The sequence below is a fragment of the Amycolatopsis coloradensis genome, from assembly GCF_001953865.1.
GTDB lineage: Bacteria > Actinomycetota > Actinomycetes > Mycobacteriales > Pseudonocardiaceae > Amycolatopsis > Amycolatopsis coloradensis.
In genome coordinates this window covers 57,672-115,342 of sequence record NZ_MQUQ01000025.1, presented here as the reverse complement: position 1 = coordinate 115,342, position 57,671 = coordinate 57,672, and the positions used below count along the sequence as shown (strand labels likewise).

General features: G+C 69.6%; 47 protein-coding genes and 1 pseudogene (2 of these 48 cut by a window edge). 23 read left to right on the top strand and 25 right to left on the bottom strand.

All coding sequences use genetic code 11. The annotated features are described in order from the left end of the window. Positions 1-129 carry the final stretch of an SGNH/GDSL hydrolase family protein gene (locus tag BS329_RS36450; RefSeq protein ID WP_143253350.1) on the top strand. Its footprint begins 717 nt before the window's first position, so the window shows 129 of its 846 coding nt (coding positions 718-846); its start codon lies beyond the left edge, outside the window; its stop codon occupies positions 127-129. Positions 130-134: 5 nt separating this feature from the next. Here BS329_RS36450 and BS329_RS36445 read toward each other — a convergent pair whose 3' ends face one another. Together BS329_RS36445 and BS329_RS36440 are read right to left on the bottom strand one after the other, a co-directional pair. Beyond that, positions 135-1,379 (bottom strand): PucR family transcriptional regulator, encoded by a 1,245-nt coding sequence (locus BS329_RS36445; protein ID WP_076167517.1) that lies wholly within the window; start codon positions 1,377-1,379, stop codon positions 135-137. A 27-nt stretch (positions 1,380-1,406) separates the two neighbouring features. Beyond that, positions 1,407-1,754, bottom strand: a complete 348-nt coding sequence (locus BS329_RS36440) for an STAS domain-containing protein (RefSeq protein WP_076167460.1) — start codon at positions 1,752-1,754, stop codon at positions 1,407-1,409. A 261-nt stretch (positions 1,755-2,015) separates the two neighbouring features. On the opposite strand from BS329_RS36440, the gene BS329_RS36435 reads away from it, so the two are divergent. The 7 genes from BS329_RS36435 to BS329_RS36410 all read left to right on the top strand — a co-directional run bounded on the left by BS329_RS36435 (position 2,016) and on the right by BS329_RS36410 (position 7,667). Further along, positions 2,016-2,687 carry a DNA alkylation repair protein gene (locus tag BS329_RS36435; RefSeq protein WP_076167459.1) on the top strand — a complete coding sequence of 224 codons (672 nt, stop codon included), beginning with the start codon at positions 2,016-2,018 and terminating at the stop codon, positions 2,685-2,687. 278 nt (positions 2,688-2,965) lie between these two features. Beyond that, a complete protein-coding gene (locus BS329_RS45420; RefSeq protein ID WP_076167457.1) occupies positions 2,966-3,157 on the top strand; it encodes a hypothetical protein in 192 nt (63 codons plus the stop codon). A gap of 7 nt (positions 3,158-3,164) precedes the next feature. Next, entirely contained in the window at positions 3,165-3,584 is a 420-nt protein-coding gene (locus tag BS329_RS36425; RefSeq protein ID WP_208619342.1) for a VOC family protein, read from the top strand. A 725-nt stretch (positions 3,585-4,309) separates the two neighbouring features. Continuing rightward, complete coding sequence (locus tag BS329_RS43030; protein WP_425266393.1) at positions 4,310-4,450, top strand: hypothetical protein; 141 nt, start codon at positions 4,310-4,312, stop codon at positions 4,448-4,450. 18 nt (positions 4,451-4,468) lie between these two features. Then, positions 4,469-5,353 (top strand): PfkB family carbohydrate kinase, encoded by an 885-nt coding sequence (locus BS329_RS36415; RefSeq protein ID WP_076167451.1) that lies wholly within the window; start codon positions 4,469-4,471, stop codon positions 5,351-5,353. A gap of 94 nt (positions 5,354-5,447) precedes the next feature. Continuing rightward, on the top strand, positions 5,448-5,606 hold the full coding sequence (locus tag BS329_RS43025; RefSeq protein ID WP_208619340.1) for a hypothetical protein: 159 nt from the start codon (positions 5,448-5,450) through the stop codon (positions 5,604-5,606). A 291-nt stretch (positions 5,607-5,897) separates the two neighbouring features. After that, positions 5,898-7,667 carry a hypothetical protein gene (locus BS329_RS36410; protein WP_076167450.1) on the top strand — a complete coding sequence of 590 codons (1,770 nt, stop codon included), beginning with the start codon at positions 5,898-5,900 and terminating at the stop codon, positions 7,665-7,667. Positions 7,668-8,133: 466 nt separating this feature from the next. Here the strand turns inward: BS329_RS36410 and BS329_RS36405 are convergent, their stop codons facing one another. From BS329_RS36405 to BS329_RS36395, 3 genes are all read right to left on the bottom strand, one after another. Continuing rightward, positions 8,134-8,823, bottom strand: coding sequence for a choice-of-anchor P family protein (locus BS329_RS36405; protein ID WP_244197432.1), 690 nt, complete (start codon positions 8,821-8,823; stop codon positions 8,134-8,136). Between the two features lie 24 nt (positions 8,824-8,847). Continuing rightward, positions 8,848-9,672: a L,D-transpeptidase family protein gene (locus BS329_RS36400; protein WP_208619339.1), complete on the bottom strand. Its 825-nt coding sequence runs from the start codon at positions 9,670-9,672 to the stop codon at positions 8,848-8,850. Positions 9,673-10,034: 362 nt separating this feature from the next. Beyond that, positions 10,035-11,552 (bottom strand): nucleobase:cation symporter-2 family protein, encoded by a 1,518-nt coding sequence (locus BS329_RS36395; RefSeq protein ID WP_076167446.1) that lies wholly within the window; start codon positions 11,550-11,552, stop codon positions 10,035-10,037. 256 nt (positions 11,553-11,808) lie between these two features. On the opposite strand from BS329_RS36395, the gene BS329_RS36390 reads away from it, so the two are divergent. Further along, a complete protein-coding gene (locus BS329_RS36390) occupies positions 11,809-13,245 on the top strand; it encodes an MFS transporter (RefSeq protein ID WP_076167445.1) in 1,437 nt (478 codons plus the stop codon). Between the two features lie 63 nt (positions 13,246-13,308). On the opposite strand, the gene BS329_RS43020 is transcribed toward BS329_RS36390, so the two are convergent. Beyond that, positions 13,309-13,590: a hypothetical protein gene (locus BS329_RS43020; protein WP_143253349.1), complete on the bottom strand. Its 282-nt coding sequence runs from the start codon at positions 13,588-13,590 to the stop codon at positions 13,309-13,311. 36 nt (positions 13,591-13,626) lie between these two features. Between BS329_RS43020 and BS329_RS36380 the strand changes: the two genes are divergently transcribed. The 4 genes from BS329_RS36380 to BS329_RS36365 all read left to right on the top strand — a co-directional run bounded on the left by BS329_RS36380 (position 13,627) and on the right by BS329_RS36365 (position 19,903). Beyond that, complete coding sequence (locus BS329_RS36380) at positions 13,627-14,319, top strand: FadR/GntR family transcriptional regulator (RefSeq protein WP_076167441.1); 693 nt, start codon at positions 13,627-13,629, stop codon at positions 14,317-14,319. Next, positions 14,316-15,539, top strand: coding sequence for an MFS transporter (locus BS329_RS36375; RefSeq protein WP_084750641.1), 1,224 nt, complete (start codon positions 14,316-14,318; stop codon positions 15,537-15,539). The genes BS329_RS36380 and BS329_RS36375 overlap by 4 nt, the downstream gene beginning before the upstream one ends. 96 nt (positions 15,540-15,635) lie before the next feature. After that, entirely contained in the window at positions 15,636-17,693 is a 2,058-nt protein-coding gene (locus BS329_RS36370; protein ID WP_076167440.1) for a HelD family protein, read from the top strand. A gap of 230 nt (positions 17,694-17,923) precedes the next feature. Continuing rightward, positions 17,924-19,903, top strand: coding sequence for an APC family permease (locus BS329_RS36365; protein WP_076167438.1), 1,980 nt, complete (start codon positions 17,924-17,926; stop codon positions 19,901-19,903). Positions 19,904-20,303: 400 nt separating this feature from the next. On the opposite strand, the gene BS329_RS36355 is transcribed toward BS329_RS36365, so the two are convergent. Then, a complete protein-coding gene (locus BS329_RS36355) occupies positions 20,304-20,738 on the bottom strand; it encodes an ArsR/SmtB family transcription factor (RefSeq protein WP_076167436.1) in 435 nt (144 codons plus the stop codon). 161 nt (positions 20,739-20,899) lie between these two features. Between BS329_RS36355 and BS329_RS36350 the strand changes: the two genes are divergently transcribed. Together BS329_RS36350 and arsB are read left to right on the top strand one after the other, a co-directional pair. After that, the gene (locus BS329_RS36350; protein ID WP_076167435.1) at positions 20,900-21,304 is read left to right on the top strand and encodes an arsenate reductase ArsC; all 405 of its coding nucleotides are present in this window, start codon (positions 20,900-20,902) and stop codon (positions 21,302-21,304) included. 40 nt (positions 21,305-21,344) lie between these two features. Beyond that, complete coding sequence (gene arsB / locus BS329_RS36345) at positions 21,345-22,424, top strand: ACR3 family arsenite efflux transporter (protein ID WP_076167433.1); 1,080 nt, start codon at positions 21,345-21,347, stop codon at positions 22,422-22,424. Between the two features lie 22 nt (positions 22,425-22,446). Here the strand turns inward: arsB and BS329_RS44915 are convergent. The 3 genes and pseudogenes from BS329_RS44915 to BS329_RS36335 all read right to left on the bottom strand — a co-directional run. Further along, positions 22,447-22,807: pseudogene (locus tag BS329_RS44915) on the bottom strand (flavoprotein); the annotation flags it as partial. Beyond that, complete coding sequence (locus tag BS329_RS36340; protein WP_076167512.1) at positions 22,789-23,160, bottom strand: DUF6292 family protein; 372 nt, start codon at positions 23,158-23,160, stop codon at positions 22,789-22,791. The gene BS329_RS36340 and the pseudogene BS329_RS44915, both read right to left, overlap by 19 nt. A gap of 84 nt (positions 23,161-23,244) precedes the next feature. After that, a complete protein-coding gene (locus BS329_RS36335) occupies positions 23,245-23,685 on the bottom strand; it encodes an Hsp20/alpha crystallin family protein (RefSeq protein WP_076167431.1) in 441 nt (146 codons plus the stop codon). 103 nt (positions 23,686-23,788) lie between these two features. Between BS329_RS36335 and BS329_RS36330 the strand changes: the two genes are divergently transcribed. Next, a complete protein-coding gene (locus BS329_RS36330) occupies positions 23,789-24,400 on the top strand; it encodes an HSP18 transcriptional regulator (RefSeq protein WP_076167430.1) in 612 nt (203 codons plus the stop codon). Positions 24,401-24,856: 456 nt separating this feature from the next. Here BS329_RS36330 and BS329_RS36325 read toward each other — a convergent pair whose 3' ends face one another. After that, positions 24,857-25,081: an FAD-dependent oxidoreductase gene (locus BS329_RS36325; protein ID WP_244197431.1), complete on the bottom strand. Its 225-nt coding sequence runs from the start codon at positions 25,079-25,081 to the stop codon at positions 24,857-24,859. A gap of 397 nt (positions 25,082-25,478) precedes the next feature. Between BS329_RS36325 and BS329_RS36320 the strand changes: the two genes are divergently transcribed. After that, positions 25,479-25,964 carry a hypothetical protein gene (locus tag BS329_RS36320; protein ID WP_143253348.1) on the top strand — a complete coding sequence of 162 codons (486 nt, stop codon included), beginning with the start codon at positions 25,479-25,481 and terminating at the stop codon, positions 25,962-25,964. A gap of 44 nt (positions 25,965-26,008) precedes the next feature. Here the strand turns inward: BS329_RS36320 and BS329_RS36315 are convergent, their stop codons facing one another. The 4 genes from BS329_RS36315 to BS329_RS36300 all read right to left on the bottom strand — a co-directional run bounded on the left by BS329_RS36315 (position 26,009) and on the right by BS329_RS36300 (position 31,014). After that, positions 26,009-26,506, bottom strand: coding sequence for a hypothetical protein (locus tag BS329_RS36315; protein ID WP_208619338.1), 498 nt, complete (start codon positions 26,504-26,506; stop codon positions 26,009-26,011). Positions 26,507-26,970: 464 nt separating this feature from the next. Next, positions 26,971-28,095 carry an acyl-CoA dehydrogenase family protein gene (locus BS329_RS36310; RefSeq protein WP_076167424.1) on the bottom strand — a complete coding sequence of 375 codons (1,125 nt, stop codon included), beginning with the start codon at positions 28,093-28,095 and terminating at the stop codon, positions 26,971-26,973. Further along, the gene (locus BS329_RS36305; protein ID WP_076167423.1) at positions 28,092-29,690 is read right to left on the bottom strand and encodes an amino acid adenylation domain-containing protein; all 1,599 of its coding nucleotides are present in this window, start codon (positions 29,688-29,690) and stop codon (positions 28,092-28,094) included. Before BS329_RS36305 ends, BS329_RS36310 begins: the two co-directional genes overlap by 4 nt. Before the next feature lie 106 nt (positions 29,691-29,796). Then, a complete protein-coding gene (locus BS329_RS36300; protein WP_076167421.1) occupies positions 29,797-31,014 on the bottom strand; it encodes a chlorinating enzyme in 1,218 nt (405 codons plus the stop codon). Between the two features lie 582 nt (positions 31,015-31,596). Here BS329_RS36300 and BS329_RS36295 point away from each other — a divergent pair. Next, positions 31,597-34,221, top strand: coding sequence for a helix-turn-helix transcriptional regulator (locus tag BS329_RS36295; protein WP_076167419.1), 2,625 nt, complete (start codon positions 31,597-31,599; stop codon positions 34,219-34,221). Positions 34,222-34,393: 172 nt separating this feature from the next. Here the strand turns inward: BS329_RS36295 and BS329_RS36290 are convergent, their stop codons facing one another. Genes BS329_RS36290 through BS329_RS36260 form a run of 7 tightly spaced genes read right to left on the bottom strand, consistent with a single transcriptional unit; the run spans position 34,394 to position 43,680 of the window. After that, entirely contained in the window at positions 34,394-35,212 is an 819-nt protein-coding gene (locus tag BS329_RS36290; protein ID WP_076167417.1) for a [LysW]-aminoadipate kinase, read from the bottom strand. 28 nt (positions 35,213-35,240) lie between these two features. Further along, the gene (gene argC, locus BS329_RS36285) at positions 35,241-36,266 is read right to left on the bottom strand and encodes an N-acetyl-gamma-glutamyl-phosphate reductase (RefSeq protein ID WP_076167415.1); all 1,026 of its coding nucleotides are present in this window, start codon (positions 36,264-36,266) and stop codon (positions 35,241-35,243) included. After that, a complete protein-coding gene (locus tag BS329_RS36280; protein ID WP_084750635.1) occupies positions 36,263-37,273 on the bottom strand; it encodes a transketolase family protein in 1,011 nt (336 codons plus the stop codon). Before BS329_RS36280 ends, argC begins: the two co-directional genes overlap by 4 nt. Continuing rightward, positions 37,270-38,118: a transketolase gene (locus tag BS329_RS36275; protein ID WP_076167414.1), complete on the bottom strand. Its 849-nt coding sequence runs from the start codon at positions 38,116-38,118 to the stop codon at positions 37,270-37,272. Before BS329_RS36275 ends, BS329_RS36280 begins: the two co-directional genes overlap by 4 nt. Beyond that, positions 38,115-39,461, bottom strand: coding sequence for a DegT/DnrJ/EryC1/StrS family aminotransferase (locus tag BS329_RS36270; protein WP_076167412.1), 1,347 nt, complete (start codon positions 39,459-39,461; stop codon positions 38,115-38,117). The genes BS329_RS36275 and BS329_RS36270 overlap by 4 nt, the downstream gene beginning before the upstream one ends. Before the next feature lie 15 nt (positions 39,462-39,476). Beyond that, the gene (locus BS329_RS36265; RefSeq protein ID WP_076167411.1) at positions 39,477-40,601 is read right to left on the bottom strand and encodes a M20/M25/M40 family metallo-hydrolase; all 1,125 of its coding nucleotides are present in this window, start codon (positions 40,599-40,601) and stop codon (positions 39,477-39,479) included. A 19-nt stretch (positions 40,602-40,620) separates the two neighbouring features. Continuing rightward, a complete protein-coding gene (locus tag BS329_RS36260) occupies positions 40,621-43,680 on the bottom strand; it encodes a non-ribosomal peptide synthetase (RefSeq protein ID WP_076167409.1) in 3,060 nt (1,019 codons plus the stop codon). 121 nt (positions 43,681-43,801) lie between these two features. Between BS329_RS36260 and BS329_RS36255 the strand changes: the two genes are divergently transcribed. After that, on the top strand, positions 43,802-44,530 hold the full coding sequence (locus BS329_RS36255; protein ID WP_076167407.1) for a sulfotransferase-like domain-containing protein: 729 nt from the start codon (positions 43,802-43,804) through the stop codon (positions 44,528-44,530). A 232-nt stretch (positions 44,531-44,762) separates the two neighbouring features. Here BS329_RS36255 and BS329_RS36250 read toward each other — a convergent pair whose 3' ends face one another. The 3 genes from BS329_RS36250 to BS329_RS36240 are packed head-to-tail and all read right to left on the bottom strand — an operon-like array spanning position 44,763 to position 50,286. Further along, a complete protein-coding gene (locus BS329_RS36250; protein WP_158075863.1) occupies positions 44,763-45,821 on the bottom strand; it encodes an acyl-CoA dehydrogenase family protein in 1,059 nt (352 codons plus the stop codon). Positions 45,822-45,826: 5 nt separating this feature from the next. Further along, positions 45,827-46,978: an acyl-CoA dehydrogenase family protein gene (locus tag BS329_RS36245; protein ID WP_076167404.1), complete on the bottom strand. Its 1,152-nt coding sequence runs from the start codon at positions 46,976-46,978 to the stop codon at positions 45,827-45,829. Continuing rightward, positions 46,975-50,286, bottom strand: a complete 3,312-nt coding sequence (locus BS329_RS36240; protein ID WP_076167403.1) for a non-ribosomal peptide synthetase — start codon at positions 50,284-50,286, stop codon at positions 46,975-46,977. The genes BS329_RS36245 and BS329_RS36240 overlap by 4 nt, the downstream gene beginning before the upstream one ends. A gap of 164 nt (positions 50,287-50,450) precedes the next feature. On the opposite strand from BS329_RS36240, the gene BS329_RS36235 reads away from it, so the two are divergent. The 4 genes from BS329_RS36235 to cysD form a co-directional block, all read left to right on the top strand. Further along, positions 50,451-51,293: a GNAT family N-acetyltransferase gene (locus BS329_RS36235; RefSeq protein ID WP_143253346.1), complete on the top strand. Its 843-nt coding sequence runs from the start codon at positions 50,451-50,453 to the stop codon at positions 51,291-51,293. A 188-nt stretch (positions 51,294-51,481) separates the two neighbouring features. Next, the gene (locus BS329_RS36230) at positions 51,482-56,707 is read left to right on the top strand and encodes an LLM class flavin-dependent oxidoreductase (RefSeq protein WP_076167399.1); all 5,226 of its coding nucleotides are present in this window, start codon (positions 51,482-51,484) and stop codon (positions 56,705-56,707) included. Next, positions 56,697-56,903 carry an MbtH family protein gene (locus BS329_RS36225; RefSeq protein ID WP_208619337.1) on the top strand — a complete coding sequence of 69 codons (207 nt, stop codon included), beginning with the start codon at positions 56,697-56,699 and terminating at the stop codon, positions 56,901-56,903. The genes BS329_RS36230 and BS329_RS36225 overlap by 11 nt, the downstream gene beginning before the upstream one ends. Next, positions 56,900-57,671 carry the 5' portion of a sulfate adenylyltransferase subunit CysD gene (cysD, locus tag BS329_RS36220; RefSeq protein ID WP_143253344.1) on the top strand. Its footprint extends 161 nt past the window's final position, so only the first 772 of its 933 coding nucleotides appear in the window; its start codon is at positions 56,900-56,902; the stop codon falls past the right edge of the window. The genes BS329_RS36225 and cysD overlap by 4 nt, the downstream gene beginning before the upstream one ends.

Sequence of the window (57,671 nt, the reverse complement as noted above, 5' to 3'; positions counted from 1 at the left end):
GACATCTGCGCCGCCCCGCGTGATCGCTACCTCGAAGGCCTGATCCCCGCGCACGCCGCGGCCCCGTTGCATCCGAACGCGTCAGGGATGGCGGTGTTCGGTGCCGCGATCGCGAAAGCGGCACGCTGACCCGTTCATCCCCGGCCGGTCACCGACCGTGCCGCGAGCGCCGCGTTCAGCAAGGCGATGTGTTCGAGCCGGGTAGGGTCCAGCCCGGTGAGGTCGGCGATCCGGCGAAGCCGGTAGTCGACGGTGTTGGGATGGACGTGGAGGGCGGCGGCGGTCTGCCGCCGCCCGCCAAGGCGAAGGAAGGTCTCCAGTGTCTGGAGGAGTTCTTCGTTGCCGTCCAACGGTTCCAGCCGGGTGGCCAGCCGGTCGAGAGCCGGACCGGGCCGGGACAGCTGGTACTCGAGCAGGACGTCGTCGAGCCGGTACAGCCCCGGCGGCCGCCCGGATCCGGTGGCGACCGCGAGCACGTCCTGCGCCAGCTTCGCCGCGGCGGGAACCCCGGCGGGCCCGGCCGCCGCGACCCCGGCGATGACCTCCGCGCCCGCCGTGCGGGCGACGTCGGCGAGGACCCGTTCCAGCCGTGCCCAGTCGCGTGTGGACAGTTCGCCCACCGGGGTTTCATGCGGCAGCAAGGCGACGCCGCCCTCGGGCGTGAGCGAGGTCAGGACCGTGCCGCGGATCTGGCGCTCCAGTTCGACCCGCAGCCGCCGGAGTTTCCGGCGTCCGGCGACCAACGGGTCGACTCCACTGGCCTCCTCGTCCGGATGCGCCCCGACCGTCGCCGCGAGGACGATGTAGCACGGCGGCAGCCGCAGGCCCGCCTGTCCCGCCGCCACGTCGGCGGGTTCGCCGTCGAGCAGGGCGGACAGCACCGCGTGGCGCGCCGACCGCTCGTCGTCGAACATCGTCCGGCGCTCGTCCAGGTACCCCGCGCCGACGGCGGGAGTGACGACTTCGAGGTAACGCAAGGTCAGCGCGTTGACGGCGAGGACGTCCGAGACCTCCTCCGGCCGCGCGTCCGGAGTCAGCGACGCCCAGACCACCTGGATGCCGATGTGATAGGCGGTGAGCACGATGTCGATCGGGATGCCCTCTTCGGCGCGGCGGGCGGCCGACTCACGGAGGAAATCGAGTTCCTCCTGGGTGGGTGTCGCCCCGGTGCGCAGCGTGTCGATGAACGAACGCAGGTTCTGTTCGATCACGTGCGTGATGTCGCCGCTGAGTTCTTCGGCGGGCAGGTGACCGTACTCGGGGATCCTGGACACGATCTCGGCGAGCACCGCCTTCGCGAGCGATGGCAGGACTTCGGTCAGCCGTCCCGCCAGCGGGCGGCCGCCGATGCGGAACCCTGGATCCTTGTCACCCGTCACGACCACCCATCATGGCAGCCGACCGGGTCAGCGGCTGAGCGCGTCCCGTGCCGAGTCGAGCGTCGGATGCACGTTGAAGACGGCGTCGAGGCCGAGGAGCGACATCGGGCGCAGCAAGGCCCGTTCCTGGGTGACCAGGATGAACGGGACCCTCGATTCTTCGGCTTTCGCCCTGATCTGGACGAGGGCCGTGAAGCCGGTGGAGTCACAGAACGTGACCGCGGAGAGGTCCGCGATCAACGCCGCGGGAGTGAACCGGAGTTCGTCCTCCAGCGTCTGCCGCAGGCCGTCGGAGACCGCGAGATCGATTTCGCCGCAAACGGTGACCACCGTGTCGGTGCCGGACGCGGTGACCGAGACGTCGAGAGGGGACACGAATCTCCGGGGAGAACGGGGTGGATCGGAGGCGGGCGCGCGATAGTCGGTCAAAATGACTCCTTGCCGGTACGGGAGGGGCCGGCTGCTGCCCTCGATGGGCATGCCGGACCCCAAAGAAGGGACCCGGCGGCTGGTGTCTGAACCGCGACGGGACAACCGTAGCAGCCCCACGGCCCGACCTGCCGGATGAGCGAGGTCCGGCCCACTCGTCGGGACCGGCCTTAGAGTGGATCCCACGCGCACGGACGGGAGGGCGACGTGACCGGGACGACGGTGGCCGAGGTGATGGCCGAGCTGGCGGCCCTCGAAGATCCGAGGGCACGCGAGGTGAACGAGAAGCACGGTGACGATCACGGCGTGAATCTCGGCAAGCTCCGCGCCATCGCGAAACGGCTGAAGACGCAGCAGGACCTCGCGGTCGAGCTCTGGGAGACGGATGACACCGCGGCGAAACTGGTCGCACTGGTGATCTGCCGTCCGAAGGCCTTCGAACGGGACGACCTGGACCGCATGGTGCGCGAGGCGCGCACTCCGAAGGTCCACGACTGGCTCGTCAACTACGTGGTGAAGAAGAGCCCGCACGCCGAGGAGCTACGTGTGGCGTGGCTGGCCGATCCGGACCCGGTGGTCGCGAGTGCGGGCTGGGCGTTGACCACCGAACGCGTGGCGAAGAAACCCGAAGGCCTCGATCTCGCCCGGCTGCTCGACGACGTGGAAAAAGAGATGAAAGACGCCCCGGATCGCCTGCAATGGGCGATGAACCATTGCCTGGCGCTGATCGGGATCGAGCACGCCGAGCACCGCGCCCGGGCGATCGGCATCGGCGAGCGCCTGGAGGTGCTCAAGGACTACCCGACTCCGCCGAACTGCACTTCGCCGTTCGCGCCCGTGTGGATCGCCGAGATGGTGCGACGGCAGGAATCGCGGTGACGAGGCGCCACAGGACCGCCGCGGTGATCGCCACACCCTGATCGGGCTTGAACGCCACCGGGCTGGTGAAGATGAGTAGCTGCGGCGAGCGTAAGTGATGGTCGAGCCGTCGTCTGATCAACTTTGCGACTATCCACTGGTGCCTATGATCGCGTCATGGCGCTGCGGAACGCGATCCTCGCGATGCTTCTGGACAGCGACGCCCCAGCACCGACCGCGATCCGGAGCGTTGTCGCCGAGAGGATGGCCACCGCCGAAACCAGATCGAAACGGTTCGAATGCCTCCGGAGCGCCTCCTCGGAGAGTCGGCCGAGGCGGAGTTCCTCGCCGTCGCGCCCCGTGTCGGCCCGTACCTGATACTTGCCAGGGGAATCGCGTTCGAGACGGAGAACATCCGCCGGTGCGAACAGGTTCTCGGCGTTGTCGATCAGCGTATGGCCGCGGACTTCGGAGGAGATCGGCTTGGTTGAGCGGAAAATGGGCCCGGCGTTTCGCCAGGTGGTGCTGGACTGCACCGATGCCCGCGCCCTGGCGGAGTTCTACCGGCGTCTGCTGGTGTGGGACTACCGTCCGGGTGACGAACCACCTCGGCCCGGTGTCGAAACCGGGCACGACAAAGACTGGCTGGTACTGAGAAACCCGGACGGCGGGGTGCAACTCGCCTTCCAGCAGGTCGATCGGCTACCCGAAGCGAGCTGGCCGGATCCCACCCCGGTACCTCAGCAACTGCACCTGGACCTCACCGTGGAGACGGTCGAGGACCTCGACGCGCAGCACGACCGCGTCCTCGAATTCGGCGGGCGGCTCCTGCTCGACCGCAGCGACCACCCGGACGAACCGCTGCGCGTTTACGCGGATCCGGCAGGGCATCCGTTCTGCGTCTTCGTCGCTCAGTGATTCCTCAGCCGCGGCGAAGCAGCGCGTCGGAATGTGATTCGTCCGGCGCGCATTGGCCCTGGTGATGGCCCGAGGCGAAGTCGCCACCGGGCGTTCCGGATGGCCGGTTGTCGCCGCGGTCGGACCGGACCGTCCGGCCGGTGCGTCCCCGCGAGCCGGCGGACCGGCCGCACAGGAGAGCGGAGAACGCCGAGCCGGTGACGCTGTGGCCGACCGCGACGTGATCGGGCGGCAGTGCACCTTGGTGTAGCCGGACGCCCAATCAGGGTCTGCGCGCGCCCGGATTCCAGTCCGCCATCGACCGGACCGTGCGGGAGGCCTGGAAATCGGCGCGCGAGCGGGGGAAGGGGAACCACGATGCCGATGGTCCCCAACGTGGCGAGCAGCACACTCTTGATCCTCACTCGCGGGAGGCTGGCCAGTCGCGCGGCGGGCTGTATAACTTCCCGGCATGACCACCGCGCTGATCATCGGTGACCTCCAGCGAGGCATCACGGGCGACTACCCGTTCGCCAGTGGGCATGCGGTCCGCCGAGGAGGCACGGCGCAACGTGGAGTCCTTCGCGGCGCAGGTGCCCGCAGGTCTGGGCCGATCTGCGCGCCGCGGGCCTGATCCGTTAGGCGGTTCCGCGCCGACGGCGGACTTCCGCTCGGGCGGTGGCCGATCCTGCCGAGCGGTCCGGGCACGGGAACAACTCCGGCCGACGCTGGTCGTGTGCGCCTCCATGACTTCATCACCCCGGCTCACCCCTCGGCGGGCCACCGCCACCATCCTGGTCACCCATGACCGCACCCACCTCACCGCCGCCGACCAGATCGCCGAAGTCCACGATGGACACCTCCACCTTCCGGCCCCGGCCCACTGAACAGAAAGGCCCACTGCGATGAACGGACGTCTGATCCATACCGGGCAGGTCGTGGTGGACCTCGTGATGCGGGTGCCGAACCTGCCGACGCCGGGCGGGGACGTGCTGGCCTCCACAGTGGACTTCATGCCTGGTGGTGGCTTCAACGTGATGGCCGCTGCCGCCAGGGCGGGCGCCCCGGTGCTTTACGCCGGGACGCACGGCACCGCGAACTTCGCCGGCCTCGCCCGGTCGGCGATGGCCGCCGAGGGCATCGCCCTCGCGCACGAACCGATGGGCGAAGGCGACACCGGGATCGTCGTCGCACTCGTGGAGGACGACGGTGAGCGCAGCTTCATCACCGGCACCGGCGCCGAAGGGCGGCTGCCACGAGGCCTGCTCGACGACATCGTCCCCACCGGCCAGGACGTCGTCTACCTCACCGGATACAGCCTGCTGCACACGCCGAACGCGGAAGTCCTGCTGGACTGGTTGCCCCGGATCGGCGACGCGACCGTCCTGTTCGACCCGGGTCCGCTCGCCGGTGACGTTCCCGGCCAGGTGCTCACGGCCGTTCTGTCGCATGTGGACATTCTCAGCTGCAACGCCACGGAAGTGAAAACCCTCGACGGGGAAAGCGGTCGGGTGGAGACGCTCGTCGTCCGGGACGGCCCCGCCGGATGCCGGGTGGTCGTCGGCGAGCGCGTCGTGACCGTGCCCGGATTCGCGGTGGAGGCCGTCGACACCAACGGTGCGGGGGACGCGCACTGTGGCGTCCTCGCAGCCGAACTGATCGCCGGGACGGACCTGATCGAGGCAGCTCGCCGGGCGAACGCCGCCGCCGCGATCGCCGTCACCAGGCGGGGACCCGCCACCGCGCCCACCCGGGCCGAACTGGACGCCTTCCTTGATCTCGCCCAGTAGGAGCGGGGTGCCGGTCGACAGCCGGATACACGGCAACGGTCACTGGTGTCACCACCGGTGAAGATCGCCTCGGAGCAGGGCTTCTCCGAGATGGGTGACCGCACTTCCCCGCCGCTCGCTGCTGATCGGCTTGTTCACCTTCATCGGGGACCTGTCCTCGATCGCCGCTCCGATCGTGATCGTCACCGACGAGAGCTTCGCGCCCGGCTTCGCCTACGTGATCGTGATCACGATCGCCGGGATCCTCTCCTAGGTCTCCTGGTCGGCGGGGTCGAGCGCGCCGACGAGTGAATTCGTGCCGCGATAGCGCTATTTCTCGGAAACGAGTCCCGCGGGACCGGCAACTCCGCAGGGTAGTGAACCCTGTGCGAAAGAGCCGCATGTTGTGCGGTAAAATTACACGCCTGGGTGATGCTTATCAGCTCAACCTGTGTGTTGGATCATTCGTGCAGTGGATGAGCAGGGCGCTGCGGCCGCGGCAGAGGGCCCGTCCGCGCGGCACAGTCACCGGATTCTCGAACTTGGAATATGGGGGATTCACCTCGTGAGCAGTGTGGAACTGACCGGCCCGCCGCAGGTGGCGGAGCTGGACCGCGGCCGAGGCGGACCGTCGGGCCACAGCCTGGCCTCCTCGCGCCGGGGTTTCCCGCCGCTGCTCGGCGCCCTCGCCTCGGTCCTCGCCGGCACGGTGCTGATCGCCGTCCACGCGAGCTTCTACGGCAACTGGATGATCGACGACGCGGCCATCACGTTCGCCTATTCCCGTAACCTCGCCGACGGTTTCGGACCGGTTCTCCAGCCCGGCGTGGAACCCGTCGAGGGCTTCTCGAACCCGCTGTGGATGGTGCTGCTGGCACTCGGGAAGCTGGTCGGCCTGTTCGACACCGGCACGCTTTTCGGCATCCCCGATTACATCTTGTTCCCCAAGGGATTGGCGCTGCTTTGCTGCGCGGCCATCCTGGCGCTGGTGTACGTCGCCGCGAAGCGCGTGACGCCTCGGCCCGCCCTGGTCACCGTGATCGCCGGTGCGGCGCTCGCGGCCAACTCCTCGTTCGTCATCTGGTGCTTCTCCGGTCTGGAAAACTCGGTCTACGCCCTCGCGGTCACCGCCGTGGCCGTGGTCACCCTGTGTGGTGTGAACTCCGGCACACTCCTGACCGCGAAGGTCGCTGTTTCGACCGGTGCGCTCGCCGCCCTCGCCGGGCTGAGCCGCCCCGACGGTGTCATCTACGCGGCCGCGTTCCCGATCGTGGTCGCGCTGTTCACCCGCCGCGGCGGCCTCGCCCCGGCTGTCCGGGCGGTACTGCTGTCCGCCGCCGGGTTCCTCGTCCCCTTCGGCGGTTACCTGCTGTTCCGCTGGATCGAGTACGGGCGCCTGCTGCCCAACACCGCGGTCGCCAAGGCGCAGCCGCTCCCGGCCATCGCCGACATCGCCAAGGCCGGGACGGTCCTCCAGTACGCGGGCTGGCTGCTGGTCGCGGTCGCGATCGTCTGTCTGGCACTGGTGATGCAGAAGCCGTCCAAGCTCCGCGCGGGCATGGTCGCGCTCGTGGTCCCGTTCGGCCTGTCGGTGATCGCCTTCTGTGTCCTCCAGGCCGACTGGATGGGACAGTTCCGGTTCGCCACGCCGATCTGGGCGCTCGGCACCCTCGGCGGCACGATCGTGATCGTCGAGACCGTGCGCAAGGCACGGATCCGCGGCCGGGTCCTGCTGGTGGCCACCCTCGTCGTCGCGACGGTGTCGTCGGTCGACGGCTTCTACACTCAGGGCAAGAAGTACCGCGACGTCCCGAAAACGCCGTTCTGCAGTGTCGTCGAGCGCGACGCCAGGGTCACCAACGGTGTCGCGGACCTCCTGAAGCTGCCCGACTCCGCGAAGATCGGCGTGATCGACCTCGGCGGGATGTCGCTGGTCAGCAGGCTCCAGGTGATCGACCTCGCCGGTCTCGCCGACCGCGTCATCGCCGACTACCTGAGCACCGCGGACTTCGCGGGTGAGCGTCAGTACGTCTTCGACCAGGTCCGTCCGGAGCTGATCTCGCTCATCGGTTCGTGGGACACCACACTCGGCTTCGCCCAGGACGAACGGTTCGCGCGGGAGTACGAGGTGCTCTACCGCAGCCCCCGCGACCCGGCCGCGTTCGGTGACGTCGGGGTGTGGGTGCGCAAGGATCTCGTCCGCGACCCCGCGGTGCTCGCCGCGGCGCAGAAGTACGTGACCACCGAGACCCAGAAGGTCGTCGCGGCCAACTCGGTGGCGCATCTGCGGTCCTGCGGGGACATCCTCCGCCCCGGTCAGACCCCTGCTCGCTGACCGGGGATCAGGAAACCGACCGGGACGGCACTCGCCGAGGCGCCGCGGCAGCGGGTCGCCGTGACCGAGGCCGACACGCGGTTCACGGTGGCCTTAAGACCACCTCTCGGCTCGGCAGCTCCCGTCCGGAATGGTCAAGCCTGAAGGGGGCCCTGGCTTCGGACAGGCCGGACGGAGACACCTGGGTGCCGGCGTCCAGCGACCGCGAACATCATCACGGGCGGATTTTGGGGCGTTGGACGACCAGAAATCCACACAGTGCCGGTGACCGTCAGAGCCGGAAGGGGGTGTGTGGACAGAGGGGCACTCAACGTCCCTGTGTCCACACACCCCTCAGCCGAGGCACCCTTTGCCCTGCTTCTCGATGGACCCGGATCGCCACCCACGATCGCGGGCGGCTCCTGAACCCGCACGACCCGCCTTCCCGCGCCCCGGGTACCTCGACGCGGACGTCGAGTGTCAGTGGTCAGCCGGTGACGTCCAGGTGTCCGGGGACCGGGGTGGGCTTGGGGGCCTTACCGCCGGGCTGAGGCTTGTCACCGCTGGGCTTGGTCGGCGGTTCCGGGGTGGCGCCGGGGGATTTGGCGCAGGTCGCCGACGCGATGTCCAGCGTCTGGGTCTGGCCGAGCAGCTTGGCCGACACCGCGGTCACGGTGAGCGTGCCGCCGGTGTTCTTGGTCTGCTTGTTCACCACCAGTTCGAGCAACGGCGCCAGCGGGACGGTGGTGTTGGGCGGGACCTGGTCGAGCTTGACCGCTTTGCCGCCGACCTTCAGGTTCGCGATCGACACCGTCCCCTTGCCGTTTTGGCACTCGGCTCTGATCGCATCGGCGCTCAGCCCGGGCAGCGTGGCCGCGACGGGCAGGGTGGCGAGGTTCAGCGTGAGACCGGTGACGCTGGATTGGGCGTGCCCCGATTTCACGTCGGCGTTCAGTGCCTTCGCGCTGACCAGGGACGGACCGGACGTCGGCAGCGTCACCGAGGCGAGCGACTCCTTGCGCGCCCCGGAAACCGAAGGCGTACGGGGAATCGCGACCAGACCGGCCGCGGCGACGGCGTAGGCGGACTCGGCCGGGGCGGCCACGGCGGGGGTGGCGGTGAAGGCCAGGCAGGCCGCGGTCGTGCAGGCGAGCACGGTCGTTGTGCGTGGGGACAAGGAAATTACCTCCATGATCGGGGTTCAGGTGATGTTCACGACGGTGCCGAGCGGTAGCTCCACGAGGCGGTCCAATGCCTCGCGGGTGACCCGGATGCAGCCGTCGCTGGTGGCTTTGCCGACGAAGCTGTCGTCCGGCCAGGTGTGCAGGCCGACCGTGCCGGGCCCGCCGCCGAAGGTCTCGTGCGAATCGGAATGGCTGCTCAGTGGCAGCACGATCGGGCTGTAGGTGTTCACGCTCTCCTTGATCGAGGCGAGAATGAACGCGCGTCCGGTGGGGGTGGGGTGCTCGGGCTTGCCGGTGCCGATGGTCCACGAGCCGGTCGGTTTGCCCATTTCCAGGATTTCCAGGCGGAATCCGGCGAGGTCCACGTTCACCCGGAAGTCGTTGTGCGCCGATTCCACGGTTTCCGGGGTGGCGTGCAGCCAGCCGGTCGCGCCGTTGGGCCGGGCGGGCAGCAGCACCTGGGCCCAGTCGCCCTGCCGGGCGATCACCGGGACCCAGGTCGGTGAGCCGATCTGGGTTTCGGGCAGCCGGGCGAGCGGCTGCGCGCCGGGTGCGCGGTAGACCATCGCATCCGCCTTGGGATGCAGGACTTCCCCGCCGGCGGGAAGTGTGGGGGACGGGTCCGCGGGCGCGGAGTCCAGCTGGCCGAAGGTGTTCGCCTCGGGCAGCGAGGCGAGCATCTCGGGCGACGAGGGTGGCGGCGCCACGGGGGCAGCGGCCCCGCCACCCTCGTCCCCGGTGGTACCGCAGCCGGACAGCGGAAGCATCGCCAGCACCAGTACGAGAAGCGCGCGAACCGGATGAGGGCGTGCGCCACCGCAAGAGGTCTGCAGTTTGGTCATCGGGGCCTGTCCTTGCGCAGAGTCATCCGCAACGGGATACGAATCGGGAACGATCATCTTTAACAGGAAAGCAGTGCGTTAATCAATGCGCACGGTAGGTGATCGGATCGATTCTGCCTGCGGCTTTGCCGCATTTTCCCAGGTCGCTCTGGTGGGTCGAGTTCACTCGATCGAGGCGGAAACGCGTTTTCGCAAAGCCGAGGGGAAAATACCCTACGTATTTTTCCTGCGGCCATTCGGAGGACTTGCGGCGACAGCGGCGGGCGCGACGACCACCCGGAGTGTCCTCACCGTGAACTCGAAGGCATAGCGGAGTCGGCCGTCGGCGCCTTCGTGCGCGCATACGGTCTGTCGGTCGAGGATCAGTGCCCGTCCGGTTCGCTGCCGATGCGGTAGTGCACCGGGCGGCCGTCCGCGTCCCGCACCGGGACCGGTTTGCCGTCGGCGTCCACGATCTGGCCGTCGACGATCTTGTCGCCGTTCTCCAGTTGGGAGAAGGCTTTGAGATCGGAGTAGTCGATCACCCGGGTCGCCGTCGCGAACACCGACGGGTCGGTGCCCGCCTTGCCGGGCTTCAGATGGTTGAACACCAGGTTCAGCACGACGGCCATGAGCGCGGCGGCGCTGATCCCGGAGTGGAAGATCGTGCCGACCCACGCCGGGAAGTGGTGGTAGAAGTCCGGCGCCGCGATCGGGACCATGCCCAATCCGAGGGAAGCCGCGACGACCACCAGGTTCATGTTCCCGTCGTAGTCCACTTTGGACAATGTCTTGATGCCGGACGCCGCGACCGTGCCGAACAGCACGAGACCGGCGCCGCCCAGTACCGGGTACGGGATAGTGGCGACCACCCTGCCGAGTACCGGGAGCATTCCGAGGACCAGCAGGATCACCCCGCCCGCGGTCACCACGAACCTGCTCCGGACCCCGGTGATCGCCACCAGGCCGACGTTCTGGGCGAACGCGCTCTGGGTGAACCCGTTGAAGACCGGTGCGATCGCCGAGGACGCCATGTCGGCGCGCAGGCCGTCGCCGATCCGGCGTTTGCCGACCCGCGTTCCGACGATCTCCCCGACCGCGAGGATGTCGGCCGTGGTCTCGGTGAGGGTCACCAGCACGACGATGAACATCGACACGATCGCGGCGACGTCGAAGGTCGGTGCCCCGAAAGCGAACGGTGTCGGTATCGCGAAGATCGCTCCGTCCCCGACGGCGGAGAAATCGGCCTTGCCGAGCAAGGCGGCCAGAACGGTGCCCACCACGATCGACAGGAGGATCGAGAGCCGGGAGATCGCCGGGACGGCGACCTTGCTGAGCATCAGCACGATCGTCAGCGTCAGCGCGGCCAGCCCGATGTCGGACACCGAGCCGAAGTCCGCGGCCTTGGTGTCGTTGCCCATCGCCCACTGTGCCGCGACCGGCATCAGGCTGAGCCCGATCACCGTGATCACCGTTCCGGTCACGACCGGCGGGAAGTACTTCACCAGCCGCGAGAACACCGGAGTGATGAGCAGGCCGAGCAGCGTGGAAACGATCACCGCCCCGAACACCGCGGGTAGCCCGCCATCGGCCACGATCGCCGTCATCGTCGCCACGCCGGCGAAGGAAGTGCCCTGGACCAGCGGCAGCCGGGAGCCGAAGAAGGGCACGCCGTACGACTGCAGGATGGTCGCCAGCCCGCCGATGAACAGGCACGACGCGACGAGCAGCCCGATTTCGGCCGGCGGGACGCCCGCGGCGCCACCGATGATCAGCGGCGGCGCGATGATCCCGCCGTACATCGTCAGAACGTGCTGGATGCCGTAGGTGAAACTCTTGCCGATCCCGAGGCGTTCGTCCTCGGGCCTGCCTGCCTCGTCGGCCTGTGTCCTCTTCGCCATGGATCCGCCTCTCCGTGGAAGCGAGCGTTTCCGGGAAATTTCATTCTGCGGAGGTTAGCTTCCACATAGCAGAACTAGCAAGACTGAATCGTGGAGTCGCGGCCCGGCGGGGAGCTGCGGATTGGCGGCCGCGAGTCTTGTGACGAGTGCGACACAAATACCCCATGGGGGTACTTGTGAGCGCGTGCCGGGGAGCCTACGTTCATCTCCGTCAGATACCCCACGGGGGTATACAGATCTCGAAAGGACGGTCGTCATGACGGAGACAATCCCGGACCCACGCCGGTGGTGGGCGCTGGGACTCATCGCGTTGGCCCAGTTCATGGTCATCATGGACACCTCGATCATCGGCGTCGCTCTCCCCGCGATGCAGCACGACCTCGGGTTCTCCCCGGGGGACCTGTCGTGGGTGTTCAACGCCTACGTCATCGCGCTCGCCGGTCTGCTGCTGCTCGGCGGACGCCTCTCGGACCTGTTCGGCGCGCGGAAGATGTTCACCGCCGGATGGGTCGTCACCCTCGGCGGTTCCGTGGTCGCCGCGATGGCGGGCACCGCGTGGGTGGAACTGCTCGGCCGGGTCCTGCAAGGTGCGGGAGCGGCGCTGATCGCGCCGTCCGCGCTGACCTTGCTGATGATGCTGTTCGGCGCGCGGCCGCGTGAGCTGACCAAGGCGCTCGCGCTCTATGGCGCGGCCGCTCCCGCCGGTGGCACCGCCGGGGTCTTCCTCGGCGGCGTGATCACCGAATGGCTGTCGTGGCCGTGGATCTTCTGGCTCTACGTCCCGATTTCGCTCGTCGCGGTGCTGGCGACCGGCAAGCTGATGCCTTCCGCACCCGCCCGGCGTGGTTCGGTCGACCTCGCCGGCGCCGTCGCGGCGACCGCGGGCCTCGGCCTGACCGTTTTCGGCGTCGTCCGAGCGCCGGAAGCGGGCTGGGACTCGGCGGGTACCCTGGGCGCGCTCGCGGGTGGCCTCGCGTTGCTCGCGGTGTTCGTGGTGATCCAGCGGAGGCGCGAGGTGCCGTTGGTGCGGCTGGGGATCTTCCGGACGCCGAACCTCGGCGGCGCGAACCTCGCGCAGTTCCTGCTCGGCGCGGCGTGGATCCCGATGTGGTACTTCCTCAACCTGTACTTGCAGCAGGTCCTGGGATACGGGGCCTTCGCCAGTGGCGCCGCGCTGCTGCCGATGACGGTGCTGATCGTCGTGCTGATGGTCGCCGTCGCACCCCGGCTCATCGGCCGGTTCGGTCCGAAGAAGATGATCATCGGCGGGCTGTGGGCGCTTGCCGCGGGGCTGGGATGGCTGTCGTTCGCCAGCCCGACGGGCACCTTCGTCGTCGACGTCCTGCCCGCCTCACTGGTCGCGGCACTCGGTCAGGCGCTCGCGTTCATCCCGTCGCTCGGCACCGCCATCTCCAGCGCGAAACCGGAGGAAGGCGGACTCGCGTCGGGAATCGTGAACACCTCGTACCAGATCGGGTCGGCACTCGGCCTCGCCGCGATGACCGCGCTCGGTGTGTCCTTCGGCGCGGGGCGGATCGGTGACCCGGTCGCGCTGACCGGCGGGTACTCGGCCGCGTTCCTCGGCGCCGCGGGAATCGCGATCGCCGGTGGCTTCCTTGCCATGGCCACCTTGCGCGCCCCGAAGGCCCAGCCGAACGAAGTCGCCGGAGGTGAAACGGCGGGCGTGCGATGACCGGCTGTAGTACCGAGTGGAGGGCGAGACCGTTCCAGGTCCGCCCTCCCCTCGGCTCTCCCTTCAGCCGCCCAAGCTCGTCCTGATCGCCGTCTCGGCGGCGGACATCGCGAGTATCTCCGCCATCGTCAAGGCCCACGGGCCCGCCTTCTTGAGGTGGGCCGTGACGCCGTTCTCGTCCCCGATGCGGGCCTGCTGCTCGGCCGTCGCCAGCTGGGCGAGCGCTTCCGTCGCGCAGTTCGGCCAGGCGTTCGGCCAGCTCCCGCAGCTCCGTGGCCGTCGTGGCGGTGGCCGTTTCGTGTTCGTCGTCGTGGTTTCGCCGGAGGTCGATATGGCCGCCGTCACGTACAGATGTCAGACATTCGGTGTTAGGTTCGCTTGATGAACGATCTTCGGGCGCCGCGCCGCGTCGCGAGTCTGTCGGCACAGTTGGTGGACACCCTTCGTGAGCAGATCTCCTCTGGCGAGTGGCCCGTGGGGATGCGGATCCCGCCCGAGCATGACCTGGTCAAGCAGCTCGGCGTCGGGCGCACGACGGTGCGCGAAGCGCTCGGCGCGCTGGTGCACATGGGGCTGCTGGAGGCTCGGAAGGGCGACGGGACCTACGTCCGGTCATCGAGCGAAATGCACCTGGCGTTGATGCGAAGGGCCACCACCTCAAGGCGGAGCGATGTGCTGGAACTCCGCGCGGTGCTGGAGGAATACGCCTCGGGCTTGGCCGCGTCTCGCCGCTCCGAAGACGACCTGACTCGCCTTCAAGAGCTGCTCGACGAGGCGGAGACGGCCGCGGAGGCCCAGGAAGTGACCACCATTGCGGAGATCGACGCCCGTTTCCACCAGGCGGTGGTGACGGCAGGCGGGAACAGCCTGCTCACCGAGGTGTACGACGTCCTCAGTGTCGCGGTCACCGAACAGATCGGCGCCATGCCCTGGTCCACCGTGACCGCCGCGGAGCACGCCGTCCTTCACCGGCGTCTCGTCGACGCGATCGCCGCCCAAGACGAAGTCGGCGCCCGCTACTGCGCCACCGAGATCGTGAAGCTCACCGAGACCGGAACGGAACCACGGAAGTGACCCCCTCGAGTCCCCCCGGCGTCGCGACCACCAGAGGGCCGGTCACCACGCCGGTCCTGTCGGCAGGCCTGTTGATCGCGATCCTTCTGGTGGCGGCCAACCTCCGCGTGACCTTGACGGGCGTGGGAACACTGTTGCCCGCCATCGAGCGCGACACCGGGTTGACGGCGTCCGCGGGTGGTGTGCTGAACACCGTGCCGCTGCTCATGTTCGCGGTGACTTCGCCCTTTGTCGGCAGGGTTTCACACCGGGTCGGCACCACCCGTCTCCTCGTGGTGGCCCTCGTCGCGCTGGCGGCGGGAACGGTGGTCCGGTCTCTCCCTTCGATCGCCTGCCTGTTCGCCGGGACGGTGATCCTCGCGGCCGCGATCGCGGTGGGCAACGTCCTGCTGCCCACGGTGATCCGCACCCACGTCCCCGGCCCGAGGGCACACACCGTCAGCGCGCTCTACGTCACCGTCATGGGAGTGGTCGCCGCCGTGTCGTCCGGCATCTCCGTCCCGCTCGCCGAGATCCTGCCCGGAACCTGGCGTTCGGCACTGGCATGGGGAGTGGTCGTTGCCGTCGTCGCCCTCGCCGTGTGGCTGCCCCGGTTCCGCGAAGCTCGCCAGGACGGCGGTGGGGAGTCCGAGGGGAGCCACGCCCGGACCCCGTGGAGGTCCTGGCTGGCGTGGCAGGTGGCTTTCTTCATGGGCCTGCAATCCCTGGCTTTCTACACCGCTATCGCTTGGCTGCCCAGCATTCTCGGCAAGCAGGGGATGAGCACGGCGAGTGCGGGCTGGATGCTGTTCCACTATCAGGTCATCGCGCTGGTCGCGGGGATGGTGCTGCCTCTGCTCACCCGAGGCCGCCACGACCAGCGTTTCATCGCCGCGGCGGCCGCCGTGATCGTCGCCGCGGGCTTCACGACCCTGCTTCTCCTGCCGTCTCTCACCGTCGTGGCGTGCACGCTTCTCGGGTTGGGCAACGGAGTCTGCCTCGTGCTGGCCCTGAGTTTTCAAAGCCAACGTGCCACCGGCCCCAGCGAGACCACCGCACTGGCCGGGATGGCTCAGTCGGTCGGCTACCTCGTCGCCGCGGCCGGGCCCCTTCTCCTGGGTGTCCTCCACGACACGACCGGCAGCTGGACGGCCGCGCTGCTGCTCCTCGTCGGGCTGAGTCTGGTCATGGCCGCCGCCGGTTACGGCGCCGGGCGCGACCGTCAGGTCCGGACTCGCTGAGCGGCTGAGGTGGCGGGAAAGAACAAGACTGTTCTTCCCGGGCGTCGCCGTGCACGCTCGAGGGCGCTGATCGTCGACCTGGAGGGGCGGGCGGCTTTGACCGGTGGCGAGATCGATCTGGAGCAGGAGTACGTGGCGGCCCTGTACGCCCGTCTGGACGCTTTGCGCGAGGAGGCGGCCGAGCGGTTGACGGCGGCCGGAAGCCGGGAGGCGGCGGCTGTCTGGCGGGCGGAGGTCGCGCGACTGGACGCGGTGGAGCAGGGATTGTGCTTCGGCCGGCTGGACATGCACGACGGCAAACGCGTTTATATCGGCAGGCTCGGCCTGTTCCGGGACGAGGGTGGTGAACCGTGGTTGGTGGATTGGCGTGTCCCGGTGGCCCGGGCGTTCTATACCGCGACGGCGATCGCTCCGGACGGCGTGCGGCGACGGCGGCGCATCACCACGCGGGGCCGGACCGTCGTCGCGCTGAACGACGAGCTGCTGACCCCGGACGGTGCCGTTGACGAGGGTCTGGTCGGCGAGGCGTCGTTGCTGGCGGCGGTGACCGCGGAGCGGACCGGGCGCATGCGCGACATCGTGACCACCCTTCAGGCCGAACAGGACCGGATCATCCGGCACGAGACCGACGGGGTGCTGGTGGTGCAGGGCGGTCCCGGCACCGGAAAGACGGCCGTCGCGTTGCACCGGGTCGCGTATCTCCTTTACACCCGTCCGCGGCTGCGCACCCGCGGCGTCCTGGTGGTGGGTCCCAGCCGCGTCTTTCTCGACTACATCGGCCAGGTACTGCCGGGTCTCGGCGAGAACAGCGTGGTGACCACGACCATCGCCGGCCTGAGACCGGACGTCGAAATCAGCCGGGTGGACCCACCCGGGACCGTCGAACGCAAGGGCGAGGCGGTCATGGCCCGACGGCTGGCCACGGCGATACGGTCCCGGATCCGGGCACCGGAACACGCGGTCGAGGTCGAGTTCGAACAGCAGGTGCTGCGGCTCGACCCGCGCGAGTGCGGCCGCGCCATGCACCAGGCCGAGCACACGGGACTTCCGCACAACCAGGCCAGGCTGGTCTTCCAGCGGGAGATCGCGGAGGTGCTCGCGCGGCGCCTGATCGAGGACATGGAGGCGATCGTGCTCACCGACACCGGCGAGGCGCTCGACGGCGGCAGTCCGGACGGACGGCTCAGCGAAGCCGACCTGCGCGCGCTCGCCGCCGCGGGGGTCGTGATCGACCACGACACCGGGCCGAAGACCATGCTGGACGAGCTCGACCGGATCGCTCTGCGGAACTCGATACTCGCGGACACCGGTGTCCAGGCCGCACTCGACGTGCTGTGGCCGCCGCTGACCCCGGAACGCGCGGTAGCCGATCTTCCCGGCGAGCGGGCCGACGGCTGGAGTACCGCGGATGTCCCGTTGCTGGACGAGGCCACTATCCTGATCGACCAGGCCGGTGGCCATGCCACCTTCGGGCACGTGGTCGTCGACGAGGCGCAGGAACTGTCCGAAATGGACTGGCGAATGCTGATGCGGCGGTGCCCCACCAGATCGATGACCATCGTCGGGGACCTCGCCCAGACCGGGAGCCCGGCGGGAACCTCCTCCTGGGACCGCGTACTGCGGCCACAGGTGCGGGACCGGTGGCGACTCGCCCGGCTCACGGTCAACTACCGCACACCCGCGGAAATCATGGCCGCCACCGCGGACCTGCTCGCCGCCCACCATCCCGGAACGCCTCCGGTCCGGTCGGTCCGCTCGACCGGTGTGCCGCCCTGGCGTCTCGGCACCGCCCGCGCCGACCTGATCTCCACCATCGCCGACCTCGCCGCGGCACACACCGAGGGGCAACTCGGGATCATCGCCCCGAGTGCCCTTATCGAGCCCCTGGCCGCCGCGTTGTCCCTCGAGACGGCACCGGACCTGACCGGCAAGGTCGTACTGCTCACCCCTGAGCAGGCCAAAGGCCTGGAGTTCGACTCGGTCCTGATCGCCGACCCGGCAGCGATCCTCGGCGCCTCACCACGCGGCCACAACGATCTGTACGTCGCCATGACCAGAGCCACCCAGCGGCTGGGCGTGGTGCACCCCGGTCCGCCACCGGCCGAACTGTCCGCGTTGCGGGAACTCGAAGCGAAGCGTTGCCGGGCATCGTAGGGCAGGTCGGGCGTCAGGATCAGTTCGGCGACTCCTCGATTCGCGCTGCCGGTCTACGGCTACGAGGAAGTCAGCCAAGGTGTGAGTGGGCAGCGACCCGGGACCGGCTGTGCGGGACGTGCACCGCGAACCGACCGCGGATTCACCACGGTGTCGGTGTGCCGGATTCGTCTCGCCGGACGGGTCGGGCATGCTGTGCGCGCAGAGCATCGTCGGGGGAGAGGCACGGCATGACCGAAGTACCGGAGTCCGCTGTTCCGGAACGGGTCGACAGCCCGGACCGGCAACCGGGACCGTCAGGCAGGTTCGGCCGCTGGCTGATGGAGCACCGCGTCCAGCCGGTCGGGCCGGAAAGCCATGAGGAGCACACCACCCCGCAGTCGTGGTGGAAGGTCATGTGCCTCACCGGTGTGGACTACTTCTCCACCCTGTCCTATTTGCCCGGTATCGCCGCGCTGGCCGCGGGTGCGCTGTCCCCGCTGGCGACGTTGCTGATCGTCGCGCTGACCCTGCTCGGCATGCTGCCCATGTACCGGCGGGTGGCGAAGGAAAGCCCGCACGGCCAGGGTTCGGTCGCGATGCTGGAGAACCTCCTGCCGTTCTGGCGCGGCAAGATCTTCGTACTGGTGCTGCTCGGCTTCGTCGCGACGTCGTGGATCATCACCATCACCCTGTCTTCGGCCGACGCCACCGTGCACGCGCTGGAGAACCCGAACGTCCCCTCGTTCCTGCACGGGCACGAGGTGCTGATCACGGTGATCCTGCTGCTGATCCTTGGCGGGGTGTTCCTGCTCGGGTTCAGCGAGGCGGTCGGCGTCGCGATCCCGCTGGTGGCGATCTTCCTGATCCTGAACGCGGTGGTCGTGGTCGCCGGGATCGGGGAGGTCTTCACCGAGCCCGCCGCGCTCGACCGCTGGCTGGACGCGCTGACCTCCGGAGGTGGCGGGTTCGGCGGGGTCATCGGCCCGGCGATCCTGGCGTTCCCGTTGCTGGTGCTCGGTTTGTCCGGGTTCGAGACCGGCGTGAGCATGATGCCGCTCGTCGCGGCCAAGGGCGAGACCGACGAGCGACGACTTGCCGACCGGATCCGGAACACCCGCAAACTGCTCACCGCCGCCGCGCTCATCATGTCGGTGTACCTGGTCGCGACCAGTTTCGTCACCACCGTCCTGATCCCGGCCGAACAGTTCAAACCGGGCGGCGAGGCGAACGGCCGCGCACTGGCGTACCTGGCGCATGAACTGATGGGTGACTGGGTCGGCACCGCCTACGACATCAGCAGCATCCTGATCCTGTGGTTCGCGGGCGCCTCGGCGATGGCAGGGCTGATCAACATCGTGCCGCGGTACCTGCCCGCTTACGGGATGGCCCCGGACTGGGCCCGTGCCGTGCGCCCGGTGGTGCTGGTCTACACCGCGATCTGCGTCCTCGTCACGATCATCTTCAACGCCGACGTCAACGCCCAGGCCGGCGCGTACGCCACCGGGATCCTCGCGATGATGGTCTCCGCGTTCGTCGCGGTGGCCATCTCCGCCGCCCGCCGTCGCCAGCGCAAGGCCGCGATCGCGTTCGCCGTGCTGACGCTGATCCTGATCTACGCGCTGGTGGAGAACGTCATCGAGAAACCGGACGGCCTCACCATCTCCGCGTTCTTCATTCTCGGCATCATCGTCGTGTCGCTGATCTCGCGAGTCAGCCGCACCACGGAACTGCGAGTGGAGCACATCGAGTTCGACGAGCCCGCGCGCCGGTTCATCACCGATTCGATCGCCCACGACGGCGCGCTCACCATCATCGCGAACCGCCGTCAAGCCGGGGACGCCGACGAGTACCGGGCGAAGGAAGCCGAGCAGCGCGGCCTGAACCCGGTGCCGGGCGCCGCCGACGTCCTGTTCCTCGAAATCGACGTCATCGACCCGTCCGGATTCAGTGACGTGCTGAAGGTCCGCGGGGTCGAGATCGAGGATTTCCGTGTCCTGCGAGTGAAAAGCCCGGCCGCGCCGAACGCGATCGCGGCCATCCTGCTCGCGTTGCGTGACGCCACCGGGGTGCGGCCGCAATGCCATTTCGAGTGGAGTGAGGGAAATCCGCTCGGGCATCTGTTCCGCTACCTGATCCTCGGCCGCGGTGACACCGCCCCCGTCGTCCGCGAGATCATCCGCACCAGCGAACGTGACCCGGCGCTCCGGCCCGGGATCCACGTCGGCTGACGTCCGGCGTCAACGAGAAGTCGTCATGCGCAGGGAATCGATTCCCTGCGCGTAAAGATCTGCTGCATGCGCACGCGATCCTGGCGTTGCAGTCCCCGGTCGCGCTGTCGGCGATCGCCGAAGCCGTCCGGCGCAGGTATCCGGACCGGGTGGTGCCGCAGGTGCTGATGCCGCGGTTCGTCGAGATGAGCAGAGTCGCCGTCTGGCTGGCGGTGATGGCAGGGCAGGCGACGGAGAGCCGGGACGCCGTACTGGCACGCACGCTGATCAGTGTCGACGACGACATGGACGACCTGCACCGCACGCTCTTCACGGTGATCGACTACCAGGACTGGGCCTACGGCACCGCGAAAGCGGCGGATCGCGTGGCGGGAGGGGACTCGCGGAATGGCCGTGCTGCTCACCGCGTCGGTGGCAGGCGCAGCCGGACGGCGGTCGCGCGCGCCGCACCCGGCAGGCGGGCGGGCCGATCCGCGAGCGGTCCGCCCGGGCGCAGCAAGGTTCCGAGGGTTTCCAAGGGTTCGGGGACGACGGTGTACCAGCTCCAGGTGCCGCGCCGTTCCCGTTCGAGGATGCCGGCGGAGACCAGCACGCGCAGGTGGTGGCTCAGCGACGGCTGGGGCATGTCGAAATTATCGGCGAGATCGCAGAAGCACGCCTCACCGCCGGGGGAGTGCCGCACGAGCGACAGCAGGCGAATCCGCACGGGGTCCGACAGGGCCTTGAACAGCTTGGCGGCCGTCTCGGCGTCGGTGGTGTCGACCACCGCGGCGGGTTCGGCCATCAGAAGGGTGACCGGTACCGGCTTCCGGGTTCGGCCGTTCTCGCTCGCCACGTTCCCTCCCTGGCTCCGAACGATGGTCGGCTCACCCTACCCGTTGAATTGACAAAGCTCGATCCAAGCTCTTCAATTGCATTGACAGACTTCGATCCAGTCCCGGTCATGAGCTGCTGGACCGGATCACCGACCGAACGCATGTCCAGGAAGGAACGACGATGAGCCGCGCGCCCGAGGTGCTGTTCGTCTGCGTGCACAACGCGGGCCGGTCGCAGATGGCAGCCGCGCTGCTGGCGCACTACTCGCTCGGCCGTGTCGCCGTGCGGTCGGCGGGTTCGGAGCCCGCGGAGAAGGTCAACCCGGCCGCGGCCGCGGCTCTCGCCGAGTGGGGCTTGGACATCACCGCCGAAGTGCCGAGCAAACTGTCCACAAAGGACGTCGAAGCCGCCGATGTCGTGATCACCATGGGATGCGGGGACACCTGCCCGGTGTTCCCCGGCAAGCGCTACCTCGACTGGGAGCTGGACGACCCCGCGGGGCGAGGGCTCGACGCCGTCCGTCCGATCCGCGACGAGATCGACCGCCGCGTGCGCGGGTTGGTCGCCGAACTCCTCGACGCCTGACCCTCGCCCCCTTCCTGCTCGCAGTTCTGGAGACCAGCCCGTGACTCACCTCGCCGACCAGGCCGACACCGCCGTCCTGCCCAAACTGTCCTTTCTGGACCGTTTCCTCCCGGTCTGGATCATCGTCGCGATGGGTGCGGGTCTGCTGCTGGGCAGCGTGATCCCCGGCCTGCAAGGTGTCTTGGACGCGGTGAAGATCGGCCAGGTGTCGCTGCCGATCGCGCTCGGCCTGTTGCTGATGATGTATCCGGTGCTGGCGAAGGTCCGCTACGACAAGCTCGACACCGTGACCAAGGACAAGCGCACCATGGCGCTTTCCCTGGTGCTGAACTGGGTTCTCGGCCCGGCGCTGATGTTCGCGCTCGCCTGGCTGATGCTGCCGGATCTGCCCGAGTACCGGACCGGGCTGATCATCGTCGGCCTCGCCCGGTGTATCGCGATGGTGATCATCTGGAACGACCTCGCCTGTGGCGACCGTGAGGCCGCCGCAGTGCTGGTCGCGGTGAACTCGGTGTTCCAGGTGATCATGTTCGGCGTGCTCGGCTGGTTCTATCTCGACCTGCTTCCCGGCCGGCTGGGCCTGGACACGACCACGCTGGACTTCTCGCCGTGGGAAATCGCGCTGAGCGTGCTCATCTTCCTCGGCATCCCGCTCGCCGCCGGTTACCTTTCGCGGCGTATCGGTGAGCGGAGCAAGGGTCGTGATTGGTACGAGGGGAAGTTCCTGCCGAAGATCGGTCCGGTCGCCCTCTGCGGGCTGCTGTTCACCATCGTGATCCTGTTCGCTTTGCAGGGCGACAACATCACCTCCCGTCCGCTCGACGTCGCACGGATCGCCTTGCCGCTCCTGGTGTACTTCGCCGTGATGTGGGTCGGCGGCTATGTGCTGGGCAAGGCCTCGGGTCTTTCGTACGAGCGCACGACGACGCTGGCGTTCACCGCCGCGGGCAACAACTTCGAACTCGCGATCGCCGTCGCCATCGGTGTCTTCGGGGTGACCTCGGGGCAGGCGCTCGCCGGGGTCGTCGGCCCGCTGATCGAGGTCCCGGTGCTGGTCGGCCTGGTCTACGTCAGTCTCTGGCTGAGGAAACGCTGGACCGCTCAAGCGCCTGTGGAGTGAGCGGGACGGAGACCGGCGGTACGCAGACCCCGGCTTCGGCCATCCGGAGTTCGACGCGTGCGGCCGCTTCGTGGTCTCCGGCGAGTTCGGCGGCGATGCTGCGGACCGCACGAGTGCACGTTCGGGTCGATCAGCGGGGCGAGCGCGACCGGTGCCTGTAGCGTCGGGTGCAGCTCCAACCGGATCTCCGAGAGCCAGGCCAGGTCGGGGCGGAACCCTGACAGCGTCACGACTTCGTCGACCCGGTCAAGTCGTCGTCCGGCGGAGGAGATCAGGGCCAGCAGTCCGTTGTCGTCGCGTTCGACCCTCTCGGTGCGGAACGTTCGTCGCAATCGCAGGGCTGCGACACGGCTGAGGTACCCGTTCAGGATTGCGCGGCGGGCAGCGCCGGCGGGGTGAGCTGCCCGACGCTGTCATCGTTTTCACGTAAGGCCTTGACGAAACGTGCGACCCGACCCGGCGGCGGGGTGGCGGTGTTCCCGCCGAGATAACGGAGGACGATGAGGTCCTCGCCGGAGTGGGTCTCGATCGCCACGGCCCAGCCGTGGATTTCGTCCCACAACAGGGCGACGTCACGCTCGGGGTGGCGGGGGAGCCGCTCGTCGAGGGCGACGTAGGCCGAGACCGGGCTGTCGTGGTCGACGGTGCAGGATTCGAGGCCGACCCCGAGGGCGGCGGTGACTTCGGCGAGATAGTCCCACACGGCGTCGAGGGTCTGGGGGCGGCGGGCGGGCATGACGAGGGTCGCGATCAACGAGGGTTCCCCTTCTTCCGGTCTCGTCCGGTGCGGGGCGAGCGGGCCCCGCACCGGACGAGACACTCAGGCCTGGATCTCCTTGCGGTCGGACTCGGTGCCGGTGATCTCGATGCGCCGTGGTTTCGCTTTTTCGGCGACCGGGATGCGCAGCGTCAGCACCCCGGCTTCGTAGCCGGCCGCGATGCGGTCGGTGTCGAGGGCGTCGCCGAGGAACAACTGACGGGAGAAGGCACCCAGCGGGCGTTCGGAGACCTGCATCTGAACGTCTTTGCCGGGGATCGGCCGCCGCTCCGCCTTGACCGTCAGGACATTGCGTTCGATGTCCAGTTCGATCGCGTCGGCGGCGACGCCGGGAAGGTCGAAGCAGACGACGAACTCGTCGCCGTCGCGGTAGGCGTCCATCGGCATCGTGGCCGGCTGCGACCAGGTTCCCGGGTTCGCGGCGCCGAACACTCGCTGGGTGACGCGGTCCAGCTCGCGGAACGGGTCTGTGCGCATCAACATCGGGTTCCACCTCCTGGGGTTGTCGTCTCTGGTGTCAACACGCCCTACTGTTCTAACATGTCATCGGAAGGATGACAACCACCGAGTCGTCGATGGGATGACAATGAGGGACGCAGACCCCGCGCGGATGGTCCGGACCGTGCATGACGTCGTGGCCGAGGCCCGGTCCGGCACCGCGGAACCGGACCGGCTCTTGACGGCCTTGGCCGCGCTGAGGGCCGTGCGCGAAGAACTGGCCGCGTGGGAGCCGGAGCTGATCGCGGCGGCCCGGGAAGGCGGTACCAGCTGGACCTCGCTCGCTCCGGCACTGGGGGTCGCGAGCCGTCAGGCAGCGGAGCGGCGCTTCCTGCGGTTGCGGCCGTCCGTCACCGGGGAGAACACGGGGGAGGCGCGGGTCGACGCGGAACGCGAGCGGCGGGCGGGCGATCGCGCCGTGGCGGACTGGGCCCGGCGCAACTCGGCGATCCTGCGGCAACTGGCCGGGCAGGCCGGGGCGCTGGACGGCCTGGGCGCGCGGGCGAGGAAAAGCGCCGACAGGCTCAATACGGCGCTGGGCGAGGACGACGTGACCGGCCTCCTGGCGCCACTCGCCGACCTGCGCGCCCACCTTCCCAGCGAACACACCGGTTTCGCCGAACGGCTCGGGGAGATCGGCGCGCACACCGATCAGGTCCGGCGGGACGCCGTCGACCACCGCCGCGAGCGCACTACCTGAGCTTGAACCGGGGGGCCTACGCTGGGGCCGGTGACCGCCGGATCCGGAGATCGCTATTTCCCCACATCCTGCACTACTCCGCGAGCAGTGGCGTGGAAGCACCGCGGTGGGTCCGGCCGACCGCCCGATCCGCGCTCAGTCCCCCGAGCCCGCCAGTAGTACGTGGTCGCGGGAGGCTTTACGGCGCGACACTGGCGTCGCGTGATCCTGCCTGCTCGATGGTGGTTTCTTCCATCAAACGGCGATCAGGCGTGATCAGACGGACATCACGCGTGATGGGGACGGGATGACACGCGGCGGAATCCGGCTGCGGGGTGTGTCGTCCCTCCAAGCACACGCGATCGCCGCCTGATCACGCGAGATCGCCATCCAGTCACGCGTAAGCCTTGCAGGATCACGCGACACCAGGCCCGGGACCCACGCGTCCGAAACCCGGGTGGAGGCCGGGCATGGTCTTCACGGCCACGTCGCCGGGGACGGCGACACCGCCCGGCGGACGCGTATTCGCGCCGGTCCGTTCTCGTCCTCGTAGTCCACGACGACGCCGTCCTCGGTCCATTCCACCGACGTCACCGGGGAGTTCAGCCGCAGCCTGTCGCCGAGGCGGCCGGGATGTCGGTGTGCGTCTGGTTTCCCCTTCCGGCGAAGAGAAGTTGGGACCTTCGCCGGATCGGTGCCCATCGAAACGAGGAATTGGGTCGCGGCGGTCTCTTCCGGCCCGCATCCCATCCATTGCCCGGTCCATGAAGGTCATCCGGGAGCGGAACATCATTCGAGGTGTCGACCTGTTTTCCGTGGAGCGTCGGCACTCCGGATGGCCGAGCGCGGAGCCGACGTCGCCCTGCTCGAAGCCGAGATACCGCGACTGGGGCGGTGCTTCGCGCGACGCGGGCTATTTGCCGAACGAATTGGCGGGCGACCCGCGGATTGTGACCCACATGCGGCAACATCAGTCTCAGGGTTTTCGCATGGCCACGCCCCGTGTCATTTCGGCGGGCGAATGATGTCACCTGCCTCACTCGTGCAGCGGTCGTTTCCGAACGGGAGCGACGGCGAAGATCGAGGCGGGGAGGTAGTGGTGGCGAAGGGACGACGTCGTAAAACTCCGTTCAGGGCGTGGGGAGTGGTTCTCGCGGTCCTGGCTTGCTATTTCTCTGCGGAACAGCTGTGGCAACCTCTGCTTTTCGCGGTCGGGGCCCTGCTGATCTACTTGGCCTTGATTCGGTTGACCCGGTGCAGAGTCGAGACGAACAAGCATCGGCCATGCCGGTGGCTTGTCCGGGGCGTCGTCGGTACGTGCGAATTCCACGTCGGCTACAAGCGCGGTATTCCCGTGCTTGTCCGCGGCAGGGGTTTTCTCGGGCTTCCGACCTTCATGTGGCCGCGCGACACCTTCGATCGCGGAGCCCTGCCAGAGCAGCAGCCGAGTTCCACCGCCCGTGGCGCGGCGGCCATGTCTTCGACGGCGGACAGTCCGGGATACGACTGGGTGATGATGTCCATCGCCGGGCTGAGTATGTTCGTGGCGATCGCGGCGTTCATCAGGGACCTGGTCGCCGGTTGAGGCCCGCACGGGCACCCAGTGATCCTCGAGCGTCGGAGCCGAGATCAGCCGTTCAGTGCGGTCTCGTACTCTTTCGCTTGGTCCGGTGTCAGCAGCCGCGATACCCGCACCAGCACCGCGCCGTTCACGTAGTCGTACTCGCCGACCGAGGGCAGGCTCTTCGACACCGTCTGGATGAACTTCATCCGTGCCTTCGCGCCGGCCTCGTCACCGAACACCTCCACCGACCCACCGCGCTCCACCGCGTCCGAACCCAGGTACTCCACGTCGGACTGCTTGACCCGCGAGTCGCTGAACGCGGTCTTCGAGGTGTAGCCGTTCGGGCGGCCGAGCAGGTGGTTCGGGTCGTCCTCCGGCGTGTACGTCTTGATCAGCTTCACCGAGGCGATCTTCTCGCCAAGCGTCTTCGTGACGTCATCGGCGGTTTTCGTCGCGTTGCTCCCGGCGGAACCGATCGCCGACGGCGAACCACCGCCGCACGCGGCCAACGAGAGCGCGGCCAGCGCGAGGGAAACAGCGGTCATGGTACGGCGGATGGTCACGAACCCCTCCAGCGTGATGATGGGCAATGCCGGTATGTCTCGCGAACCTGATCATGCGTTACCGGTCGCGGCCATATCGTGACCGTGGCGCTGCGCAGCGCCACGGCCCCGGCCCGCCATCCGGCGTAGGGGTTGTCGCTGACAGGTAAGGCAAAGGTGCTGGCGCCCGGGCCCAGCTCGGTCGGGGACGGTGACGCGGGTGCGGCGGCCACGTTCGCCTTACCCCTCGATATCTCCAGGCAAGACCGCGATGGTGGTGCCGCCGATGGGAAGCCGAGTGAGGGTTGGGACGAGTGCCCGTGAAGCTCAAGCCGCCGGTCGATCGCGAGAACGGCGATGGAGGTCCTCGTGTTCCGGACTGAGAATGGGCCCGGCGACTGTTTCCGACCAGGAGAATGCCTGCCTGCGGTCTGTGCCCGACCCAGGTGCGAGGGCGGCCGCGCACTATCGCGGTGCAGACGTCGTCAGGCCGATTCGAAGATGTGGTCCCGCAGCAGTTCGTTCGCCCCGGCGGCGATCGTGCCCGCCATCGCGTCGCGGTACAGCCGTGCGGCGGTCGCCTCGTCGAGGTAGCCGCGGGCGCCGTGGTACTGGACGCAGACCTGCGCGGCCGTCACGGCGAGTTCGGTGGCGGTCAGCTTCAGCACGGACGCCGACTTCGTGTCCAGCTGCCCGAGACTCTGCCGGGTGGCCGCCTGGTAGGCGTAGCCGTGGACCAGTTCCAGCTGAGCGTCCAGATCGGCGATCCGGTGCCGGACAGCCTGGTACGACCCCAGCCGAGTGTCTCCGACATGGTGCGACCGCGCGAACTCCTTCAGCAGCCGCAGGCAGTACCGGACCCCGCCGACCGCGAGCAGGCCGGCGACGAGCCGTTCGAAGTCCAGCGCGCGCACGAGGTACAACAACGCCCGCTCTGGCTTGCCGATCAGCTGCCCGGCCGCGACCGGCACGTCGTCGAACTCGATCTCGGTGATGTCCGCGGCGCGCCAGCCCAGCATCGGCTGTGGCCGACGCGCTATCCCGGGGGCGTCGGCGTCGACGAGCAGCAGACTCGCGCCGGGCAGCCCGCGGTCGGTGCCGGTGGCCTTCGTCCTGGCAAGCACGATGAAGTATCCGGCCTGGGAACCGTTGGCGACAAAGGACTTCCGCCCGCGCAGCCGGTACCCTCCCGTGCCGTCGGCGTCGGCGATGGTCGTCAGGTGCCGTAGATCGGTGCCCGCTTCGGGTTCGGTGATGGCCAGCGCCGTGATCCTGTCCCCGCGCTCGCCCGGCGGCAGCCAGCGCGCCTTCTGCCCGGCGTTGCCGAACAACCGCAGATACGAGCTCGCCATGTACGCGTGCACCCCGATCGACGCCCGGATCCCGGCGTAGCCGGTGTTGCCCAGTTCGTCGAGGAACACCGCGCTGCGCAGGAAATCCGCGCCGGTGTGCGGTAGCGCGAGCAAGCCGGCGTCGCCGAGTTCTCGCCATCCCGACGCGGAGATGTGGCCTTGGGCTTCCCACTTCGGTGCGTTCGGCGTCACGATAGTATCCAAAGTGGACCGCACAGTGGTGCGGAAGTCCTCGTGGCCGCCATGGTTCGTGGTCACGACGAGGGGCCTCCGGTGGGCAGTAGCGAGGACAGCAGGACCTGGCGGTCGACCTTTCCGTGCAGGGACAACGGAAGCGACTCGCGAATCTCGATGACCGAGGGGATCAGGTAGGACGGCAGCCGCTGCCGCAGATAGGCACGCAGGGCGAGCGGGGTGCAGCCGGGCGCGTCGGCGACCACGAAAGCCAGCATGGCCGCTTCACCGACTTCCGGCCGGTTCACCGTGACGAACACCTGCCTGACCTCGGGGTGGGTGCCGAGCACATGCCGGACTTCACCCAGTTCGACGCGGTGGCCGTTGATCTTCACCTGGTCGTCGTCGCGGCCTTGGAACACCAGCATGCCGTCCGTGCGGAAGTAGGCGAGGTCGCCGGTGTGGTACAGCCGTTCCTGGACACCGTCGATCTCGTAGTCGACGAAACGTTCGCTGGTCGCGTCCGGCATGCCGAGATAGCCGGGCGACAGGCCGGGGCCCGCCAGGCACACCTCGCCGATCTCCCCGGCGGCGCAAAGCCTGCCGTCGCGCACGAGGTACGCGCGGGTGTTCTGGATCGGCTTGCCGATCGGCAGCGCCAGCTCGTCAGGCCGCAGTTCGGTGACCGGGTAGTAGGTGGCGAAGGTGGTGCACTCGGTCGGGCCGTAGACGCTGACGAGCTTGTCGGGGCCGTAGTGCGCCAGCGCCCGGCCGATATGGCGCAGGGAGTGCGCCTCGCCACCGGTGAGGATCGTCTCCACGCTGCTGAGCGCGTCGAGGTCGTTGTCGACCAGGGTGTTGAACAGGGCCGTGGTCAGGAAGACCGTGGTCACCCCGTTGTCCCGCACCACATGTCGCAGTTCCGACAGCCGGACGAAACCGCTCGGGTAGAGCACGCAGGTGCCGCCGTTGAGCAGCGCGCCCCAGATCTCGAAGGTGGCCGCGTCGAAGCTGATCGGTGCCAGTTGCAGCGTGACGGCGTGCTCGTCGAGCCGCGTGTAGTGCGCGCCGCTGACCAGCCGGGTGATGCCGCGATGTCGGATCGGGACGCCCTTGGGCAGCCCTGTCGAGCCCGAGGTGAAGTTGATGTAGGCGAGATCGTCCGCGCCCGTACGGGTGTCGGGATTCGCCGGGTGATAGTCCACTATGGACGAAGGGGTCATCGCGGACACCGGTACGACGTGGTGCAGCGGGAATCGTCCGGCACACCGTTCGGGCTGGTCGGTCACCAGCCATTCGCATTCGGCGATGCCGAACATGACCCGCAGCCGATCGTCGGGCCAGGAGCCGTCGAACGGCAGGTACGCCGCGCCGCACTTGAGCACCGCGAGCAGTGTCGCGATCAGCTCGGGTGAGCGGGCGACGGAGACCCCGACGACTTCTCCCGCACGAAGTCCTTGTCCCATCAGGAAAACCGCCAGCCGATTGGCGCAGGCGTTCAACTCCCGGTAGGTCATCTCGCGGTCGCGGTGCACGAGCGCGACCGCGTCGGGATCGGCCTCGGCGCGCTGTTCGAACAAGTCCTTCGCGCTGAGTTCTTCGGGATAGGGCTGCCCGGTGTCCACATTGGCCAGTGCGTGGACAGATCGTGCGTCGGCACTGGGCACGAGACGCTTCATGCCTTTGTCGATCCTCTGGTCGCGGTCGTCACGGTCTCACCGTGGGGTGGGGACGGGTGCCTGCCCGGCGTCGAGGACGCCGGGCAGGCTGACTTCGTTCGTCCGGTCAGGCGTCCGGCGAGACGGGGTCGCCGCTGTTGCGTTCGATGCTCGCCGCGATCTCGCGCAGCGTGCTCCTGCTGTACAGGTCCTCCGGTAGCAGGGCGTCTTCGCCGAAGCTTTGCTCCGCCTTGGCGATCAGCTTCACCGCGGTGAGGGACGTGCCGCCCATCTCGAAGAAGTTCGCACTCACGTCCTGGGCGGGCAGGCCCAGTTCCCGGCACGTGCCGAGGAGCCAGGCTTGGACGTCGCTCAGGCCGAAGCCACCGGGGCTGCCTTCCCTGGTCGGGAATCGGTAGCCGTTCACGGTGGAGTCGACAAAGCGGTTGTGCCCGTAGGTGTCCTGGCCGGAGACGAGCACGTTGCCGAACTTCTCCAGGCTGGCGCTGCCGCCGAACTCCGCCAAGGAATCGGAGTGGGGGTAGACGTGTACGGAGGTGGGCAGATAGCGCCCGGCGAAACCCAGTCGCATATTGTCGGTGAGCCCGAGATGTGGGTGAGAGGCGTGCATCAGCGTCGACCAGAAAATAATGAACTGCCCCTGGCGCATCACCTGGGACACCGCATTGGCCTCGTCAGGTGCCCAGTTCGGGTCCTTTTGCAGCTGGCGGTAGTCGTAACCGAAGAAGCCGCGCCGGACGCCGTCCTTGTCGACCTTGTTGATCAGGTCGGGGTTGTAGTCCATGCTCTTGGACTCGTCGTAGTTCATGGACTTGTGGGAACCGGGGATGAACTGCAGGCAGCCCATGTCCACCGACGCCTCGGTGAACGCCGTCCAGACCGTGATCGTGCCGCCGAACTCCGCGTCCTCCGGCCAGACGATCTGGGGGTGCTTCGAGCCCGCGACGTTGGAGAAGTTGTCCGCCTGGTGCCAGTCCGTGCCCTCGTCGCCGGGATACTTGGGGAAGAACTCCGAACGCCAGCACAGCGTGTCCGGGCCGAGGATGCTCGAGACCCGGTCGACGATCTCCGGCCGGGTGATGTGCTCGGCCAGGAAGTCGATGTCGAGATGCCGGTCGTAGTTCGCCAGGTTCGTGCTGCCGGAGACGGTCCGTCCGTCACCATAGATCGCTTTCTTGGTATTGAGCAGCTTCGGCCTCAGTGCTTCCAGATGTGCGGCCATCTCTTCGGGCTCGTAAAGATCGAACGGTCCTATGTAGCCGTCGCGATGGAACTGAGCGAGCTCTTCCTTGCTCAAATGCGAGGTCTTGTTGTCCTGGATCATATGCACCTTCTGCCGTCGCGATAATGCGAGAATATGCGGCGCCGCCGCCGCCGATGGCGATAACATTCGATTTTTGTGCACGTATTCAGTCGAACGCCATGTCGAATCAGAATCCCGACGACATGCGCCACGTATCCGCTACCGGGTTCCGGATACCCTGCTCCATCCGGCTGCGAGGGTGTCGCACCTGCGGGGCATCCGTGCCTAGCGGCCGGTGCTGTGGTTGCTGATGCTGGTGTGACACGATCTCATTGATGCTCCCCAGTGGTCATTCCACGGTCATTTTCACCCTATTCAGGGTTCTTTCAACGACTGCCCCAGTCCTGGAAAACCTGTTGCCAACGTAACTTCGTCATCTCACCCTGTCAAGGTTCTCCCCGGCTTGCGCGAAGACCCCAATGGTCCTTGTTCGGCCGTCTTGATCCGTGTAACACTGGCTGCGGAGACTCGTATGGTGCAATCCGTGGCTCAGGTCGCCGCCTAAACCACGCTGGGAGATCGAGTTTCGCAACTGGGGAAGGACGATCGAGGATGCCTGGGGGTTATTCCGTCGTGCGCGCCGCGTTATCCAAACCAATTCGCATGTGGGGGAGGACGGCCGAACTCGGGGCCTTCGACCACGCACTCGCCACGGTCACCGGGAACACCTGCAAGGTACTGGAGATCGCGGGTGAGCCCGGAATGGGCAAGACCCGGCTGCTGGCGGCGCTGGAAGAGCGGGCGAGGAGAACCGGGGCTCGTGTCGCACACGGCCAAGCGACGGCCTCGCCGCTGACCAACGACTTCGCGTTGTTCGTCGACGCACTGGAGGATTTGCTCGCCGCGGACGGGAATCAGCTGCTGGCCGAGCTGGACCCGCGCGCGGCCTCTTGCCTGCCAAGGATTTTCCCGGTGCTCCATCCGGCCCAATGTGCTTCCGTCGAATCGCCGCAGCAGCGTTACTGGGCGTACCAAGGAATTCGCTCGCTCTTGGGAAAGCTGGCCGCCGGACGGCCGCTCGTGCTGATCCTCGACGACGTGCACAACGCGCAGCCCGGCTCGATCGAAATGATCCTTCACCTGCTCAGGCGGCCGCTGAACGCACCGTTGCTGCTGGTGCTCGCGCACCGCCCCCGTCAGTCGCCGGCGGAACTGCTCAGCGCGCTGAGCGTCGCGGTCGAGTCCGGTGTCGCGCGTTCGCTCGAACTCGGCCCGCTGGACGCGGTGAGCGCGCTGCGCCTGCTCCCGATGGAGATCCGGCCAGGTCGCCGCAGGCAGCTGCTCCGCGAGTACGGCGGAAAACCGGGCCTGCTCGGCGCGCTGGCGGCCGGATCGCCGGAAGACGTGGCGTGCGCCGATCCGGGTGTGCTCCCACCCGGCCCCTTGTCGCATCCGGTGTTCGCCTCGGTCCGGCTCGACCTTCAGGCACTGCCCGTGCTCGCCCGGCAGGTGGCGCAGGCCGCGGCCGTCGTCGGCGACCGCTTCGACTCGGCGCTGGTGGCCGAGGTGGCCGAACTCGGCCACGATCGCACTCTCGAAGGCCTCGACGAGCTGATCGCGCAAGACCTGGTGCGCGTGGGAATCGGCAACGACGGTCTGGTCTTCCGCGATCCGGTCGTCCGCTCGATCTGCTACCACCACGCGGGTGGCGGCTGGCGACTCGGCGCGCACACCAGGGCCTACCGGCTGCTGCGGGAGCGCGGTGCCCCGCTGGCCGAGCTGGCGCATCATCTCGAACGGGCCGGGAAACCGGCCACCGAAAGCGACGTCCGGACCCTGGTGGTGGCGGTCGAGCAGAGCGGGGACCGGATGCCGGCGACGGTGTCGGGCTGGCTGCGTACCCTGCTGCGGCTGCCTGGCCACGGCCCGGCCGAGCGGCGGCGGCTGGCCACCCGGCTGGCGCGGTCGACGGCGTTGTCCGGACTGCTGGCCGAAAGCCTTCCGGGACACCACGCCGCGTGGCAGCACCGCGCCGATCTCGACGCCTCGACCCTGGCCGATCTCACCGAATCGCATCTGCGGGTACTGCGGCTGCTCGGGCGCTTCGAGGAGGTGGCCGAACTGGCTCGGCGACTCGACACCTCCGACGGGGGAGTCGCGGCGCGAGTGGTGCTGGGGCTCGCGGAGACCTCGCTGGACAGCGGCGGAGATGTCGCCGGTTCCTTGGCGCGCGTCGAACGACTCGTACCCGGTGCCGAGGATCCCGGGGACATCGACGACACCGGTTTGCGGGCGCTGGCCGTGTACAGCGCCATGCTGGCCACCCTGGGCCGCGGCGCCGAAGCGACGGCGGCCGCGGACCGGGCGGCCGGGCACTTGAACGGGCTCGCCGACCCCGGCGCGACCGTGGCCGTGGTCTGCGAGGTGTTCGACTGGCTGGGCTGGGCGAATCTCTGGTCCGGGCGTACCGCGGAAGCGCTGGCGCAGTACAACCGCGGACTCGCGCTGGCGGAGCGGCACCGTCAAATCCACGTCCTCGGCAGGCTCCACCTCGGCTTGGCCACCGCGTATCTGGCCGACGGCGCGCTCGGCGCGGCCGTCGAACACGCCGAAGACGCCAGCGCGCTCGCGGAGCCCGTCGGCAGCACCGGCCTGCAGGCGCGGACGAAGCGGTTGTGCGCGGAGATCGGGCACGTGATCGCCAGCGGCGGTGAAGGGCCGGAACCCGGCGATTCGGGATCGTTGTGCGCGATGCTGGCCGGGTTGAGCGCCGCTGCCGGAAGACACGGTGACGCGCGGCTGTGGCACGCGCTCGACGAACGACTGGGTTCCCGGCCGGGGTTGGTCGACCGGTTCGGGTTGACCCTGCTGGCCGCGGCCTGCCTGCAATGGGGCGCCGATCCCGGCCGGGCGTGGCGGACGCTGCGCGCGGCCGTGGTCGTGCTCGGGGTGCGCCCGTTCAACGTGCTGATGCCACTGGCCGGGCGGGCGTTCCACGTCGCCAGCGAGTCCACAGAGGACAGTGCGGCGGAGGCCCGGCGAAGCGACGAGGACTCGGGACCGGACTTCGACAAGGTCGTTCTCGCCCGGATGGGCCTGCTGAGCACCAGGGAGAACCAGGTCGCCGAACTCGTCGCGCGCGGTCGCACCAACCAGCAGATCGCGCGGGCGCTGGTGCTCAGCCACAAGACCGTCGAGACCTACCTGCGCCGCATCTTCGACAAACTCGAAGTCTCGTCGCGGTCCGAGGTCGCCGCGTTCACCGGCATCATGCCGCGAATGGCTTAGAGGACTTTCGGGTCAGTCCTTGTGGCTCCTTCGGTGAGGTGGGTCGGGATCGCGGTCCGTGAAGGCCCCAGTACATGAAGGACCCCTTCCTGTACTTAGGCGCAAGGAAGGGGGCCTTCATGTACTTCAGACGACAGGGCGCCGGTGACTCGAGAGACACGCCCTGGACGTGTCAGGCCGGGGCGAGGCGCAGGCGGGTGCCGCCGCCGTCGAGGGCCTGGGTGACCGGGTCTTCGGCCCGGCCGTCCGCGATGATCACCGTCTCGACGCCGCCGCGCAAGGCCTCTCGTGCGGCGATCAGCTTCACTCCCATCCCGCCGCCCATCTTCGGGGTGTCGTCGCCGAGCGCGTGTTCGGCGAGCAGGCTGGCGGGGTCGGCCGGATCGGCGAGCAGGCCCGGCGCCGCGGTGAGGAACACCAGGGTCCGCGCCTTCAGTTCCACGGCGACGGCGGCGGCGATCCGGTCGGCGTTGGCGTTGACCGGACGACCGTCTTCGGCGACCGCGGGCGGGGAGACGACCGGCGTCACGCCGTCGTCGAGCAGCAGCCGCAGCAGGCCGCCGTCGACCGAGGTGATCCGGCCACTGTGGTCGTCGCGGACCAGCACGCGGTGGCCGTCGACGATCGCCCGGATCGCGACGCGGCGTTCGGCGCGCAGCAGGTTCGCGTCGAGGCCGGACAGGCCGACCGCGCGGATCCCGGCCCGGCCGAGTTCGGTGAGCACCGCGGGCCGGACTTCACCCAGCAACGCCAGTTGCAGGACCCGCAGGGTCGCGGGGTCGGTATGGCGGGTCCGCACCCCGCTGGCGGAGAGCAGTTCCCGTTGTGGCACACCGAGTTCGCCCGCGAGTTCGTCCACCGACGCCGAGCCGCCGTGGGTCAGCACGATCCGCCGTCCCCGGTGGACCCGCGCCGCCACATCGGCGCATACCCGGCCGGGGTCGACCCCGGCGGCACCACCGATCTTGACCACCAGCAGCTCGTCCGTCATCGAGGCTCCTTCTCGGTTGGGGCTGGCACTAGATCGGGTGCAGCCCGACGAATTCCAGCCCGGTCCGCTCCGGCCAGTCCATCCGGATGTTGAGGCACTGCACGGCATTGCCCGCGCCGCCCTTGACGAGGTTGTCCAGCGCGCCAATCGCGACCAGCCGATCGGAGTCGGGATCGAGGGAGAACCCGACGTCGCAGTAGTTGCTGCCGATCAGGATCTTGGGCTCCGGCAAGCGGTACAGGCCACGGCGCTGCGCGACGATCCGCACGAACGGCTCGTCCTGGTAGGCCGCCCGGTAGGCGCGGCGCAGATCCTGCTCACCGACCCCGGGCTCGGTCGTGCAGTGGCACAGCACCTGCGCGCCGCGCACCGCTTCGACGCCGGTGGCCGCCATCCGGACCCGCAACCCGGTTTCCTGCGCGACCTCGGCTTCGTGCCGGTGGCTGTGCGGGGCGAACACCCGCATCGCCCCGCTGCGCTCGGCGTGCAGATTCGTCGTCGTCGCCGAGGAACCCGAGCCGCTGGACCCGATCTTCGCGTCGATGAGCACGTCCGGCCGGACGATGCCCGCGGCGGCGAGCGGCCCCAGCGCCAGGGTGGCCGCGGTGGCCATGCAGCCGGGCACGCTGATCCGGTCGGCGGTGCGCAACTGGTCCCGGTACCGCTCCGGCAGCCCCGGCGTGAAGTCCGCCGTCAGGTCTGCGGCGGGCTGCGCGTCACCGTAATAGCGCTGGTAGGCCACCGGGTCCCGCAGCCGGAAGTCGGCGGTCAGATCGATCACGCAGGGCGCGTCCGGTCCCAGCGAGGTGACGTACTCGGCCGCTTTGCCGTGCGCCACGGCGATGAACACGACGTCGTGGCTGTCGAGATCGGCAGGGTCGGTGAAGGTGAGCGGGGTGTGCCCGCGCAGGTTGGGGTGCACGCTGTCCACCCGCCTGCCCTGCTGGCTGGCCGAATAGACCTTGGTGACCTCGGCGCGTGGGTGGGGCAGGAGCAGCCGGAGCAGTTCGCCGCCGATATAGCCCGCCGCTCCGATGATGCCGACGTTGATCACCTGACCCCTTTCCGTTCGCCGGACCCGTGACACAGCGCTCGCGCGGCAGCGACGATCGAGTCGGTGCTGACGCCGGTCGCGACCAGCAGTTCCTCTTCGCCGCCGACCATGTCGAAGAACCCGTCCGGGACACCGATCCGGCGCACCGGGCACGGCACGGTCTCGGCGAGCACCTCACAGACCGCGCCGCCCATCCCGCCCGAGGACACGTGATCCTCGACGGTGACGACCGCACCGGTCTCGGTGGCGGCGGCGATGAGCGCCTCGCGGTCGATCGGCTTGACGGTGTGCATGTTCAGAACCCTGGCGCCGATGCCCTCGGCGGCCAGCACCTCGTGTGCCCGCAAGGCCATCACCACCGGGAACGGCCCGGTGGCGACGATGGTGAGATCGTCGCCGTCGCGCAGCCGGGCGGCCTTGCCGAGGACGAACTCGATTGGCTCGTCGTGCACGAGCGGGGTCGCGGCCCGGCCAAGGCGCAGGAAAAGCGGGCCGGGCAGCTCGGCGGTGGCCCACACCGCGGCTTCGGTCTCGACGGCGTCGGCGGGGACCACGACCGTCATGTTCGGCAGGGTCCGCGCGATCGCGATGTCCTCCAGCGCGTGGTGGGTGGGGCCGTAGTGACCGGCGGAGAACCCCGCGTGGGTCACCACCACCCGCACCGGCAGGTTGTTGCCCGCGATGTCGACCTTGAGCTGCTCGCACGCCCGGCAGGCGGCGAACGAGCTGATGGTGTTGGCGTAGGGCCGCAGGCCCATCGACGCCATGCCCGCGCTGACGCCCATCAGATTCGCCTCGGCGATCCCGACGTTGACGTACCGCTCGGGGAACTGGACGCCGAAGCCGGTTTCCAGCCCGCCCATGTCGGAGTCGACGCAGAACACGCGCGGATCCTTCTCGGCGAGTTCGGCCAGTGTGCTGCGGTAGATCTCCCGGGTGCTCACCCGGTAGCGCTCCTGCCGGTCGACGCCGGTTTCGGTCTGCGTGGTGCCTGCCGCGAGGGTCATGACTGCCTCCTTGCCCGCGCCCGCAGCCCGCCCAGCGCGCGGGCGAGCAGCGCCGGGGTCAGCGTGACGTGGTGGCTCTTCTTCTTGTCCTCGAACAGCGGAACGCCCTTGCCCTTGACCGTGGTGGCCAGCACGGCCGTCGGCCGGTCCTGGTGTGACGGCACCTCCGCGAAGGTCCGGCGCAGTTCCTGGATGTCGTGGCCGTCGACCTCCCGCACCGTCCAGCCGAAGCTGCGCCACCGGTCGGCCAGCGGCTCCAGCCCGAGGTCCTCGGTGCGGCCGGTGATCTGCCAGCCGTTGCGGTCCACGATCGCGACGAGGTTGCCGAGACCGGCGGTGGGCGCGAACTGCGCCGCCTCCCACACCGAACCCTCCTGCAACTCCCCGTCACCCATCAGCACGAACGCGCGGGAGGGCAGCCCGGACCGCTTGGCGGCCAGCGCGACACCCGCGCCGAGGGAAAGCCCGTGACCGAGGGAACCGGTCGGGAACTCGACGCCCGGCAGCCTGCGCAACGGGTGCCCGGCGAGCCTGCCACCGCTGACCGCGTAGCCGTCGCATTCGGACTCCGGCAGGAACCCGGCTTCGGTCAGCGCCGCGTACAGCGCCGCGCTCGCGTGGCCCTTGCTCAGGATGAACCGGTCGCGCGCGGCGAACTCCGGGTCGTCCGGCCGGACGTCGAGCACCTCGCCGTAAAGCACGGTGAGGATCTCGACACACGACAGGCTCCCGCCGACATGGGTGCCCGACGGACCGGAACCCATGTGCAGGATCCGCTCCCGGATCCGCAGTGCCCGTGCCATCAGTTCCGCCGGTACGTCGGTGGTTTCGGTGGGCACGCTCATGCTTCGCCCCTCTCCTCGGTGAACTCCGACCACGGCGGGCGGTGCTCGACCGATCTCGCGATCGGGATCAGCGTGTCCAGGTTCTCCCACACCTTGTGCATGGCCTCGGCGCAGCGCAGCAGCACCGGGCCGCTGTTCGGGTTGAGATGCCAGCGTTGCAGTGTCAGGGAATCCTCGATGACCGCGGTGGTGACGGGGTAGTCCTCGGCCCGGTGTGCCACCGGTGCCACGTCGTTCAACTTCCACGGGTAGCCGCCGAATCCGGCCCGCTCGCGGAACGCCTCCTGCCAAGGCAGCGGCACCAGCTGATACTGCTGCAAGGGCACTCCTTCCGCGCGCAGTGCCCGGTGCAGGATCGTGCGCAGCGCCCCCGGCGCGACCTCGGGACAGCCCATCGCCACCGGGTCGAACCGCATCCGCAGGATGTGCCAGGCGTGGGTGCGGTCCTCGGGCACGGCAGGCAGCAGCAGACCGGGCAGGCCCGCCAGGCTGTCGAACATCGCCCGCACGTTGACCTGGCGCGCCGCGTCGTATTCGGCGAGCCTGTCGAGCTGGCAGCGGGCGAAGGCCGCCTGGACGGCGCTGAGTTTGGCGTTGCCGGCCAGCACCCGCGAGACGTAGTCGCGTTCACGGCGGGTCAGGTCCTCGCCGAACTGGCGGTGCAGCACGACCTTGCGGTGCAGTTCCGGGTCGGCGGTGGTGATCAGCCCGCCCTCGCCGCAGGTCGGCAGGTTCTTCACCACGTTGAGACTGAACGTGGCGATGTCGCCGAGTGTCCCGGTGCGCTGCCCGCGATAGCTCGCCCCGTGCGACTGGGCGGCGTCCTCGATCAGCAGCAGGCCGTGCTGATCGGCCAGTTCCCGGAACGCGGTCATGTCCGCGGGCAGGCCGTGCAGGTGCACCACCAGGATCGCGCGGGTGCGCGGGGTGATGAGTTCCTTGGCGGCGGCGGGAGACATCGCGAAGGTGACCGGGTCGATGTCGACGAACACCGGGACCAGCATCCGCTGCACGGCCCCGACCGCGCTGGCCACGAAACTCAGTGCCGGCACCAGGATCTCCGCCCCCGGTTCGATACCGGCCGCGGCCAGTGCCAGTTCGATCGCCGCGGTGCCGTTGGACACCGCGGCGCAGTACGGCGCGCCGACGAACTCGGCCCACTCACGCTCCAGCGCGGCGACCTCGCCGCCGCCGGTGCTGTTGGAGGTGAAAGAACCGCTGTCGAAGACCCGCCGGGCGGACTCGTGCTCGGCTTCGGTGACGATCGGCCACCGGATCTGCTCGGCGGGCACACTGCCCCGGTCGATTGTCCGGCTGCCGCCGAACATGGCCAGCTTGGCCATCAGTGGTCCCTTCGGTCAGGTCTGGCTGGGGATTCGGCCGAGGTGGCTGGTCGACAGCGCCGCGAGCCCGGTGGCGAGCCGGTCGACCGCGTCGGTGAGGATCTCCGCGGCGAGCAGGTACTCGGACAGGACGATGTGCTCGTCGGGGGTGTGGTCCTGATGCGGGTCGCCCGGCCCGTAGGTGGCGATGGGCACCTGCCAGGCGGGGCCGATCACGTTCATGTCGGAGGTGCCGAGCTTGACCTTGAACTCGACGTCGCCGGTGCGGTCCCGGATGGAGCGGGCCAGCGCCTTGGCCACCGGGTCGGCGCGCGAGGTCCGTACCGCCGGAGTGTCCTCCAGGAGGGTGATCTCGGTGCCCGCGTCGATGGTCCGGGCGAGTTCGGCGACGTCGGAGAGGAACGCGGTGGAATCGAAGCCCATCGGCGTCCGGCAGGAGACGACCAGTTCGGCGTCGATCAGCGTGCCGGACATCCGCACCAGCGTGGGGGAGAGCTGCTCGAAGACCGGGCCGTCCTGCGCGCCGGTACCGGTGAAGTCCAGCAGCGACTGCCAGAACCGCGCGGCCACCTCGGACGCGGTGGGCTCCGGGCTGCTGGTGTGCGCCTGCGGCCGCCGTACCGAACAGGCGAAGCGCAGCACACCCTTGTATCCGACGACGACCGTCCCGGCCCCGCTGGGCTCCCCGATCACCACGGCGTCCGCGTGGTGCGTCGCGACGATCTCGTGCGCGCCGACGGAGTCGCGTTCCTCGTCGACCACGCCGACGACCATGATCCGCACGCCGTCGGGCCGGTTGGCGCGCGACGCGGCGACGATCATCGCGGCCAGCGGGCCTTTCGCGTCGACCGCGCCTCTGCCGTAGAGCCGGTCGCCGTCGATCCGGAGCGGCGGCCCGCCGGGCACGGTGTCCATGTGCCCGAGCAGCATGATCGTCGGGGCGTCGGCGTCACCGAGTGCGCCGATCACGTTGCCGACCTCGTCGCGATGGGTGTCGAAGCCCAGACCGGCCAGCTGTGCGGCGAGGAACAGGCCGAGGTCGTCCTCACTGCCGGAGACCGACGCTATGCCCACCATCCTGTGCAGCAGCTCGACGGCCTCGGCGTCGGTGACGGCCGCGGCAAGGGCCCTCTCTCGCATCAGCTCTGCCCTTCGGCGGTCATGCTCCGGCTGTCGTCCCGGCGCCCCGGTGCCACCCCGGCCGGGCTGGTTCCCTTGGGGCGAATCCATTCCCAGTTTGTGGCTCAGCGGCCCGAAGGACAGTCGGGGACATCCCCGACAGGGCGGTCCGGCCGGTGGTGGGTGACGGCAATGCCGCCCGGTCGAGCTTTCCACTGGGCAGCAACGGAAGCCGGTCGAGGACGAGGTACACCGACGGCACCATGTGCGCGGGCAGCAGGGCGGTGAGATAAGCGCGGAGCTCGGCGGCGGTAGGGCGCTTCTCCCCGCGAGGGGTCACGTACGCGGCGAGTTTGGGCTCGCCGAGATCTTCGTCGAAGGCGATGACGACCGGCTCGTTGACCGAAGCGTGCGTCGACAGCTCCGCCTCGATCTCACCGGGTTCGATCCGGAAACCGCGGATCTTGATCTGCTTGTCGAGCCTGCCGAGGAATTCGACGTCACCGTTGGCCCGGAACCGCGCGTGGTCCCCGGTCGCGTAGACCCGGCTGCCGGGCTCGGTGCTGAACGGGTCGGGCAGGAACCGTTGCGCGGTCAGCCGCGGCCGCCGCCAGTAGCCGCGACCCGGTCCCGCGCCCCCGATGAACAACTCGCCGGGCACGCCGATCGGTGTCGGCCTGCCGTGCCGGTCGAGGATGTACACCCGCTGGTTGGGATAGGGCCTGCCCCACGGGACACCGCCGGGGTACGAGCGGTGGGTGACGCGGTAGGCGAGGCTGCAGTAGGACGACTCGGTCATCCCTGCCAGGTTCAGCAGGCGCACGCCGGGGATCAGTTCGAACAACCTGCCGGGCAGCGCCGGCGGCATCCGGTCACCGCCGAGACCGACCACGCGCAGCCGGACACCGGGCATACCGCCGCGCGTATGGGTGACGAGGGCGTCGAGCAGGGCGGGCGCGGAGCTCCACGCGGTGACCTGCTGGCCGACCAGCAGATCCAGCAGTCGTCCCGGATCGATCGTCTCGGCGTCGCTGGGCACGATCACCGCCGCACCCGCCGCGAGCGTGCCGAACACCTCGTAGACCGACATGTCGTAACTCAGCGAGGAGATCGCCAGCATCCGGTCGGCGGGCGTGAGTTCGTAGACCTCGTTCACCCCGTGCAGGGTGTTGACCACTTTGGCGTGCTCGTTGGCCGAACCCTTGGGCGGCCCGCTGGTGCCGGAGGTGTGGATCACGTACGCCAGCCCGGTTCCCTCGGCGCCGGCCGCGAGCCGCTCGGCGGGCGATGCCGCGATGGTCGCCCACTCGGTGTCCAGCCGGACGAACCGGATATCCGCGTCGAGCTGTTCGGCCACGGTGACCGAGGAATGGGTCAGCACCACGGTGGCTTCGGCGTCTCGTGCCATGTAGTTCAGCCTGGCGGGCGGATAGCCGGGATCGAGTGGCACGTAGGCCGCGCCTGCCTTGAGCACACCGAGGGTCGCGATGATCATCAGCTCGGAACGCGGCAGGCAGATCCCGACAAGCTGTTCGGCGCCGACGCCGTTGGCGCGCAGGAAATGCGCGAGCCGGTTGGCGCGCTCGTCGAGTTCCCGGTAGGTGAGGGTGCGTTCCCCGCAGACGACGGCGACGGCGCCGGGGGCCTGGTCGACGGACCGTTCGAACAGGCCGTGCAGGGTGCGCGGGCCCAGCTCGGCGACCGGGGTGCCATGCCCGCTCAACTCGGCGATCAGGCGGGTGCTCTCGGCCTCGGTGATCAGCGGCAGCAGCGAAACCGCCTCGTCGGGATGTGCCGTGCCGCGCTCGAGGACCATGGCGAACGCGCCGGCCATCCGGCTCGCGGTGTCCCGGTCGAACAGGTCGGTGCTGAACTTCCACTGGCCTTCGAGGCCGCCGTCGGCGGGGGCCAGCTCGAGGGCGACTTCGAAGTTCGTCGTCACGGCGCGCGCGGGCAGCTCCTCGATCACCAGGTCGTCGAGTCGCAGCCGGGCGGGCGGGGTGTCGCGCAGCGTCAGCGTCACCGACACCGGCGGGACCACCCCGGTATCGCCCGCCATCGGTTCGGACGGCGTCGGTTCGAACGGCACCGCCTGATGTGCCGCCGCCGCTTCGCACTCGATGCCGGCGGCGTCGATCAGCGAGCCGAACGTGGGGTCGGCGCGCAGGTCCAGGCGCAGTGCCACGGTGGTGGCGAACAAGCCGACCAAGGACGTGGTCTGCGGCGCGGAGCGGCCGGTCGCGGTCGAGCCGACGAGTACCTCGGGCTGCCCGCTCCACCGCCACAGCACCACGCCGAACGCGGCGAGCAGCACCGCGAACGGGGTGGTGCCCGCTTCGGCGGCCCGCTGTTCGACGGCCGCGGTGACCTCGGGGGTCAGCCGGAAGCCGACCGTGTCGGCGCGCGCGGTCCGCACCGCGGAACGGGACCGGTCGGCGGGCAGCACCAGCGCGGTCGCGCCGGCCAGATGGGTCCGCCAGTACCGCCGGTGGTGGTCGAGTTCGCCGTGGCCGAGCCGTTCCCGTTGCCACACCGCGACATCGCCGTACTGGACCGGCGGCTGCGGTAGCCGGGAGGTCGTGCCGTGGCGGCCGGACTCGTACAGGGCGGCCAGTTCGGCCAGCAGCACGCCGATCGACCGGCTGTCGCAGGCGACCGGGTGGATGTTGAGCAGCAGCACGTGTTCGCGGTCGCCGGCGCGCAGCAAACCGGCGCGCAGCAACGGATCCGTGGCGAGGTCGAAGGGGGTGCCCGCCTCGCGCGCCCACGACTCGTCGATCGCGCGCTCGGGATCGGGGGCGCGGGTGATGTCGCGCACCGGGAGCGGCACCGGCGCCGGCGGGCGCACCACCTGCCATGGCGTGCCGCCGGACTCGACCAGGTTCGTCCGGAGCACCTCGTGCCTGCGCACGATCTCGTCGAGGCAGCGGCCCAGCGTGGGGATGTCGAGCTTGCCGGTGAACCGGACCGCGGCGAGGATGCCCGGTGGCGTCGTCGCGGGATCGGCCCGGTCGAGGAACCACAGCCGTTCCTGGGGCAGTGAACAGACCAGTCTGCCTTCGCTGCGGTCGGCTCGGGCGATCACCCCGTTTCCCGGCATGCCGGTCACTCCTCCCCGTGGACGTGCAGGCCCGCTGTGAGCGTCACGGCGCCGGGAGGCGGAGACAAGTCGGGCACTGTCCTGACTTAGCGGCTCCGCCGATGGCGGCTTGGATGGGCGTATGAACGAGCGACCTCGGGTGATCGCGCTGTGGGCCGCGCCGCGGTCCCGGTCCACGGCCTTCTTCCGTTCGATGATCCAATTGGGCGGGCTCGTCACGCTGCACGAGCCGTTCTGCAACATCGCCGACTACGGCCGGACCGACGTGCTCGGCGACGAGGTCACCTCGCACCGTGACCTGATCGCCCGGATCCGGGACATCTCGGCCACCCGGACGGTGTTCTTCAAGGACACCACCGACATCCGGTACGACGAGGTCCTCGCGGACGAGGAGTTCCTGGCCGGCGTCCAGCACACCTTCCTGATCCGCGCCCCGGCGGAGGTCGCGGCCTCCTTCTACGCCGTCAAGCCGGACATGGTGTGCTCCGATCTCGGTTTGGAGCGGCTTTACGAACTCCACCAGGCAGTGCTGGCCGCCGGTGGCCGCGCGCCGGTGGTGCTCGATTCCGCCGACCTGGTGAGCGCGCCCGAGGCGATGCTGCGCGGCTACTGCGAGCGGGCCGGTCTCCCGTTCCGCGCCGAAGCCACGACCTGGGCGCCGGGATCGCGGCCGGAGTGGGCGCTGTCGGGCCGCTGGCACACCGCGGTGAGCGAGAGCTCCGGCTTCGTCGACAAGACCACGGTGTACGCCGACACCGTGGAGAACAACGCCGAACTCAAGGCGTTCAGCGACCACCACGAGCCGTTCTATCACCTGCTGCGAGACACCCGCCTCGTCCCCGCGGCGTAGCGCGGCTGCGGTCAGGCAAGTACATGATGGCCCCCTTCCTTGCGCTAGGCGCAAGGAAGGGGGCCATCATGTACTTGAGGATACGGTCAAACTAGACGCAAGTGGACATTTCTCCTCGGTCAGTGTCCTCTGTGGACGGTTAGCGAGGCTGAGAAGCCACCCCAAGGCTGGGTTTCGTTCCTCGGACGGCGATCTCGCGAGAGCGGGCGGAGAACACGTGTGTGCGGGCGGGCTATCGGCGGGCGAGCGCGGCCGCGAGTTCGGCGCGGAGGGCGGTGGCGGTGCCGTACCACTGGCCGTCGACGAGCGCGCGCCGGTAGAAAAGCTGCGCGTCGCAGCGGTCGGTCATGCCGAACGCGCCGTGCAGGTGGACAGCCTCCTCCGCACTGCGCCGGACGACTTCGCCCGCCAGCAACGCGATCCGCGCGCCGGCCCGGGCGTCCGCGCCTTGTTCGGCGGCCGTGTCGGCCAGCGCCCGTACCGCTTCGGCTTCGGCGGCCAGCCCGGCGAGCCGGTGCGCGAGCACCGTCGACTTGGCCAGCGGCGCGCCGAAGGCGTTCCTCGACCGCAGGTACGCGCCGGTGAGCCGGACCGCCGCCCTGGCCGCGCCGATCAGGTAGGCCCCGTGCCTGACCCTGGCTCTGGCGAGCACACCCGGGTAGTCGACGTCGAAGACGCCGTCGGTGACCACGGCCGACTCCAGCGTCACCGCGTACAGGTCGCCGGCCGCCACGTCGTCCTGACGGCGCGCCCGGACCCCTGGCTGGTCGACCGCGACCAGCCCGGCGAGCACCCGGCCGTTCGCCGTACCTAGTACCAGCAGATCGTCGACCTCGGCGGCGAACCCGACGAACTTCCGGACCGCGGTGACGGTCGTGCCGTCGGGGGAGACCTGCCACGGCGCCGGGCTCGCCGGATGATCGGTGCCGTGGGCCCGCGGCGCGAGCGCGACGGTCCGGCCGTGCTCGGTGATCCCGTCCCGCAGCACGGTTTTCCCGCTGACGCCGAGCAGATCGGCGGCGGTGACCGTGTCGGGGAACGGGCTCTGGTACAGCGCCGCGCCCATCAGGTCGGCCACGTCCAGCAGCCGGGCGAAGGTTTCGGGCTCGGCCGGGGCCCGCAGCCCGGACAGGGCGCCGAGCCCGGTCAGCGCCGACCACACCTGCTGCCGGGTTTCGGTGTCGACAGGGTCGGGCGCGGCGTCGGCCCCCGCGCCTCGCGCGCGTTGCCCGAGCCGTCGCAGCAACGGCGTGGTCTCGTCGTCGAACAGGGCGGTGAGATCAGCCGTCATGGTCATCAGAGAAGTCCCAGTCCACTCGCCGCGATCAGGTAGAGCATCACCTCGGAGGTGCCGGAGGCGAGCCGGTGGCTGGGGCCGGTGCGGTAGGCGGCCTCCAGCACTCCGTCTTCGGGGGCGTCCTCGTCCCATCCGGACAGGGCCGCGTCGAGCCCGTCGACTTCGGCGGCGGCGCGCAGGATCGGCCGGACCTGCTCCGAGGCGTACCACTTGGCCATCGCGGAACCGACCGGGTCCGGCTCACCCCGCGTGAGGTTGCGGACCTGCCGCCAGGCCAGTGCCTCCGCCGCCGACAGCCGGGCGTCGAGCTCGGCAAGAGGGTGGGCGTAGGCCGGATCATCGAGCTTCCCGCTCTGCGCGGCACGCCGGATGACCGTGTCGAACAGGCTACGGGCCTTGGCGTGGAAGTCGATGCCGGTGCGTTCGAGCAGCAGCAGGTCGTTCATCAGGGTCCAGCCGTCGTGTGGCGCGCCGACGACGGCGTCCTCGGTCAGCAGCAGGCCGTCGATCACCACCTGGGTGAACCGGTCGTTGCCCAGCGACGGCACGGTCTCGACATGCACGCCCGCGGAGGTCAGCGGCACGAGGAACAGGGTGATCCCGTCCATGCCGACACCGCTGTCCCGGGTGCGCGCGGCACACAGCGCCATGTCGGCGAACTGCGACTTCTGGTTGTAGATCTTCGAACCGCGCAGCCGCCAGCCACCGCCCTCCGGACTCGCGGAGGTGCGCAGCGCGCTGAGGTCGGACCCGCACTCGGCCTCGGTGAACAGCACCGTGGCCGCCCGCTCGCCACTGGCCAGCGAGGGCAGATGCGTCTGCTTCTGCGCCGCCGAACCGCTGTGCAGCAGGAACGTGCCGACGATGCCGATGCTGAGGGTGTGCAGGTCGTCGGGCACACCGGCCAGCAGCATCTCCTCGGTCAGCGCGGCCGCCTCGGCGGGCCCGAGGCCGAGGCCGCCGAACTCCACCGGCCAGTGCGGCGCGAGCCAGCCTCGTTCGCCGAGCCAGCGGTAGACCTCGATCCGCCCGGTCTCCTCCGATGGCGGCAGCCGTCGCATCCGCTCGACCTCCCGCCGCACCCGCTTTTCGGCGAAGAACTCACGGAGCCGTCCGCGGAACTCCGCGTCGGTCAGAACGCCGCCGCTCATCGGGTCGGCCCGCCGTCCGGATCGACCTCGTCGAGCAGCGCGGCCAGTTCGTCCGCCGACACGTTTTCCAACTCCCGTTTCTCGACGAGCTCGGCCAGTTCGCCGAGGGTGGCGTACTGGAACAGCTCCCGAAGCTCCAGCCGGACGCCGAAGGTCTCGTGAACGCGGGTGGCGACCTGGGTGATCTTGAGGGAACTGCCGCCGATGGCGAAAAACCCGTCGCCCAGGGAGATTTTCTCGACGCCGAGGATCTCCTGCCAGATCGCGGCCACCGCGAGCTGCGTGGCCGTGCTCGGCGGCTCGGCGGCCACGACCACGGCGCCGGGGGTGAGACCCGGCAACCGCGAGCGGTCGAGCTTGCCGCTGGCGGCGCGAGGCAGTTCCGCCATGGTCACGAACTGGGTGGGCACGAGGTACACGGGCAGGGCGCCGCGCAGTTCGGTACCCAGCCGCGCGGAATCCACATCGGCACCCGCGACATAGGCCACCAGCTGGGCCGAGCCACCCGACCCGGAGACCACGACGGCCGCGTCGTCGACCCCGTCGAGCGCCAGCAGGGCGTGCTCGATCTCCGTCGGCTCGATCCGCAGGCCGCGGATCTTGACCTGGTTGTCGATGCGCCCGATGAACTCCAGGTTCCCGTCCGCGCGGCGGCGGACCAGGTCCCCGGTCCGGTACAGCCGCGCTCCGGTGCCGCCGAACGGGTCCGGCACGAACTTCTCCGCGGTGGGTCCCGGCGCGTTCATGTAGCCCCTGGCCACTCCGACGCCGCCGATGAGCAGCTCGCCGGGCACGCCGGACGGGACCGGCTGGCCGAACCGGTCGACGACGTAGGCCTGGTAGTTCGCCATCGGCACGCCGATCGGCGGCATCGCGTCGTGATGCTCGTGCGGGCACCGGAAGTCCACGCAGGCGACCGTCGCCTCGGTGGGCCCGTAGCCGTTGTGGAACTGCCTGCCCTCGGTGTTCCACGCGTTGACCAGCTCGCCGGGGAAGGCTTCCAAACCGACGAACAACGCACGCAGGTCCGGCAGGTCGCCGGGGGAGAGCAGGCGCAGCACGGCGGGTGGCAGGTCGGTGACGGTGACCCGCTCCGACCGCATCAATCCGGTCAGCCGCCCGGGATCCAGCAGATCCGACCGCGGGGCCTGGACGAGCGTGGCCCCGCTGCACAGCGCGCCGAAGAAGTCGAACAGGCTGACGTCGAACGCCGGGTTGGCGAACTGCAGGACGCGGTCGCCTTCCCGGAGTCCGAACAGTTCGATCACCGCGGGCGCGAAATTCGCGATGGACCGGTGCGAGACCTGCACGCCCTTGGGCCGTCCGGTCGAGCCGGACGTGAAGATCACGTAGGCCAGATTGTCCGGTGAGACCTCGACCGACGGCCGGGTGGCGGGCAGGCCGGCGAGCGACGGATCGTCGACGCGGACCGTGCGGACGCCGGGAGGGACGGTTCCGGCCAGCGCCTCGGTCGTCACGACGATTCCGGCGCGCGCTTCGGTGAGCAGCAGTTCCCGGCGCGCGGGCGGATGGTCGGGGTCGAGCGGCAGGTAAGCCCCGCCCGCCTTGTGGATGCCGGCGAACGCGATGGGCAGGCCGGGTCCGCGTTCGAGCAGCACCCCGACGACCGTCTCCGGCCCTACTCCGGTCTCGATCAGCCGCGCGGCGAGCCTGTTGGCCGCTTCGTCGAGTTCGCGATAGCTCAGCGAGGCGCCTTCGAACCGGCTGGCCACCGCGTCCGGCACCCGGTCCACTGTGGACTCGAAGAGCTGGTGCAGGCAGAGCTCCGAAGTGCCGTAGTCACGTTCGGTCCGGTTGTCGTCGACGACGATGGTCTGGTACTCCGCTTCGCTGAGCAGCGGAAGCCCGCCCAGCCGCAGGCCCGGATCGTCGAGGAACAGCTCCAGCGCTCGCCGGTAGTGGTCGAACAACCCCCGGATGCGCGCGACGTCGAACAGTTCCGTGGAGTACTCCGCCCACAGCCGCAGGCCCCGCCCGGGGACCTGGGTGAGCTGGACGGCGAGGTCGAACCGCGCGGTGCCGACCTGGAAGGGGTAGACCTCGGCCTCGAGCCCGCCGACGGTCGCCGACTCCACACCCGCGTGCTGCAGGGTGAACGAAACCTGGAACAGCGGGTTGCGCCCGGGGTCGCGGTCGGGGCCGAGTTCGTCGACCAGTTTGCCGAAGGGCAGGTCCTGGTTGAGGTGCGCCTTGATGACGGTGTCGCTGGTGCGGGCCAGCAGCTCACGGAACGTCGGGTTGCCCGCGGTCGAGACCCGGAGCACGACGGTGTTCGCGAAGAAGCCGATCAGCGGGTCGATCTCGGGCCGGGTACGGCCGGAGAAGATCGAGCCGACGACCACGTCGGACTGACCGCTGTAGCGCGACATGATCGCGGTGAACGTGGCCAGCGCGACGGTCAGTTCGGTGACCCGTTCGGTTCTGGCCACCTCGGTGAGCCGTCCGGCCAGCGACTCCGGCAGCAGCACCTCCTCGGTCGCGCCCGCCTGGGAACGCTCGGCCGGCCGGGGCCGGTCGGTGGGCAGGTCGAGCGTGGGCAGGTCTCGGAGCTGCTCACGCCAATACTCGAGTTGAGCCTTCGGCGCCTCGCCTGCCAGCCAGCCGCGTTGCCACACGGCGTAGTCGGCGAACTGGACCGGGAGCGGCGGCGGGGCCGCGGCGCCGGTGGTGGCTCGCTGATAGGCGGTGACCAGCTCGCGCAGGACGATGGCGGTCGACCAGCCGTCCGTGGCGATGTGGTGCATGGCGAGCACCAGTACGTACTCGGCCGGTCCGAGCTTGGCCAGCGCGGGCCGGAAGACCGGTCCGGTGCCGAGGTCGAACGGTTCGCGAACCAGTCGTTCGACGGTGCCGGCGGCCGCGGCTTCCGGATCCGGTTCGCCGGAGAAGTCGTGCACCGGCAACGCCAGTAGATCCGGCGCCGGGTCGACTTCCTGATACGCCACACCGTTCTCGCTGGGGTACCGGGTGCGCAGCACCTCGTGCCGGAGGACGACGTCGGTCAGGGCGCGCCGCAGCGCGTCGACATCGAGGTCCGCGCGCAGGCGCAGGACCAGCGGGGAGTTGTAGACCGGGCGGCCTTGCGCCCACCGGTCGAGAAACCACAGCCGCTGCTGGGCGAACGACAACGGCAGCTTCCGGTCCCGCGAGGCGGGCATGATTCGGCCGGTCCCGGACTGGCCGAGGGCCTGCTGTCGTTCCCGCAGCGCCAGTACCGCTTTGCGCGCTTCGGCGAGGCCTGCGTGCGGACTGGCGTCGGGTCGTGCTGGCGGATTCGGCATGGACATGGTGATGGGGCTCCTCGGTGCCGGAGGGTTCCTCGCCCGCGAGGCGGCTTTCACCATGTCCTTTTCGGGTGTGCGGACACGAGTCCGGCATTACCCCTACAGGTCCGCGAGGACGAGTTTTGCGACATTCGGTCCGCAACCACCAAGAGTGAAGCGGGGAGCAGATGTCCACAGTGGACAGTTTGACGATCACCGTCGCGACGCCGGTGAGCGCCGGGCTCGCCCGGCGGGTGGCCGCGCTCACCAGTGCCGCCTATCGGGCGGGCGACCTCGTCCCCGGGCTTCCGGTCGCCGACGGCGCGAGGGAGGACGCGGCCGGGGTGCTGGCCGACCTCGACGGCGGGCACCGGCTGTGGACCGCGACCGCGGGGCCGGTCCTGCTGGGCACGGTCCGCGCCCTGCCGGACGGGCGGGCGTGGTCGGTGCGCAGGCTGGCGGTGTCCCCGCGGGCCCGCCGTCTCGGCGTCGGCCGCCGGCTGCTGCGGGCCGTCGAGGCCGACGCTCTGGCGGCAGGCGCGTCACACGTGGTGCTCGACGCGGTCGTGGAGCGGGGAAACCCGGTTTTCTACACCAGCGCCGGCTATCGCAGCGTCCGGCACTTCGCGGCCTCGGACAAGCCGCTGTCCGAGGTGCACATGGAACGCGTGCTCGCCGAGCCGGTGCCGTCGCTGACCTATCCCGACCCCGCCGACCTCGCCGCGTCGCCACCGGGGCTCGTCCGGTCGTGGTGGGAAGACCGGCCGACCGGTGTCGTCCGCGTGACCGGCCCGGCTCCCGACGGCGTCTCCGCCGGACTGGACCGGCACCGCGGCATCGCCGGTGCGGCCGTGCTGCGCGGAGTCGACTGGGCACCGGGCGCCGCACCCGGCCCGGACACGGTGGACCGTTTTCCGGGACAGGCCGGGCTGATCCCCGCCTACGCTCAGCCCCGCCTGGGTGATCCGGAGTTCCTTGCCTGGTGGCGGCTTCCTGCCCCAGCGCTTACTTGCCGCGCCGGAAGTACATGAAGGTCCCCTTCATTGCGCTAGGCGCAAGGAAGGGGACCTTCATGTACTTGGGAGCAGGCACAGCACTTTGCCGGGGCGGCTGCCTGCCCATGGGTAGGGGAATTCCCCGACTGGTTCGGGGAACCAGCGCGGGACACGCTGCCAGGGGATGCGTGACGACCATTTCCGCTGGGCGGGCGAGGAGCGCGATGCAGGAGAGCACTGAGGAGCGATTGGGGCGGCTGAGCCCGGCCCAGCGCGCGGCGCTGGTGTCCGAGCTGCGGGCGCGCCGGGCCGCTCAGCGGCCGGTCGACCGGGTGCCCGTGGTGGGTCGTGACGAACCACTCCCGTTGTCCTTCGCCCAGCAGCGGCTGTGGCTGCTGCACCAGTGGGCCGAAGGAAAGCCGCTCTACAACACCTCGCTCGGCCTGCGCCTGCACGGACCGCTCGACCCGGAGCTGCTGCGGCGCGCGGTGATCGGGCTGGTCGGCAGGCACGAAGCACTGCGCACGCACTACTTCAACACGCCCGACGGTCCGCGGCAGCGGCCGGGCACGGTGGCCGACGACGACCTGTTCACGATGGTCGATCTGAGCGAGATCGACCCCGCCCAGCGGGAAAGCTGGGCCGCGGACGTCGTCACCAAGGCCGGACGGCGCGTATTCGATCTCGCCCGTGACCCGTCGCTCCGAGCCACCTTGGTCCGCATGGCCGCCGACGACCACCTGCTCGTGCTTGCCGCGCATCACATCGCCACGGACGCCTGGTCCACCGAGGTCCTGACCAAGGAACTCATCGAGTTCTACACCGCGGGCCGGGCCGGACGGCCCCCGGTGCTGCCCGTGCTGCCCATCCAGTACGCCGACTTCGCGCACTGGGAACGCGGCCCGGTCGCACAGGCGGAGCGCGCCGCGTCACTCGACTACTGGCGCGGCACCCTCGCCGGCCTGGACACCGTGCGCTTCCCGGCCGACCGGCCGCGGCCTGCCGAACCGAGCTGGGCGGGGGAGCAGGTCCAGCGGCTGCTGCCCGCGAAGCTGCACCGTGAGCTGCTCAGCCTCGGCGGCCCCTCGACCCGGGTGCTGCCGTTGGCCCTCGCCGGTCTCGCCGCGCTGATCAGCCGCTACACCGGCCAGAACGACATCGTCGCGGGCACCACCTTCGCCGGGCGCACCCGGCCCGAGCTCGAACCGCTGATCGGCTACTTCGCCAACACCGTGGTGCTGCGGGTGTCCACCGCGGGCGGGCCCGGGTTCCGGGAACTGCTGGCCAGGGCGGGCGACACGGTCTACTCGGCGCACACGCACCAGAACGTCCCGTTCGACCAGCTCGTCAGCGAGCTGCATCCGGTCCGCGACCTCAACACCAACCCGCTGTTCCAGGTGGCGCTGCTGCAGACCAACGAGCTGCTCAAGCCGGTACGGATGGCCGACGTCGACGTCGTGACGGTCCCCTTGCACAGCGGGACCGCGCGGTTCGACTTCACCCTCAGCGTCGCCGAGCGGTCGGCGGGCGGTATCGAGATGGGCATCGAGTTCGCCACCGACCTGTTCGACCGGGCCCGGATGGACCGGATGCTGGCCCATCTGGAGCGGCTGCTGGAATCCGGGGTCTCGCGTCCCGACGCGCCCTTGCCCGAACTCGACCTGCTCACCGAGCCCGAGCGCATCCAGCTCACGACGGGATGGAACGACACCGCGACCCCGGCCACCACCGCCGAAACCTCGATCGGCGCGGCGTTCGACGCGCAGGTGCTGAGGACACCCGGCACGGCCGCGGTCAACCAGGGCGGCGCCGTGCTCGACTACAGCGCCGTGCGGCGTCGCGCCCACCAGATCGCCCACCGGCTGCTGCGGGCGGGCGCCGGGCCGGGAAGCCTCGTCGGAGTGAGCGTCAACCGCACGGTCGACGTCGTCGCGGCGCTGCTCGGGGTGCTCAAGGCGGGCGCCGCGTACGTGCCGCTGGACCCGAAGTACCCGGCAGGCAGGCTCGGGTCGATCGTCGCCGACGCCGAACCCGTCGCGATCCTCTGTGACGCGGTCAGCCGTGGCGTGCTCGAAACCGTGGTCACGGAGCCGGGCAACGCGACGACCCTCGTCGACCTCTCGGACGAGACCCTGGGCAGTGAGCCCGTCTCGGCGCCGCCGGTCCGGGTGACCGCGGAAATGCCCGCCTACGTCAGCTACACCTCCGGGTCGACCGGTAAGCCCAAGGGTGTCGTCGTCGCCCATCGCAACGTGCTCAACCTCTACACCGAACTGGACCGGCGCCTCGGCTCGGAGCCGCCGGGGAGCTGGCTCGCGGTCAGCAGTATTTCGTTCGACATCTCCGTGCTCGAACTGCTGTGGACGTTGTCCCGGGGGTTCACCGTCGTGCTGGCCGAAGCCGACCCGGCGACGTTGCTCGCCACGTCCCGCCGTAACCGCCGCGCGGCCGCGACCCTGGATTTCGGCCTGTTCTACTTCGCCAGCGACGACGACGCCGCCGAGCCGGGCAGCGACCGTTACCGGCTGCTGCTGGAAGGCGCGAAATTCGCCGACCACAACGGGTTCTCCGCGGTCTGGACCCCCGAACGGCACTTCCACGCCTTCGGTGGCCAGTACCCCGCGCCCTCGGTCACCGCGGCGGCGCTGGCCATGGTCACCGACCGGATCTCGATCCGCGCCGGCAGCGTCGTGCTCCCGCTGCACCACCCCGTGCGCGTCGCCGAGGAATGGTCGGTGGTCGACAACCTGTCCAACGGCAGGGTCGGCATGGCGCTGGCGTCGGGCTGGCACCACGACGATTTCGTCTTCGCACCGGAAAACTACGCCGAGCGCAAGAAAGTCATGCTCGAAGGCATCGAGACCGTGCGATCGCTGTGGCGTGGCGAAAGCGTCCCGATGACCGGTGGCACCGGCGCCGGGGTCGACGTCCGCATCCGGCCCGCGCCGGTACAGGCCGAGCTGCCGATGTGGCTCAGCTCCGCGGGCAGCCCGGACACCTTCCGCGCCGCCGCACGGGCCGGGCTGGGCGTGCTGACCCACCTGCTCGGCCAGGATCTCGACTCGCTCGCCGAGAAGATCGCCGCCTACCGCGAGACCTGGCGCGAACACCACGGCACCGACGGCGGTCACGTGGCGCTCATGGTGCACACCTTCGTCGACCCGGACCGTGAACACGCGCTGGCGACCGCGCGCGGCCCGTTCACCCGTTATCTGGGCACCTCGCTGGATCTGTTGCGTGGCCTGGCCAAGGGGCTGGGCATGGAGTTCGACTCACTGGGCGAGGACGACCGCGCCGCGCTGCTCGACCACGCCGCGGACCGCTATCTCACCAGCGGTGGCCTGTTCGGCACCCCGGCCGACTGCGCGGAGTTCGCGTGGCGGCTCTCCCGGATCGGCGTGGACGAGCTCGCCTGCCTGATCGACTTCGGCATCGACCCCGAGCAGGTGCTCGCGAGCCTGCCTCAGCTCGACATCGTGCGGCGCGCGTTCCAGACGCGCCGGGAACAGCAACGCGAAGACACCGAGGACACCAGCTTGGCCGCGTTGATCCGCGAGCACGGCGTGACCCACCTGCAGTGCACCCCGACGCTGGCCGGGTTCCTCGCCGCCGATCCCGGCTCCGCCGACGCGCTGGCCGCGTTGCGTGTGCTGCTCGTCGGTGGTGAGGCGCTGCCCGCCGACCTCGCCCGGCGGCTCGCCGAGCTCACCCCGGCGGCGCTGCACAACATGTACGGCCCCACCGAGACCACCGTGTGGTCCACCGCGGAACTCGTCGACGGGCTCGACGCCGAGGCGGGGTTCGTGCCGATCGGGCTGCCGCTGGCGAACGAAACGGCCTACGTGCTCGACAACGGGATGCATCCGCAACCCGTCGGCGTCGCGGGCGAGCTCTACCTCGGCGGTGACGGCGTCGCGACCGGGTACCACCGGCACCCGGCGCTGACCGCGCGGCAGTTCGTCCCCGATCCCTTCGGCGGGCCGGGAAAACAGCTCTACCGCACCGGCGATCTCGCGCGCAGGCTCGCCGACGGCAGGCTGGAGTTCCTCGGCCGCCGCGACGACCAGGTCAAGATCCGCGGGCACCGGGTGGAGCTGGGCGAGATCGAAACCGTGCTGCTGAGCCATCCCGGCGTGCGCTCGGCCGCCGTCGCCATGCGGGGGGAGCCCGGCATGGGATTCCTGGTGGGTTACGTCGTGCCCGAAGACGGCATCGAGCAGCCCGACGACGCCGCGCTCCGCCTCCATCTGCGTGACGCGCTGCCGGAGCACATGGTGCCGGCGAGGTTCAGCCGGCTCGAGAGTTTGCCGTTGACCCCCAACGGGAAGATCGACCGCAAGAACCTGCCGGATCCTGGCGGCACCACGACGGCGGCGCAGTACGAACCGCCGGTCACCCACGCCGAACGCGTCCTGGCCGAGGTCTGGCAGGAAGTGCTCGGGATCGAGCGGATCGGGGTCCGGGCCGGGTTCTTCGACCTGGGCGGCAACTCGATCTCCGTCGTGTTGGTGGTGGAAGAGGCGAATCGCCGCGGGGTGCCGATCACCGCGCGGCAGCTGTTCGCGCATCAGACGATCAGGGAACTCGCCGGGATCGCCGATACCGACGACCCGGCCGACCCGATCGTCGCGCTCCAGCCGTCGGGCTCGGCGCCGCCGCTGCTCTGCCTGCACGCGAGCACCGGCTCGTCACTGCCTTACGTCCCGCTGAGCCAGGAGCTGGGCCCGGACCGGCCCTGTTACGCCGTCGAACTGCCCAAGGCGCTGCCCGGCGAACTGAGCGTGGCGCGGCTCGCGGGCCTCTATGCCGACGCCATCCGCGCGCGATGGCCGGAGGGGCCACTCCATCTCGTCGGCTGGTCGCTCGGCGGCAGCCTGGCCGTGGCCGTGGCGGCCGAATTGCGCGAAGCCGGACGCCAGGTCGGCCTGCTCGCGCTGCTCGACACCGCCGCGCCCGCGGTGCCCGCCGTCGAGGTGCCGCTGCCGGTCGCGATCGACGGTTTCGTGCGCAGCGTCGCCGAGGCCGCCGGTATCGACGTCGCTTCGGACATCGGCGAACTGGGTTCGCTGGCGCCCGACGAGCAGTTCGCCGTCGCGCTCGACCGGTTGGACGCGGCGGGACTGCTCCCGGCTGGGCAACGCGCCGGGATGCTGGCACGCGCCCGCGTCTTCGTCGAGCTGACCACCGCGGTGTCGCGCTGGGAGCCCGGGCCCTGCCGCGGCGAACTGACCCTGATCCGGCCGGCGCGGTCCACCACCACCGCGGCCGGTTGGGAGTCCTTGGTGGACGGTCCGGTGCGGACGGCCACCGTGCCCGGCGACCATTTCACCATGACCAGCGCCGCCAACGCCGCCGGCCTGGCCACCCTGCTGACCGACCTGGCCACCCGTGCCGAGGCGGCAACCGACCCGATCGACCAGTCCGATGTGGAGGTTCACCATGCCCGATGACGACGAAGACGACACCCGCTACACCGTTGTCGTCAACCATGAGGAGCAGTATTCGATCTGGCCGACCTACCGTGAGGTCCCGGCGGGCTGGCGCGAGGTCGGCGTGGCGGGCACCAAGAGCGAGTGCCTTGCCCACGTGGAGACGGTCTGGACGGATATGCGGCCCTTGAGCCTGCGCCGCGCGATGGGGTCGTGAACGGCCGGAAGGTGACGACGACCGAGAGTTACGAGATTTCGCATCTCGACACGCTGGAAGCCGAGACCGTGCACATCTTCCGCGAGGTTGCGGCGACACTGGAACGCCCGGTGCTGTTGTTCTCCGGCGGCAAGGACTCGATGGTGATGCTGCACGTCGCGGTCAAGGCGTTCTGGCCCGCGCCGCCGCCGTTCCCGGTGCTGCACATCGACACCGGGCACAACTTCGACGAGGTGATCGAGTTCCGCGATCGGGTGGCGGCGGCGACGGGCGTCCGGCTGCTCGTCAGCTCGGTGCAGGACGACATCGACGCGGGCCGGGTGGTGGAGGAGACCGGTCCCGGCGCGGGCCGTAACCGCCTGCAGACCACCACTCTCATCCGCGGGATCGCCGAGCACGGCTTCGACGCCGTCTTCGGCGGCGCGCGCCGGGACGAGGAGAAGGCGCGGGCCAAGGAGCGGGTGTTCAGTCTCCGCGACGAGTTCGGCCAGTGGGATCCGCGCACGCAGCGCCCCGAGCTGTGGGACCTGTACAACGGCAGGCACCGCCGTGGCGAGCACCTGCGGGTGTTCCCGCTGTCGAACTGGACGGAACTCGACATCTGGTCCTATATCCGCGACGAGCGGATCGAGCTGCCGTCGATCTACTACAGCCACCGGCGCGAGGTGGTCGAGCGCGACGGGATGCTGCTGGCGCACACCCCGTACCTGACGCTGGGCGAAGGGGAACGGCCGTACCCGGCCACGGTGCGATTCCGCACCGTCGGCG

What these genes read in the sequence shown, in the direction of transcription:
- BS329_RS36300 (WP_076167421.1), bottom strand. Translation starts at nt 31,014, where the DNA reads ATGATCCAGGACAACAAGACCTCGCATTTGAGCAAGGAAGAGCTCGCT.
- BS329_RS36390 (WP_076167445.1), top strand. Translation starts at nt 11,809, where the DNA reads ATGACGGAGACAATCCCGGACCCACGCCGGTGGTGGGCGCTGGGACTC.
- BS329_RS36245 (WP_076167404.1), bottom strand. Translation starts at nt 46,978, where the DNA reads ATGAGCGGCGGCGTTCTGACCGACGCGGAGTTCCGCGGACGGCTCCGT.
- BS329_RS36240 (WP_076167403.1), bottom strand. Translation starts at nt 50,286, where the DNA reads ATGTCCATGCCGAATCCGCCAGCACGACCCGACGCCAGTCCGCACGCA.
- BS329_RS45420 (WP_076167457.1), top strand. Translation starts at nt 2,966, where the DNA reads ATGCCTCCGGAGCGCCTCCTCGGAGAGTCGGCCGAGGCGGAGTTCCTC.
- BS329_RS36225 (WP_208619337.1), top strand. Translation starts at nt 56,697, where the DNA reads ATGCCCGATGACGACGAAGACGACACCCGCTACACCGTTGTCGTCAAC.
- BS329_RS36270 (WP_076167412.1), bottom strand. Translation starts at nt 39,461, where the DNA reads ATGGCCAAGCTGGCCATGTTCGGCGGCAGCCGGACAATCGACCGGGGC.
- BS329_RS36400 (WP_208619339.1), bottom strand. Translation starts at nt 9,672, where the DNA reads ATGACCAAACTGCAGACCTCTTGCGGTGGCGCACGCCCTCATCCGGTT.
- BS329_RS36275 (WP_076167414.1), bottom strand. Translation starts at nt 38,118, where the DNA reads ATGAGCGTGCCCACCGAAACCACCGACGTACCGGCGGAACTGATGGCA.
- BS329_RS36265 (WP_076167411.1), bottom strand. Translation starts at nt 40,601, where the DNA reads ATGCGAGAGAGGGCCCTTGCCGCGGCCGTCACCGACGCCGAGGCCGTC.
- BS329_RS36350 (WP_076167435.1), top strand. Translation starts at nt 20,900, where the DNA reads ATGAGCCGCGCGCCCGAGGTGCTGTTCGTCTGCGTGCACAACGCGGGC.
- BS329_RS36330 (WP_076167430.1), top strand. Translation starts at nt 23,789, where the DNA reads ATGAGGGACGCAGACCCCGCGCGGATGGTCCGGACCGTGCATGACGTC.
- BS329_RS36255 (WP_076167407.1), top strand. Translation starts at nt 43,802, where the DNA reads ATGAACGAGCGACCTCGGGTGATCGCGCTGTGGGCCGCGCCGCGGTCC.
- BS329_RS36340 (WP_076167512.1), bottom strand. Translation starts at nt 23,160, where the DNA reads ATGCCCGCCCGCCGCCCCCAGACCCTCGACGCCGTGTGGGACTATCTC.
- BS329_RS36415 (WP_076167451.1), top strand. Translation starts at nt 4,469, where the DNA reads ATGAACGGACGTCTGATCCATACCGGGCAGGTCGTGGTGGACCTCGTG.
- BS329_RS36260 (WP_076167409.1), bottom strand. Translation starts at nt 43,680, where the DNA reads ATGCCGGGAAACGGGGTGATCGCCCGAGCCGACCGCAGCGAAGGCAGA.
- BS329_RS36290 (WP_076167417.1), bottom strand. Translation starts at nt 35,212, where the DNA reads ATGACGGACGAGCTGCTGGTGGTCAAGATCGGTGGTGCCGCCGGGGTC.
- BS329_RS36280 (WP_084750635.1), bottom strand. Translation starts at nt 37,273, where the DNA reads ATGACCCTCGCGGCAGGCACCACGCAGACCGAAACCGGCGTCGACCGG.
- BS329_RS36305 (WP_076167423.1), bottom strand. Translation starts at nt 29,690, where the DNA reads ATGAAGCGTCTCGTGCCCAGTGCCGACGCACGATCTGTCCACGCACTG.
- BS329_RS36395 (WP_076167446.1), bottom strand. Translation starts at nt 11,552, where the DNA reads ATGGCGAAGAGGACACAGGCCGACGAGGCAGGCAGGCCCGAGGACGAA.
- BS329_RS36425 (WP_208619342.1), top strand. Translation starts at nt 3,165, where the DNA reads ATGGGCCCGGCGTTTCGCCAGGTGGTGCTGGACTGCACCGATGCCCGC.
- BS329_RS36335 (WP_076167431.1), bottom strand. Translation starts at nt 23,685, where the DNA reads ATGTTGATGCGCACAGACCCGTTCCGCGAGCTGGACCGCGTCACCCAG.
- BS329_RS36380 (WP_076167441.1), top strand. Translation starts at nt 13,627, where the DNA reads ATGAACGATCTTCGGGCGCCGCGCCGCGTCGCGAGTCTGTCGGCACAG.
- BS329_RS36230 (WP_076167399.1), top strand. Translation starts at nt 51,482, where the DNA reads ATGCAGGAGAGCACTGAGGAGCGATTGGGGCGGCTGAGCCCGGCCCAG.
- BS329_RS43030 (WP_425266393.1), top strand. Translation starts at nt 4,310, where the DNA reads ATGACTTCATCACCCCGGCTCACCCCTCGGCGGGCCACCGCCACCATC.
- BS329_RS36235 (WP_143253346.1), top strand. Translation starts at nt 50,451, where the DNA reads ATGTCCACAGTGGACAGTTTGACGATCACCGTCGCGACGCCGGTGAGC.
- BS329_RS36295 (WP_076167419.1), top strand. Translation starts at nt 31,597, where the DNA reads ATGTGGGGGAGGACGGCCGAACTCGGGGCCTTCGACCACGCACTCGCC.
- BS329_RS36250 (WP_158075863.1), bottom strand. Translation starts at nt 45,821, where the DNA reads ATGACGGCTGATCTCACCGCCCTGTTCGACGACGAGACCACGCCGTTG.
- BS329_RS36365 (WP_076167438.1), top strand. Translation starts at nt 17,924, where the DNA reads ATGACCGAAGTACCGGAGTCCGCTGTTCCGGAACGGGTCGACAGCCCG.
- BS329_RS36325 (WP_244197431.1), bottom strand. Translation starts at nt 25,081, where the DNA reads ATGGGCACCGATCCGGCGAAGGTCCCAACTTCTCTTCGCCGGAAGGGG.